At 72.6% G+C, this 56,145-nt stretch carries 55 protein-coding genes, 1 other RNA gene and 1 pseudogene (2 of these 57 running past the window's edge); 31 read left to right on the top strand and 26 right to left on the bottom strand.

What is annotated here, in order from left to right; all coding sequences use genetic code 11:
• Positions 1-514: the 5' end (the start) of an MMPL family transporter gene (locus B5Y66_RS13355; RefSeq protein ID WP_079574958.1), read on the bottom strand. Its footprint begins 1,853 nt before the window's first position; 514 of the gene's 2,367 nt are visible here — the first part of the coding sequence; its start codon is at positions 512-514; its stop codon lies off the left edge, out of view.
• A gap of 36 nt (positions 515-550) precedes the next feature.
• Between B5Y66_RS13355 and B5Y66_RS13350 the strand changes: the two genes are divergently transcribed.
• A complete protein-coding gene (locus B5Y66_RS13350; protein WP_079574957.1) occupies positions 551-1,042 on the top strand; it encodes a MarR family winged helix-turn-helix transcriptional regulator in 492 nt (163 codons plus the stop codon).
• Between the two features lie 19 nt (positions 1,043-1,061).
• Positions 1,062-1,751, top strand: coding sequence for a lipoyl(octanoyl) transferase LipB (lipB, locus tag B5Y66_RS13345; RefSeq protein WP_245807107.1), 690 nt, complete (start codon positions 1,062-1,064; stop codon positions 1,749-1,751).
• 53 nt (positions 1,752-1,804) lie between these two features.
• On the opposite strand, the gene B5Y66_RS13340 is transcribed toward lipB, so the two are convergent.
• A complete protein-coding gene (locus tag B5Y66_RS13340; protein WP_079574955.1) occupies positions 1,805-2,374 on the bottom strand; it encodes a TetR/AcrR family transcriptional regulator in 570 nt (189 codons plus the stop codon).
• Positions 2,375-2,437: 63 nt separating this feature from the next.
• On the opposite strand from B5Y66_RS13340, the gene B5Y66_RS13335 reads away from it, so the two are divergent.
• The 4 genes from B5Y66_RS13335 (at position 2,438) to B5Y66_RS13320 (ending at position 6,516) form a co-directional block, all read left to right on the top strand.
• Entirely contained in the window at positions 2,438-3,223 is a 786-nt protein-coding gene (locus B5Y66_RS13335; RefSeq protein WP_245807099.1) for an ABC transporter ATP-binding protein, read from the top strand.
• On the top strand, positions 3,223-4,548 hold the full coding sequence (locus B5Y66_RS13330) for an FtsX-like permease family protein (protein WP_079574954.1): 1,326 nt from the start codon (positions 3,223-3,225) through the stop codon (positions 4,546-4,548). The genes B5Y66_RS13335 and B5Y66_RS13330 overlap by 1 nt, the downstream gene beginning before the upstream one ends.
• Before the next feature lie 196 nt (positions 4,549-4,744).
• Positions 4,745-5,755, top strand: coding sequence for a lipoyl synthase (gene lipA, locus B5Y66_RS13325; protein ID WP_079574953.1), 1,011 nt, complete (start codon positions 4,745-4,747; stop codon positions 5,753-5,755).
• 11 nt (positions 5,756-5,766) lie between these two features.
• Positions 5,767-6,516 carry a DUF4191 domain-containing protein gene (locus B5Y66_RS13320; protein WP_079574952.1) on the top strand — a complete coding sequence of 250 codons (750 nt, stop codon included), beginning with the start codon at positions 5,767-5,769 and terminating at the stop codon, positions 6,514-6,516.
• A gap of 119 nt (positions 6,517-6,635) precedes the next feature.
• Here the strand turns inward: B5Y66_RS13320 and B5Y66_RS13315 are convergent, their stop codons facing one another.
• Positions 6,636-7,109 (bottom strand): RDD family protein, encoded by a 474-nt coding sequence (locus B5Y66_RS13315; protein WP_079574951.1) that lies wholly within the window; start codon positions 7,107-7,109, stop codon positions 6,636-6,638.
• A 187-nt stretch (positions 7,110-7,296) separates the two neighbouring features.
• Here B5Y66_RS13315 and glnA (B5Y66_RS13310) point away from each other — a divergent pair, with 187 nt between their 5' ends.
• From glnA (B5Y66_RS13310) to B5Y66_RS13300, 3 genes are all read left to right on the top strand, one after another.
• Positions 7,297-8,721, top strand: a complete 1,425-nt coding sequence (gene glnA, locus B5Y66_RS13310) for a type I glutamate--ammonia ligase (protein ID WP_079574950.1) — start codon at positions 7,297-7,299, stop codon at positions 8,719-8,721.
• A 500-nt stretch (positions 8,722-9,221) separates the two neighbouring features.
• Positions 9,222-9,725: a MarR family winged helix-turn-helix transcriptional regulator gene (locus B5Y66_RS13305; protein WP_079574949.1), complete on the top strand. Its 504-nt coding sequence runs from the start codon at positions 9,222-9,224 to the stop codon at positions 9,723-9,725.
• Positions 9,726-9,728: 3 nt separating this feature from the next.
• Positions 9,729-10,325: a TIGR03086 family metal-binding protein gene (locus B5Y66_RS13300; RefSeq protein WP_079574948.1), complete on the top strand. Its 597-nt coding sequence runs from the start codon at positions 9,729-9,731 to the stop codon at positions 10,323-10,325.
• Positions 10,326-10,357: 32 nt separating this feature from the next.
• Here B5Y66_RS13300 and B5Y66_RS13295 read toward each other — a convergent pair whose 3' ends face one another.
• The 3 genes from B5Y66_RS13295 to glnA (B5Y66_RS13285) all read right to left on the bottom strand — a co-directional run bounded on the left by B5Y66_RS13295 (position 10,358) and on the right by glnA (B5Y66_RS13285) (position 16,009).
• Positions 10,358-11,368, bottom strand: coding sequence for a DUF808 domain-containing protein (locus B5Y66_RS13295; RefSeq protein WP_079574947.1), 1,011 nt, complete (start codon positions 11,366-11,368; stop codon positions 10,358-10,360).
• A 121-nt stretch (positions 11,369-11,489) separates the two neighbouring features.
• Positions 11,490-14,675, bottom strand: a complete 3,186-nt coding sequence (locus B5Y66_RS13290) for a bifunctional [glutamine synthetase] adenylyltransferase/[glutamine synthetase]-adenylyl-L-tyrosine phosphorylase (protein ID WP_079574946.1) — start codon at positions 14,673-14,675, stop codon at positions 11,490-11,492.
• A complete protein-coding gene (gene glnA / locus B5Y66_RS13285; protein ID WP_079574945.1) occupies positions 14,672-16,009 on the bottom strand; it encodes a type I glutamate--ammonia ligase in 1,338 nt (445 codons plus the stop codon). Before glnA (B5Y66_RS13285) ends, B5Y66_RS13290 begins: the two co-directional genes overlap by 4 nt.
• A 61-nt stretch (positions 16,010-16,070) precedes the next feature.
• Here glnA (B5Y66_RS13285) and panB point away from each other — a divergent pair, with 61 nt between their 5' ends.
• Positions 16,071-16,940, top strand: a complete 870-nt coding sequence (gene panB / locus B5Y66_RS13280) for a 3-methyl-2-oxobutanoate hydroxymethyltransferase (protein ID WP_079574944.1) — start codon at positions 16,071-16,073, stop codon at positions 16,938-16,940.
• Between the two features lie 14 nt (positions 16,941-16,954).
• Here panB and B5Y66_RS13275 read toward each other — a convergent pair whose 3' ends face one another.
• Both B5Y66_RS13275 and B5Y66_RS13270 read right to left on the bottom strand, forming a co-directional pair.
• Positions 16,955-17,836, bottom strand: a complete 882-nt coding sequence (locus B5Y66_RS13275; RefSeq protein ID WP_079574943.1) for an alpha/beta fold hydrolase — start codon at positions 17,834-17,836, stop codon at positions 16,955-16,957.
• A gap of 71 nt (positions 17,837-17,907) precedes the next feature.
• A complete protein-coding gene (locus B5Y66_RS13270; RefSeq protein WP_079574942.1) occupies positions 17,908-18,105 on the bottom strand; it encodes a hypothetical protein in 198 nt (65 codons plus the stop codon).
• Positions 18,106-18,132: 27 nt separating this feature from the next.
• On the opposite strand from B5Y66_RS13270, the gene ppgK reads away from it, so the two are divergent.
• Positions 18,133-18,900, top strand: coding sequence for a polyphosphate--glucose phosphotransferase (gene ppgK, locus B5Y66_RS13265; protein ID WP_079574941.1), 768 nt, complete (start codon positions 18,133-18,135; stop codon positions 18,898-18,900).
• Between the two features lie 33 nt (positions 18,901-18,933).
• Here the strand turns inward: ppgK and B5Y66_RS13260 are convergent, their stop codons facing one another.
• Entirely contained in the window at positions 18,934-19,335 is a 402-nt protein-coding gene (locus tag B5Y66_RS13260) for an STAS domain-containing protein (RefSeq protein WP_079574940.1), read from the bottom strand.
• A 298-nt stretch (positions 19,336-19,633) separates the two neighbouring features.
• On the opposite strand from B5Y66_RS13260, the gene B5Y66_RS13255 reads away from it, so the two are divergent.
• The 4 genes from B5Y66_RS13255 to B5Y66_RS13240 all read left to right on the top strand — a co-directional run bounded on the left by B5Y66_RS13255 (position 19,634) and on the right by B5Y66_RS13240 (position 25,165).
• Positions 19,634-20,479, top strand: a complete 846-nt coding sequence (locus tag B5Y66_RS13255) for an alpha/beta fold hydrolase (RefSeq protein WP_079574939.1) — start codon at positions 19,634-19,636, stop codon at positions 20,477-20,479.
• A 182-nt stretch (positions 20,480-20,661) separates the two neighbouring features.
• Positions 20,662-23,391 (top strand): helix-turn-helix transcriptional regulator, encoded by a 2,730-nt coding sequence (locus B5Y66_RS13250; RefSeq protein WP_245807098.1) that lies wholly within the window; start codon positions 20,662-20,664, stop codon positions 23,389-23,391.
• Between the two features lie 96 nt (positions 23,392-23,487).
• Positions 23,488-24,312 (top strand): alpha/beta fold hydrolase, encoded by an 825-nt coding sequence (locus B5Y66_RS13245; RefSeq protein WP_079574937.1) that lies wholly within the window; start codon positions 23,488-23,490, stop codon positions 24,310-24,312.
• A gap of 13 nt (positions 24,313-24,325) precedes the next feature.
• A complete protein-coding gene (locus B5Y66_RS13240) occupies positions 24,326-25,165 on the top strand; it encodes an alpha/beta hydrolase (RefSeq protein WP_079574936.1) in 840 nt (279 codons plus the stop codon).
• A 75-nt stretch (positions 25,166-25,240) separates the two neighbouring features.
• Here the strand turns inward: B5Y66_RS13240 and B5Y66_RS13235 are convergent, their stop codons facing one another.
• The 4 genes and pseudogenes from B5Y66_RS13235 to B5Y66_RS13220 all read right to left on the bottom strand — a co-directional run bounded on the left by B5Y66_RS13235 (position 25,241) and on the right by B5Y66_RS13220 (position 28,078).
• Positions 25,241-26,185 (bottom strand): SDR family oxidoreductase, encoded by a 945-nt coding sequence (locus B5Y66_RS13235; RefSeq protein ID WP_079574935.1) that lies wholly within the window; start codon positions 26,183-26,185, stop codon positions 25,241-25,243.
• A gap of 239 nt (positions 26,186-26,424) precedes the next feature.
• A pseudogene (locus tag B5Y66_RS22980) lies at positions 26,425-26,661 on the bottom strand (CPBP family intramembrane glutamic endopeptidase); the annotation flags it as partial.
• 24 nt (positions 26,662-26,685) lie between these two features.
• Complete coding sequence (locus tag B5Y66_RS13225) at positions 26,686-27,309, bottom strand: NADPH-dependent F420 reductase (protein ID WP_079574934.1); 624 nt, start codon at positions 27,307-27,309, stop codon at positions 26,686-26,688.
• Positions 27,310-27,343: 34 nt separating this feature from the next.
• Positions 27,344-28,078 (bottom strand): SDR family NAD(P)-dependent oxidoreductase, encoded by a 735-nt coding sequence (locus tag B5Y66_RS13220; RefSeq protein ID WP_079575045.1) that lies wholly within the window; start codon positions 28,076-28,078, stop codon positions 27,344-27,346.
• A gap of 166 nt (positions 28,079-28,244) precedes the next feature.
• On the opposite strand from B5Y66_RS13220, the gene B5Y66_RS13215 reads away from it, so the two are divergent.
• The gene (locus tag B5Y66_RS13215; protein WP_079574933.1) at positions 28,245-29,156 is read left to right on the top strand and encodes a LysR family transcriptional regulator; all 912 of its coding nucleotides are present in this window, start codon (positions 28,245-28,247) and stop codon (positions 29,154-29,156) included.
• Positions 29,157-29,404: 248 nt separating this feature from the next.
• Here B5Y66_RS13215 and rnpB read toward each other — a convergent pair.
• Together rnpB and B5Y66_RS13200 are read right to left on the bottom strand one after the other, a co-directional pair.
• Positions 29,405-29,795: RNase P RNA component class A (rnpB, locus tag B5Y66_RS13205), an RNA gene on the bottom strand.
• Positions 29,796-29,843: 48 nt separating this feature from the next.
• Positions 29,844-30,227 carry a tautomerase family protein gene (locus B5Y66_RS13200; RefSeq protein ID WP_079574932.1) on the bottom strand — a complete coding sequence of 128 codons (384 nt, stop codon included), beginning with the start codon at positions 30,225-30,227 and terminating at the stop codon, positions 29,844-29,846.
• A 79-nt stretch (positions 30,228-30,306) separates the two neighbouring features.
• Here B5Y66_RS13200 and B5Y66_RS13195 point away from each other — a divergent pair, with 79 nt between their 5' ends.
• Together B5Y66_RS13195 and B5Y66_RS13190 are read left to right on the top strand one after the other, a co-directional pair.
• A complete protein-coding gene (locus B5Y66_RS13195; RefSeq protein ID WP_079574931.1) occupies positions 30,307-31,143 on the top strand; it encodes a YaaA family protein in 837 nt (278 codons plus the stop codon).
• Between the two features lie 47 nt (positions 31,144-31,190).
• Positions 31,191-31,526: a TfoX/Sxy family protein gene (locus B5Y66_RS13190; protein WP_079574930.1), complete on the top strand. Its 336-nt coding sequence runs from the start codon at positions 31,191-31,193 to the stop codon at positions 31,524-31,526.
• 64 nt (positions 31,527-31,590) lie between these two features.
• On the opposite strand, the gene B5Y66_RS13185 is transcribed toward B5Y66_RS13190, so the two are convergent.
• From B5Y66_RS13185 to B5Y66_RS13165, 5 genes are read right to left on the bottom strand one after another with little or no spacing between them, the layout of a single operon-like run.
• A complete protein-coding gene (locus B5Y66_RS13185; RefSeq protein WP_079574929.1) occupies positions 31,591-31,956 on the bottom strand; it encodes a nuclear transport factor 2 family protein in 366 nt (121 codons plus the stop codon).
• 53 nt (positions 31,957-32,009) lie between these two features.
• On the bottom strand, positions 32,010-32,702 hold the full coding sequence (locus B5Y66_RS13180; protein WP_079574928.1) for a histidine phosphatase family protein: 693 nt from the start codon (positions 32,700-32,702) through the stop codon (positions 32,010-32,012).
• Entirely contained in the window at positions 32,702-33,451 is a 750-nt protein-coding gene (locus B5Y66_RS13175; RefSeq protein ID WP_079574927.1) for a zinc ribbon domain-containing protein, read from the bottom strand. The genes B5Y66_RS13180 and B5Y66_RS13175 overlap by 1 nt, the downstream gene beginning before the upstream one ends.
• A 38-nt stretch (positions 33,452-33,489) precedes the next feature.
• Positions 33,490-34,425, bottom strand: a complete 936-nt coding sequence (locus B5Y66_RS13170) for a Nif3-like dinuclear metal center hexameric protein (protein WP_079574926.1) — start codon at positions 34,423-34,425, stop codon at positions 33,490-33,492.
• 24 nt (positions 34,426-34,449) lie between these two features.
• Positions 34,450-36,201 carry a bifunctional 3'-5' exonuclease/DNA polymerase gene (locus B5Y66_RS13165; RefSeq protein WP_079574925.1) on the bottom strand — a complete coding sequence of 584 codons (1,752 nt, stop codon included), beginning with the start codon at positions 36,199-36,201 and terminating at the stop codon, positions 34,450-34,452.
• 222 nt (positions 36,202-36,423) lie between these two features.
• Here B5Y66_RS13165 and B5Y66_RS13160 point away from each other — a divergent pair, with 222 nt between their 5' ends.
• From B5Y66_RS13160 to B5Y66_RS22550, 5 genes are all read left to right on the top strand, one after another.
• On the top strand, positions 36,424-37,824 hold the full coding sequence (locus tag B5Y66_RS13160; RefSeq protein ID WP_079574924.1) for a dihydrolipoyl dehydrogenase family protein: 1,401 nt from the start codon (positions 36,424-36,426) through the stop codon (positions 37,822-37,824).
• 177 nt (positions 37,825-38,001) lie between these two features.
• Entirely contained in the window at positions 38,002-39,732 is a 1,731-nt protein-coding gene (locus B5Y66_RS23155; RefSeq protein WP_079574923.1) for a serine/threonine-protein kinase, read from the top strand.
• A gap of 309 nt (positions 39,733-40,041) precedes the next feature.
• Complete coding sequence (locus B5Y66_RS13150; RefSeq protein ID WP_245807096.1) at positions 40,042-40,971, top strand: universal stress protein; 930 nt, start codon at positions 40,042-40,044, stop codon at positions 40,969-40,971.
• Positions 40,972-41,433: 462 nt separating this feature from the next.
• Complete coding sequence (locus B5Y66_RS13140) at positions 41,434-42,450, top strand: universal stress protein (protein WP_079574922.1); 1,017 nt, start codon at positions 41,434-41,436, stop codon at positions 42,448-42,450.
• A 445-nt stretch (positions 42,451-42,895) separates the two neighbouring features.
• The gene (locus B5Y66_RS22550; RefSeq protein ID WP_176168864.1) at positions 42,896-44,503 is read left to right on the top strand and encodes a GAF domain-containing sensor histidine kinase; all 1,608 of its coding nucleotides are present in this window, start codon (positions 42,896-42,898) and stop codon (positions 44,501-44,503) included.
• A 13-nt stretch (positions 44,504-44,516) separates the two neighbouring features.
• On the opposite strand, the gene B5Y66_RS13120 is transcribed toward B5Y66_RS22550, so the two are convergent.
• On the bottom strand, positions 44,517-45,173 hold the full coding sequence (locus B5Y66_RS13120) for a response regulator (protein WP_079574921.1): 657 nt from the start codon (positions 45,171-45,173) through the stop codon (positions 44,517-44,519).
• A gap of 183 nt (positions 45,174-45,356) precedes the next feature.
• On the opposite strand from B5Y66_RS13120, the gene B5Y66_RS13115 reads away from it, so the two are divergent.
• Positions 45,357-46,343: a hypothetical protein gene (locus B5Y66_RS13115; RefSeq protein ID WP_079574920.1), complete on the top strand. Its 987-nt coding sequence runs from the start codon at positions 45,357-45,359 to the stop codon at positions 46,341-46,343.
• A gap of 269 nt (positions 46,344-46,612) precedes the next feature.
• Here the strand turns inward: B5Y66_RS13115 and B5Y66_RS13110 are convergent, their stop codons facing one another.
• The 4 genes from B5Y66_RS13110 to B5Y66_RS13095 form a co-directional block, all read right to left on the bottom strand.
• A complete protein-coding gene (locus B5Y66_RS13110; RefSeq protein WP_079574919.1) occupies positions 46,613-46,867 on the bottom strand; it encodes a hypothetical protein in 255 nt (84 codons plus the stop codon).
• Positions 46,868-46,899: 32 nt separating this feature from the next.
• Positions 46,900-47,262 carry a LapA family protein gene (locus B5Y66_RS22970; protein WP_079574918.1) on the bottom strand — a complete coding sequence of 121 codons (363 nt, stop codon included), beginning with the start codon at positions 47,260-47,262 and terminating at the stop codon, positions 46,900-46,902.
• Positions 47,263-47,366: 104 nt separating this feature from the next.
• Positions 47,367-48,377 (bottom strand): acyl-CoA desaturase, encoded by a 1,011-nt coding sequence (locus tag B5Y66_RS13100; protein ID WP_245807095.1) that lies wholly within the window; start codon positions 48,375-48,377, stop codon positions 47,367-47,369.
• Positions 48,378-48,441: 64 nt separating this feature from the next.
• The gene (locus B5Y66_RS13095; protein WP_079574916.1) at positions 48,442-49,014 is read right to left on the bottom strand and encodes a hypothetical protein; all 573 of its coding nucleotides are present in this window, start codon (positions 49,012-49,014) and stop codon (positions 48,442-48,444) included.
• A gap of 84 nt (positions 49,015-49,098) precedes the next feature.
• On the opposite strand from B5Y66_RS13095, the gene B5Y66_RS13090 reads away from it, so the two are divergent.
• From B5Y66_RS13090 to B5Y66_RS13070, 4 genes are all read left to right on the top strand, one after another.
• Complete coding sequence (locus B5Y66_RS13090; RefSeq protein WP_079574915.1) at positions 49,099-49,437, top strand: DUF6221 family protein; 339 nt, start codon at positions 49,099-49,101, stop codon at positions 49,435-49,437.
• 464 nt (positions 49,438-49,901) lie between these two features.
• On the top strand, positions 49,902-50,771 hold the full coding sequence (locus tag B5Y66_RS13080) for an alpha/beta fold hydrolase (protein ID WP_079574913.1): 870 nt from the start codon (positions 49,902-49,904) through the stop codon (positions 50,769-50,771).
• A 46-nt stretch (positions 50,772-50,817) separates the two neighbouring features.
• A complete protein-coding gene (locus B5Y66_RS13075) occupies positions 50,818-51,813 on the top strand; it encodes an NADP-dependent oxidoreductase (protein ID WP_079574912.1) in 996 nt (331 codons plus the stop codon).
• Between the two features lie 66 nt (positions 51,814-51,879).
• Positions 51,880-52,749, top strand: coding sequence for an alpha/beta fold hydrolase (locus tag B5Y66_RS13070; RefSeq protein WP_079574911.1), 870 nt, complete (start codon positions 51,880-51,882; stop codon positions 52,747-52,749).
• Between the two features lie 52 nt (positions 52,750-52,801).
• On the opposite strand, the gene B5Y66_RS13065 is transcribed toward B5Y66_RS13070, so the two are convergent.
• Positions 52,802-53,404, bottom strand: a complete 603-nt coding sequence (locus tag B5Y66_RS13065; protein ID WP_079574910.1) for a TetR/AcrR family transcriptional regulator — start codon at positions 53,402-53,404, stop codon at positions 52,802-52,804.
• Positions 53,405-53,570: 166 nt separating this feature from the next.
• Between B5Y66_RS13065 and B5Y66_RS13060 the strand changes: the two genes are divergently transcribed.
• From B5Y66_RS13060 to B5Y66_RS13050, 3 genes are all read left to right on the top strand, one after another.
• Positions 53,571-54,647 (top strand): alkene reductase, encoded by a 1,077-nt coding sequence (locus B5Y66_RS13060; protein WP_079574909.1) that lies wholly within the window; start codon positions 53,571-53,573, stop codon positions 54,645-54,647.
• A 35-nt stretch (positions 54,648-54,682) separates the two neighbouring features.
• Positions 54,683-55,399 (top strand): SDR family oxidoreductase, encoded by a 717-nt coding sequence (locus tag B5Y66_RS13055; protein WP_079574908.1) that lies wholly within the window; start codon positions 54,683-54,685, stop codon positions 55,397-55,399.
• 437 nt (positions 55,400-55,836) lie between these two features.
• A protein-coding gene (locus tag B5Y66_RS13050) for a hypothetical protein (RefSeq protein WP_079574907.1) crosses the window boundary here: on the top strand, positions 55,837-56,145 show its 5' portion. It continues 51 nt past the right edge of the window; only the first 309 of its 360 coding nucleotides appear in the window; the start codon lies at positions 55,837-55,839; the stop codon falls past the right edge of the window.

Raw genomic sequence — 56,145 nt, 5'->3', positions numbered from 1 at the left:
GGGCCCGCAGCGCCCCGACGGCGAGCTCCGAGACGCTCGACTCCTCGGCCCCGACGTCCTCGGAGGCCTGCGCGGCGTCGAGCGACACGACGACGAGCGCGGCCTGCCCGTCCTCGGACGGCACCACCACGGGGTCCGCGACGCTCACGTCCCCCACGGTGCGCGGCTCGTCGCCCGAGGTGCCCTCGAGCGGTGCGTCGCCGATCGCGTCCGCGAACGCCTGCACGTCGGCGAGCTGGTCGCGCGTCAGCTCGGAGCCGTCGGCGGTCTCGGCGACCACGAGCGCGGGCAGCGTCTCGGAGTCCGTGAACTCCTCGGCGAGCGCCGCGGCCTGCGTGGACTCGGCGCTGGCGGGCAGGAACGCGGCGTCGTCGTTGGTCTGGACGCTGCTCAGGTTGCCCTGCGCCTGGCCGCCGAACGCGCCGATCGCGAGCCACACCCCGATCGCTGCCAGAATGACGAGGCCCCGCAGCAGACCTCGACCCCGATTGCCCCGCGCACGATTGCTCAGCATGCTGAGTATTCTGAAGGCGCACCTGGGAGGAAGCAAGTGCAGCACGACGAACGGCGCGACGGCACGCCCTGGCCCGACCCCGTCGACCCCACCAGCGACGATCCGGCCGAGTGGCCCACCGGACGGTTGCTGTTCACGGTCGTGCGCCGCATCGAGCACGACTGGAACGCCCACCTCGCGCAGTGGAACCTCAACCACGCGGGCTTCCCCGTGCTGCTGCACCTGTTCGCCGGCCCGCGCACGCAGCGCGAGCTCGCCGTGCTCAACGGCGTCACCGAGCAGACGATGAGCCGAGTGGTCTCCCGGCTCGAGCGCGCCGGCCACGTCACCCGCGGCTCCGACCCCCACGACCGGCGGCGGCGCGCCGTCACGGTCACCGACGCCGGACGCCGCGCCGCGGCTGAGGCGGGCCGCCTCCAGCCCGCGGAGGACCTCACCGCTCGCGGCCTCGAGGACGACCAGGTCGCGGCCCTGCGTGAGATCCTCGTCACCCTCGTGCGCGCGCAGCGCAGCGCCGAGGAGGGCTAGCCTCGGCAGGGTGGACGTGATGACGCTGCCCGGGCTGACCGACTACCACGAGGCGTGGGAGCTCCAGCGCCGCGTGCACGCCGACGTCGTCGCCGGCGACCGGCCCGACACGCTGATCGTCGTGGAGCACCCCGACGTCTACACCGCGGGCCGGCGCACACACCGCGACGAGCGCCCCGCCGACGGCACCCCGGTGGTGGACGTCGACCGCGGCGGCAAGATCACCTGGCACGGCCCCGGCCAGCAGGTCGTCTACCCGATCCTGCGGCTCGCCGAGCCGGTCGACGTCGTGGCCTACGTGCGTGCGCTCGAGGAGGCCGTGATGCAGGTGTGCGCGGGCGTCGGCCTCGAGACCATCCGGGTCGAGGGGCGCACGGGCGTGTGGCTGGCCGCCGACGCGGAACGCCGCGAGCGGAAGGTGTGCGCGATCGGGGTGCGCACCGCCAAGGGCGTGACGATGCACGGCATCGCCCTCAACTGCTGCCCAGACCTCAGCCGCTTCGAGCGGATCGTGCCGTGCGGCATCAGCGACGCGGACGTCACCTCGCTGACGATCGAGACCGGTCGCACCGTCACCCTCGACGATGTGTCCGGCACGCTGGTCGACGCCCTCGTCCGCCGGCTCGGCCCCTTGCGCGCCGCCTCCGCGGACCGCCCGGCAGGCCTTGCGGCTCCGGCACCGACGACCTCCCTGTCGTCAGCCTCCTGAACCGCCGCCGGACCATGCCGGAGGGCCGCCTCAGCCCGGCGTGAGCACCGGGGTCACCGGTCGTGGCCCACGTCCGCCGCGACGATCTGCGCCGCGGTGGGCGCCTGGTCGGGGTCGGCGAGCCACTGCGCGGCGACGCCGACGAGCAGCGCGTAGTAGTGCGAGCCCGCGAGCCGGACGGCGCGGGGATCGGCATGCTCGGGATCGATGCCGGCGAAGGCGCGGGCGAGCGAGTTCCTGGCCGCGCCCTGGCCCTCGGCGATCATCGTGCGGATCGACTCGTCGTGGCGCGCCGAGCCGAGGGACTCGAAGTTGACGAACCAGAGCGCGCGGTTCGAGCGGATCGAGTCGATGATCCGGCCCCAGAGCGCCTCCTGGCGGGCACCCCTCGACGCCCCCGACACGGTGGGCCGGTCGAGCGCGGCGAGCAGCAGCTCCCCCCACTCCCGGTTCAGGTCGTGCAGGACGCCGGTGAGCAGCTTCTCCTTCGACCCGAAGTGGTAGTTGATCGAAGCCTGGTTCGCACCCGACGCCGCGACCAGGTCACGGACCGTGGTCTGCGCGTACCCGGTCGCCAGAAGGCACTCGCGCGCCGCGACCAGCAGCTTGTCCTTGTTCCCCATGGCGTCCTACTCTACGGATAAACGTTCGTATCAAACGATCGTTTACCGAGAGAGGGACTCATCGTGCCTGCTGCCCCGACCACCGTCGACGCCCGTCCGACCCTGCGTGTGCGTGACCTGCGCTGCGAGTACCCGAGCGAGAGCGGGCCCGTGCACGCTCTGCGCGGGATCGACCTCGACGTCGCCGGAGCGTCGTTCATCGCGATCATGGGGCCCTCCGGCTCCGGGAAGACCACCCTCCTGCACTGCGCCGCCGGGCTGCAGGTTCCGACGTCGGGCGAGGTGCGCCTCGGCGGTCAGGACCTCGCCGGACTCGACCAGACCCAGCTCGCCAGGTTGCGCCGGCAGCGCGTCGGCTTCGTGTTCCAGTCGTTCAACCTCCTCCCCGCGCTGTCGACCGTGGACAACGTCGAGCTGCCCCTGCGCCTGGACGCACGGAGGCCGCCTGCCGGTCGCACGGCCGCCCTGCTCGCACGGGTAGGGCTCGACCGCAGGAGCGGCCATCGTCCCGACCAGCTGTCGGGCGGCCAGAGGCAGCGGGTCGCGATCGCGCGTGCGCTCGTCACGGAGCCCGAGATCGTCTTCGCCGACGAGCCGACCGGCGCCCTCGACATCCACAGCGCCCGCGAGGTGCTGACGCTCCTGCGCGAGCTGGCCGACAACGGCCAGACCATCATCATGGTCACCCACGACCCGGTGGCCGCGTCGTTCTCCGACCACGTGCTCTTCCTCGCCGACGGACGCATCGTCGACGAGCTCGCGCACCCGACCGCACAGGGTGTGGCGGGCCGGATGGCGACGCTCGTCGAGTCGGCGGAGCGCGCCTCGAACCGGTCGGCGGTGCTCTGATGCTCGCGCTCGCCGCGCGCACGTTCGCGCACCACCGCGTCTCCGCCGTCGCCACCGGTGCCGTGGCGATGGTGGGGACCGCTCTCGTCACCGCCATGGCGGGCATGCTCAGCACCGGCCTGGCCGCCACCACCTCGGCCGACGACCGCTCGTTCCTGACGCAGTTCCCGCTGATCCTGGGCGGTTGGATCGTCGTCATCGTGGTGTTCGCCATGGTCTCCACGGTCGGCGTCGCCCTCGAGGGCAGGGCGGGCGAGATCGCGGGGATCCGGCTGATCGGGGCGACGCCCCGTCAGGTGCAGTGGCTGAGCGTGCTCGAGACGGCCGTCGTCTCGGTCGTCGCCGCGGTCCCCGGCATCGCCGGCGGCTACGTCCTCGGGTGGGTCCTCCACCGCACCATCCGTGCCGCGGGCCTCACGGCGGGGGCCCCGGCATTCGCTCCGGGGGCGGCCCTCCCGCTCGTCGGCGCCCTCGTGGTGCTCGTCGCGAGCGTCGCCGCCGCGTGGCTCGGCAGCCGTACGGTCGCCGCCCGCAGCCCCGTCGCCGATGCGGCCCCCGCCCTCGACAGGCGTACGGGGCGTCGTGCCGGTCGTCGTCGGCGGGTGGCCGCAGCCGTCCTCACCGCCGCCGGGCTGGCACTGTCGGCGGCCGTGCTCGGGATGGACCCGGACGACCTGGCCACCACGGCCATGACGGGGCCCGGCTGCGTCCTGGTGGCGGCCGGGCTGTCGACGCTGGCGCCGGAGCTGCTCTCCCTCGCGAACCGTGCTCTGCGCGTGCTCCCCGGAGCCCGCAGGACCGCCTCGTCGCACCTTGCCGCGATCAATCTCGCGGCGGCCCCGGAACGCGTCCGCCCGACGGTCACGTTCCTCACCCTGTTCGTCGGGGTCGCGGCCGGGACGCTCGGCATGCAGGGCATCGAGAACGCGGCCGGCTCGTCGGGCGGCACGGGGGAGCTTGTCGGCGTGATCAACTACGTCGTGGTGACCCTCATCGCGGTCTTCATGGCGATCGCCCTCACCAACAACCTCGTCGCGACGATCGTTCGGCGTCGTCCCGAGTTCGCCACGATGGCCCTGATCGGCGCGACCGGCGCCCAGGCCCGGCGCATGGTCGTCGCCGAGATCACCGTGGCGGCGCTCGTCAGTGCCGTCGCAGGGTGCCTCGGCGCCCTGGCGAGCACGCTCCCGTTCGCGATCGTGAAGAGCGGCGGTGCTCTCGCGGCCCTCGCCCCGGCGCCCTACGTGCTCGCGGTCGGGGTCGGGGGCGCCATCACGCTCGCCGTCACGCTCCTCGCCGGGCGTCACGCGATCCGCAGCGCATGACCCGACGGCGCCCGGCCCGTTCGCCGCCCGACGGCGACGGGCCGGGGCGCTGTTGCCGAGGTCACGTCCACACGGTGGGCACGGCCCCTGGCCGAGCGGCCCCGCTCACGTAGTCTGACGAGGTCCGGCGCGGTTCCTGGCCCCACAGGCCGAGCCCGCCGGCGTCCACCTGCTCGACGACGACCGGGAGACACCCGTGACGATCGCACCCGAGGGCCGCCGCATGCTGCGCATCGAGGCCCGGAACGCCAGCACCCCCATCGAGAAGAAGCCCGAGTGGATCAAGACGAAGGCCGTGATGGGGCCCGAGTACCGCGAGCTCAAGGGCCTGGTCAAGGGCGAAGGCCTGCACACGGTGTGCGAGGAGGCGGGCTGTCCCAACATCTTCGAGTGCTGGGAGGACCGGGAGGCCACGTTCCTCATCGGCGGCGACCAGTGCACGCGGCGCTGCGACTTCTGCCAGATCGACACGGGCAAGCCGGCCGACTTCGACGCCGACGAGCCCCGCCGGGTGGCCGAGTCGGTCCGGACGATGGGCCTCAAGTACTCGACGATCACCGGCGTCGCCCGCGACGACCTGGCCGACGGCGGCGCCTGGCTCTACGCCGAGACCGTGCGCCAGATCCACGCGCTCAACCCCGGAACGGGCGTCGAGCTGCTCATCCCGGACTTCAACGCCATCCCCGAGCTGCTCGACGTGGTGAACGAGTCGCGGCCGGAGGTCATGGCGCACAACGTCGAGACCGTGCCGCGCATCTTCAAGCAGATCCGTCCGGCGTTCCGCTACGAGCGCTCGCTGTCGGTGCTCACCCGGGCCCGCGAGGCCGGGCTCGTCACCAAGTCGAACCTCATCCTCGGCATGGGCGAGACGATCGACGAGGCCCGCGAGGCGCTGCAGGACCTGCACGACGCCGGCTGCGACCTCGTGACGATCACCCAGTACCTGCGCCCGTCGCTGCGCCACCACCCGGTGGACCGCTGGGTGCGTCCCGAGGAGTTCGTCGAGCTGTCCGACGCGGCCGAGGAGATGGGCTTCCTGGGCGTCATGGCCGGCCCCCTGGTGCGCTCGTCGTACCGCGCGGGCCGCCTGTGGGGCCAGGCGATGACCCGCCGCGGCCTGCCCATTCCCGAGTCGCTCGCGCACCTCGCGGAGCCGACGACGTCGCGCCAGGAGGCCGCGAGCCTCCTGGCCCGCCCGGCGCACTAGACTGGACGACCATGGCCCGCACCAAGTCCGACGCCGGCGCGCCCGCCGACGCCACCGGTAAGCAGAAGAAGCCCAAGAAGCAGCGCTGGTACCACCAGGTGTGGGCCGCGTACCAGATGACGCGCAAGCAGGATCCCACGGTCACGTGGCTGATCCTCGGCGTGTTCGTCGGGATCCTCGCCGTCGTCGCAGCGATCGTGCTGCTGCTCGACGTCCCCACCGGCTTCCAGATCCTGTACATCATCGTGCTCGGCGTCCCGTTCGCGGCGCTGGGCGCGATGTTCACCCTCACGCGCAAGGCCGAGAAGGCCGCGTACACCCAGATCGAGGGTCAGCCCGGGGCGGCCCGCGCCGCCCTCGGCACGGTCCGCGGCGGCTGGGAGTTCGCGGACGAACCGGTCGCGATCAACCCGCGCACGCAGGACTTCATCTTCCGCGGCGTCGGCCGGCCGGGAGTCGTCCTCGTCTCCGAGGGCCCGTCCCACCGGGTGCAGCGTCTGCTGGAGGACGAGCGCCGGAAGACGGCCCGCGTGCTGCCGAACGTGCCGATCACGCTCATCCAGGTCGGCAGCGAGCAGGGGCAGGTCCCGCTGCCCAAGGTCGCGAAGAAGGTGCAGAAGCTCAAGCGGAGCCTCACCAAGCCCGAGGCCGAGCAGGTCAAGAAGCGCCTCAAGGCGCTCGGCGGCGCCCGCCTGCCGATCCCCAAGGGCGTCGACCCCATGCGGGCACGCCCGGACCGCAAGGGGCTCAAGGGCCGCTGAGCCGAGCCCGCACGAGCCGTCCCGGACGTGCTCGGTACCGCGGCAAAGGGCCGGGTCGCCACGGGCGACCCGGCCCTTCGTCCTTCGTCGTCCGCGCGCCCGTCATCGTCCGGCGCGCGTCAACGGCGCACGATCACCGTGCCGGCGGCGCGATCGTGCAGACCGCGGCCGTCGCCGTCCCACACGACGGCGGGGATCACGAGGCACAGCAGCACGGTGCGGACCGCGCCCCGCGCGAACCCGGGCGCGATGTCCTCCGGCGCACCGAGCGCGCGCACCTTGATGCCCAGGAGCCGGTGGCCGATGGTGAACCCGACCGTGCTGACCAGCAGCAGGTTCTCGAGCGCGAAGACACCCAGGGTGACCCAGGAGTTCAGCTCGGCGAAGGACGCCGGGCTCGTCACCAGGTAGGCGATCAGCGTCGCCACCGCCCAGTCGACGACGAGCGCCACGACCCGACGTCCGAGCCGCGCGAGCGAGCCCGAGCCCGCTTCGGGCAGACCCAGACGCCCACCGCCACCGGCGTCGTCCCGCCGACCGCCCTCGAGCCACGACCCGACGTCTTCCCTCGACATGTCTTCCCGCGACGCCATGCGTCCCAGGGTACGCACCCGGCTCGCGTTCTCCGTAACCTGTTGGAAACATATGCGCCATGCCGGAGAAACGCCGTCGCCATACCGTCATGGACGCCGAGCGGCGAGCGTGAGCCCGCCGCGCCCCATCCTTCGGAACCGTCCGGCGGCACGACCGAGCGGCACCATCCACGCAAGGAGCGCATGCATGTTCACGAACGCCGAGGAGGCCATCGCCTTCACCCGTCGCGAGGGGGTGGAGTTCATCGACGTCCGGTTCATCGACCTGCCGGGCGTGATGCAGCACTTCAACATCCCCGTGGAGCAGTTCTCGGAGGACTCCTTCACCGAGGGCCTCATGTTCGACGGTTCGTCGATCCGTGGCTTCCAGGCGATCCACGAGTCGGACATGAAGCTCGTGCCGGACGTCACCACGGCGTACCTGGACCCGTTCCGCAAGCGCAAGACGCTGATCATCAACTTCTCGATCGTGGACCCGTTCACGGACGAGCCGTACTCGCGTGACCCGCGCACCATCGCGGCCAAGGCCGAGGCCTACCTGAAGTCGACCGGCATCGCCGACACCGCCTTCTTCGCCCCCGAGGCCGAGTTCTACATCTTCGACGACGTCCGGTTCAAGACGTCGGCCAACGAGGGCTACTACCACATCGACTCCGTCGAGGCCGCGTGGAACACCGGTCGCGAGGAGGAGGGCGGCAACCTCGGGTACAAGACGCGCTACAAGGGCGGCTACTTCCCCGTCTCCCCCAACGACCAGTTCGCCGACCTGCGTGACGAGATCTGCGCCGCGCTCGCCGAGGTGGGCCTGGACGTCGAGCGCGCGCACCACGAGGTGGGCACCGCCGGCCAGCAGGAGATCAACTACCGGTTCAACACGCTGATGCACTCGGCCGACGACCTGATGAAGTTCAAGTACGTCGTCAAGAACGTCGCGTGGCAGGCCGGCAAGTCGGTCACCTTCATGCCGAAGCCGATCTTCGGCGACAACGGTTCGGGCATGCACTCGCACCAGTCGCTGTGGCTGAACGGCGAGCCGCTGTTCTACGACGAGAAGGGCTACGGCGGCCTGTCCGACATGGCCCGCTGGTACATCGGCGGCCTGCTCAAGCACGCGCCGTCGCTGCTGGCCTTCACCAACCCGTCGGTGAACTCCTACCACCGCCTGGTGCCGGGCTACGAGGCCCCGGTCAACCTGGTCTACTCGGCCCGCAACCGCTCCGCGTGCATCCGCATCCCGGTCACCGGCTCCTCGCCGAAGGCCAAGCGCGTCGAGTTCCGTGTGCCGGACCCGTCGGCCAACCCGTACCTCGCGTTCGCCGCGCAGCTGCTCGCCGGCATCGACGGCATCAAGAACCGCATCGAGCCGCCGGCGCCGATCGACAAGGACCTGTACGAGCTGCCCCCCGAGGAGCACGCGCAGATCGCCCAGGTGCCCGCCTCCCTCGGCGAGGCCCTCGACAACCTCGAGCGCGACCACGAGTTCCTGACCCAGGGCGACGTCTTCTCCGAGGACCTCATCGCCACCTGGATCGACTACAAGCGCAACAACGAGATCGACCCGATCCGCCTGCGCCCGCACCCGCACGAGTTCGAGCTCTACTACGACATCTGACCGGCGGCCCGTCTAGGGCCTGTCGATGTCGCCAGGACGGCGGCCGACCGTCGGGACGTCACCAAGACGTCCCACGGGCCGGCTGCCGTCCTGCGTCGTTCGGGGGTTCCTCGGTACCGGTCATCCCAGCCCACCGAGCGGTGGGACAGGACCGTCCGTCGGCCGGTCTCGCCCGCAGCGGGCGCAGAACAAGTACTGGGAGTCCTCGACCTGCCGTCGAAGCCACTTGTGCATCCCTAGCATGCAGCGCACGTCCCTCATGACGCGCTCCTCTCGCTGACGTGGGCGTGGCCACGGGCGCCACGCGTCACGTTCCCAGGCTAGGCCGCAGACCGACACGCGGACAGGATGTCGTCAGCCCGCGCGCGGTCAGCGGCAACACCAGCTCCTCCACACCGTTCAGACGACACGGCCGCTTCTCCACGATCGCGGGCTCGAAGCTGCGCTGCCTTATTCGTCCCTCTCGGTTGATCATCACTAGTTGGTGATAGTTTCGGCGCATGACATCACTGGAGCGCCGAGATCTCCTCGAGCTCATCGGCCCGCTCTACCGAGGGCTGCGGCGCGCCGAGGAGCGCTGTGCGCGCGAAGCCGGACTGTCGATGTGGCAGTACGCCGTCCTGTCGGTCGCGGCGCGAGACGACGGCCTGAGCCAGACCGAGATCGCGGACCGGCTCGCCTACAGCAGGAACCGCATCGTCAACGACCTCGACCTCCTCGAGGCACGGGGCCTCGCCGAGCGACGCGCCGGAGCCGACCGTCGCCGGTACTCGATCGCCGTGACCCCCGCGGGTCGCGACGCCGTGGCCGGGATACGGGCCGCGATCTGGTCTGCCGAGGACGCCCTGCTGTCCCATCTCCCGGCCGCTGGGCGAGAGTCCCTGCAGGAGCTGCTTCACCAAGCCCTGGGGCGGCCGAGTGCGCCGGAGCCAGCCCTCGCGCAAGCGAGCGAGACCCCCGGGCGCCACCCGGCGGCCCGCCCGGATCGAACTACGGAGGGTTGACCTGTGGACACGTTCGCACTGCACACGACCACCGAGACGCTCGCCGCCTACCTGTCGGAGGTGGCACCCGGCGATCTCGTGCTCGCCACGCCCTGCGAGGGATGGGACGTCGGCGACCTCTACCGGCACCTGCTCACCGAGAACGCGCACTTCGGCCTGGCGGTCGCGCACGCCGGTGACGGCCAGGCGGGCGTGCCGCCGGACCCGTCCGACGGCGTCGATCCCCCCGCGCGTGAGCTGGACGCGGCCTACCGGCGCACCGCGGCGTTCATGGAACGCGCGTTTGCGGCGACCGGCGACCCCGCCCGGACGTGCCGGGTGCCCGGGGTGCCGGGTGACCGCAGCATCCACGACCTCTACGAGATGCAGCTGTGCGACACGGTGATCCACACCTGGGACCTCGCACACGCGATCGGTCTCGGGTACGACCCTGACCCCGAGATCGCCGAGCTGGTGCTCCGTCGTCTCGAGTCGGTGCCGGACTCCGCCCGCGGGCGGGACCGCGCCTTCGGGCAGGTCCAGAGCCCCCTCGACCGTGCGTCGAACACCCTCGAACGCCTCATCGTCCTGTCCGGCCGCCACCTGGGCACCCGCACCTGACGGTCGCAGGTGTCCGGCCCGCCAGGACGAGGTCAGCGCTCGTCGGCCTCCGGCGTCGCGGGCTGCTCCCCCGCGGCGGGCCCGGCGCCGTGCTCCTCGCCGCCATCCTTGCCGTGCTTCTTGCCGAAGGGCAGCACGTGCATCACGGCGACGACGACGGCGCCCACGACGACACCGATGAGGGCGGAGAAGAAGGTGTTGACCAGCCAGCCGAGGAACCCGCCGATGCCGGGGACCGCGTGGGCGACGGCCTCCTCGAGGTGGTGCACGAACTCGTAGGGCGCGTGCCAGCCCAGCTCGTCGGTGCCGGTCAGCAGGATGTGCCCGCCCACCCAGAGCATCGCGACCGTCCCCACGACGGAGATCACGGCCAGCACCTTCGGCATCCCGGCCACGAGGCCCCGGCCGACACGCTGGCTCGTGCGCGACTCGCGCCCTGCCAGAGCCAGGCCCATGTCGTCCATCCGCACGATGAGACCCACCACGCCGTAGACGATCACGGTGATCGCCAGGGCCACGACGAGGAGGATCACCAGCCGGGAGAAGAACGGTTCGTGCGCGACCTCGTTGAGCGCGATGACCATGATCTCGGCGGACAGGATGAGGTCGGTACGCACGGCGCCTGCGACGAGCGTCTTCTCGGCCTCCGGGCCGACGGTCGCGGCGGGGGCGTCGTGCCCCTCGTGCCCGCGCAGGCGGCCCCAGATCTTCTCCGCGCCCTCGAACGCGAGGTAGGTGCCGCCGACCATGAGGATGGGCGTCAGCAGCCACGGCGCCCACTGGCTGAGGATCAGTGCGATCGGCAGGATGAACAGCACCTTGTTGCGGATCGAGCCCCAGGCGATCTTCTTGACGATCGGGATCTCGCGGTTCGCGGCGACGCCGTGCACGTACTGCGGTGTCACGGCCGTGTCGTCCACGACGACGCCGGCCGCCTTCGCCGTCGCCTTCGCAGCAGCCGCCCCCACGTCGTCGAGCGACGCGGCAGCGAGCTTGGCGATGGCCGCGACGTCGTCGAGCAGCCCGAGCAGGCCGGCGCTCACGCGACCGCTCCCGTGGGGCGAGTACGGGCGGCCTGGACGCCGGCGGTCGACGACGGTGACATGCGCATGGACATATCGTGCCGCACCCCGCGGCGTGCGACGTCCCAATCTCGGCGCGACATCAGTCCTCCCCGTAGAAGACCCGTTCCATGACGGCCCGGGCGCGGCGGGCGGTACGGAGGTAGAGCTCCTCGAGCTCTCCCCCGGTCCCGACGTCGCCGAGCAGGGCGGCGACGCCCGTCAGGTCGCGCGAGTCGTGCGGCAGCCGGTCGGTCTGCGCACCCGTGGTGCGTCCCGACCAGAGCACGACGGCGGACCGCAGGCGGGAGGCGAGGACCCAGGCGTCGCGCAGCTGCGCGGCGTCCTCGGCGTCGAGGAGACCCGCCACCGTGGCGGCGTCGAGCGCCGCGACCGTGCCCGTGGTGCGTAGGCCGGGCACCTCGGCCGCGTGCTGCAGCTGCAGCAGCTGCGCGGTCCACTCGACGTCGGAGACGCCGCCACGCCCGAGCTTGAGGTGGCGTGCCGGGTCGGCGCCGCGGGGCAGCCGCTCCGCCTCGACGCGCGCTTTGATGCGCCGCACCTCGCGCAGCGGCGCGTCGTCGAGCCCGCCCGCCGGCCACCGCAACGGGTCGACGAGCACCTCGAACTGCGAGCCGAGAGAGCCGTCGCCCCCGACGTCGCCCGCGACGGGCCGGGCGCGAAGCAGCGCCTGCGACTCCCACACGCTCGACCAGCGACCGTAGTACTCGGCGTACGACTCGAGGGTGCGCACGAGAGGCCCCTGCCGGCCCTCGGGGCGAAGGTCGGCGTCGACGGGCAGCGTCGGCTCGGGCCCCACCTCGGACAGCAGCGCCCGCAGCCGCGTCGCGGCACGCGTCGCGAAGTCCTGAGCGACCTGGGGCTCCGCTCCGGGCACGGGCTCGTGCACGAACATCACGTCCGCGTCCGAGCCGTACCCCATCTCACGGCCTCCCAGCCGCCCCATCGCGACGACGAGCATCCGCGTGGGGTTCTCCCCGGCTCCCAGGCCGAGCTCGACCCGCGCGGCGTGCTCCGCGACGCGGAGCCCGCCGGCGAGGACCACGTCGGCCGCGTCCGAGATCGCGGCCGCCGCGTCCACGGGCGGCAGCAGGCCGAGCACCTCGGCGGCCCCGGTCCGGGCGAGCTCGCGCCGGCGCAGCGCACGCAGGCGCTGCGCGGCCGCCTTCGGCTCGTCGGCGCGAGTGAGCAGGGCGTCCACCTCCGCGGCCAGCCGTTCCGGGCCACGCGGCTCCAGCCCCGACGTGTCCGCCAGCCAGCGCACCGACTCGGGCGAGCGCGCCAGCGCCTCGGCGAGGTAGGTCGACGACGCCAGCAACCGGGTCAGGTGGTATGCCGCGTTCTCGGAGTCGCGCAGCAGGCGCAGGTACCAGGGGGTGGCGCCGAGCGTCTCGGACAGCTTGCGGAAGGCAAGCAGCCCCGCGTCGGGGTCGGCACCCTCGGCGAACCAGCCGAGCAGCACGGGCAGCAGCTGGCGCTGCAACGCCGCCCGGCGAGAGGTGCCCGAGGTCAGGGCGGTCACGTGCCGCATCGCGCCGTCGGGGTCGCGGTACCCGACGGCGGCGAACCGCTCGCGGGCGACGTCCGGGGACAGCGACAGCTCGGCGTCCGAGAGCTGTGCCGACGCCGGCAGCAGCGGCCGGTAGAAGACCTCCTCGTGCAGGGCGCGCACCTCGCGCCGCGTGGCGCGCCAGCGCTCGAGGAGGCCGGTGGCGCCCTCGGCCCGCATCCCGAGGGACCGCGCGAGCCGGCGCAGGTCCTCCTCCGCCGTGGGCAGCAGGTGCGTGCGGCGCAGCCGGAACAGCTGCACCCGGTGCTCCAGCGCCCGAAGGAACCGGTAGCAGACCGCCATCCGCGCGGCGTGCTCGCGACCGACGTAGCCGCCGGCCGCCAGTGCGGCGAGCGCGGCGAGCGTGTGGGGCGACCGGATCTTCGGGTCGGCCCGGCCGTGCACGAGCTGCAGCAGCTGCACCGTGAACTCGACGTCGCGCAGTCCCCCCTTGCCCAGCTTGATCTGGCGGTCCGCCTCGGCCGCCGGGACGTGCTGCTCGACCCGGCGCCGCATCGCGCGGGCGTCCTCGACGAAGTGCTCGCGGTGCACGGCCGACCAGATGAACGGGTCGACCGCCGCGCGATAGTCCCGTCCCAGGTCCGCGTCACCGGCCACCGGGCGAGCCTTGAGCAGGGCCTGGAACTCCCATGTCTGGGCCCACCGCTCGTAGTACGCGAGGTGGCTCGCGAGGGTGCGCACCAGCGGGCCCTGCGCCCCCTCGGGCCGCAGCGCCGCGTCGACCGGCCACAGGGCCGGCTCGGCGGACGCGGCGGAGCACACCCGCTGCAGCCCGGTCGCGAGACGTGTCCCGGTGGCGAGCGCCGTCGGCTCGTCGAGGACGCTCCCGCCCGGCAGCGCGCCGGGTTCGCACACGTACACGACGTCGACGTCGGAGACGTAGTTCAGCTCGCGCCCGCCGGTCTTGCCCATCCCCACGACAGCCAGCCGCACCCCCGCGCCGTGGTCGTCGAGCTCGGCCCGTGCGACCGCGAGCGCCGCGTCGAGGGCGGCTGCGGCGAGGTCCGCGAGCGCAGCCCCGACGACGGGCATGCGCATCAGCGGCTCGCTCGCGGTGAGGTCGTCCGCGGCCAGCGCCAGCAGCCGGGCGCGGTACGCGCGTCTCAGCGCGTCGGTCGTGGTCGCCGCGCCGGCGTCCGGCCACCCGACGCCCGGTCCGGCGTCCGGGTCCGCGGCCACCGGCACCTCGGCCGCCGGGTCGGCGCCGACGGCGCGCAGCAGCGCCGCGCGCACCTCCGCCGGGCCGGCGACGGTCCGCGGGCCGGGATCGCCGCCGTCCTCCCCGTCCTCGTCGTCGGCGCCGTCGACGTCCTCGAGGTCGGGGGCGTCGGCGGCGGCGCCGTCGGGCGCGGCGAGCAGGTCGAGCAGCTCGGGGCGACGCACCACCTCGTCACCGAGGGCGGACGACGCCCCGAGCACGGCCAGCAGTCGCGTGCGGGCCCGCGGGGGCGCGTCCTCGTCGAGCAGCTCGCCGAGGCGGGTCCGGGCCTCTGGGTTCTCCGCCAGCCGGACCAGCTGCAGGAGCGCGAGGTCCGGGTCCGCGCACCCGGCCACCGCGCCCAGGAGCGCGTCCTCGCGGCCCGGCGACGCGAACGCCTCCTGCAGCCCCGGGTCGGACCAGAGCGACGCCGACCGGGTGAGGTCCGCGAACCCCGCGTGCAGCAGCCGCCCCGTGAGGGTCGGCGGACGGGCGGTCACAGGTTCTGCAGGAACCGGCGCAGCTCGTAGGGCGTGACCTGCGCGCGATACGCGTCCCACTCCTGTCGCTTGTTGCGCAGGACGAAGTCGTACACGTGCTCCCCGAGCGTCTCGGCCACCAGCTCGGAGCGCTCCATCAGCTCGATCGCCTCGTCGAGGGACTGCGGAAGCGGGGCGATGCCGAGGGCACGGCGCTCCCGGTCCGTCAGCTCCCAGACGTCGTCGCCGGTGGCCTCGGGCAGCTCGTAGCCGTCCTCGATCCCCTTGAGGCCGGCGGCGAGCAGCACCGCGAACGCCAGGTACGGGTTGGCCGCCGAGTCGAGGGCCCGGTACTCCACGCGGGCCGAGTTGCCCTTGCCCGGCTTGTACATGGGCACGCGCACGAGGGCGGACCGGTTGTTGTGGCCCCAGCAGATGTAGCTCGGCGCCTCGGCACCGCCCCACAGCCGCTTGTACGAGTTGACGTACTGGTTGGTCACGGCCGTGATCTCGGCCGCGTGCACCAGCAGACCTGCGATGAACTGCCGGGCCGTCTTCGAGAGCTCGAACTGCGCGCCCGGCTCGTGGAACGCGTTCTGGTCGTCCTCGAACAGCGACAGGTGCGTGTGCATGCCGGATCCCGGCTGGTCGGCCATGGGCTTGGGCATGAACGACGCGAAGACGCCCTGCTCGAGCGCCACCTCCTTGACCACCGTGCGGAACGTCATGAGGTTGTCCGCCGTGGTCAGGGCGTCGGCGTACCGCAGGTCGATCTCGTTCTGGCCGGGGCCGGCCTCGTGGTGGGAGAACTCGACCGAGATGCCCATCGACTCGAGCATCGTGATGGCGGCTCGCCGGAAGTCGTGCGTGCTGCCGCGCGCCAGGTGGTCGAAGTAGCCGCCGTTGTCGACCGGGACCAGCGGGTCCTCCGGCGCCGCGAGCTGGTTGAACAGGTAGAACTCGACCTCGGGGTGCGTGTAGAAGGTGAAGCCACGGTCGCTGGCCTTCGCGAGCGCCCGCTTGAGCACGTTGCGCGAGTCCGCGAGCGAGGGCTCGCCGTCCGGCGTGAGGATGTCGCAGAACATCCGTCCCGTCCCGTGCCGGTCACCGCGCCACGGCAGCACCTGGAACGTGGTCGGGTCGGGCTTGGCGATCATGTCCGCCTCGTAGACCCGCGTCAGCCCCTCGATGGAGCTGCCGTCGAAGCCGATGCCCTCCGTGAACGCCTGCTCGAGCTCGGCCGGGGCGACCGCCACCGACTTCAGGACCCCGAGCACGTCGGTGAACCAGAGCCGGATGAAGCGGATGTCGCGCTCCTCGACCGTGCGGAGCACGAACTCCTGCTGCCTGTCCATGAGTCCATCCTGCACGAGAAGTGTTAATAACGTATGTCGCGTCTGGCATAGGCTGGCCGCCATGTCGAACCCCGGTCACGACACCACGACCGACACCGCCGTCTCCTCGCCCGCCGCCGACCTGACGCGCCGCCGGCGCGTGCGGGTGCACCACCTGGCGGAGGCCAAGGAACGCGGCGAGAAGCTCACGATGCTCACCGCGTACGACGCGGTCACGGCCCGGATCTTCGACGCCGCGGGCCTGGACCTGCTGCTCGTGGGCGACTCGATCGGCAACACCATGCACGGGCACACGACGACGCTGCCCGTCACGCTGGACGACATGATCCCGCCGGCCCGCGCCGTCGCGCGCGCGGCCGAGCACGCCCTCGTCGTCGTCGACCTGCCGTTCGGTACCTACGAGGCCGGCCCCGAGCAGGCCCTCGCCTCCGGGGTGCGCGTCATGAAGCAGACGGGCGCCGCCGCGATCAAGCTCGAGGGCGGCCGCCGGTCGGCCGCGCAGATCCGTGCCCTCACCGACGCCGGCATCCCCGTCGTGGGCCACCTCGGCTTCACGCCGCAGTCGGAGAACATCCTCGGCGGGCCGCGCGTGCAGGGCCGGGGCGACGACGCCGCCGAGGCGTTGTGCGAGGACGCGCTCGCGGTGCAGGAGGCCGGCGCCGTCGCCGTCGTCCTCGAGATGGTGCCGGTGGAGGTCGCGGCCCGCGCCACCGAGATCCTGCGCATCCCCACCATCGGCATCGGCGCGGGTCCCCGCGTCGACGGGCAGGTGCTCGTCTGGACCGACATGGCCGGGATGACCGACTGGTCTCCGCGCTTCGCCCGCCGGTTCGCCGAGGTCGGCAACCTGCTGCGCCAGGCCGCGCAGGACTACGCCGACGAGGTCCGCGGGGGCACCTTCCCCGACGCCGCGCACTCGTTCGAGCGGTAGGTCGCCCTGCCCGGCTACCGCGCGCCTCCGGCGTGCGGGTCGCCGGCCGTGGCCTGGAGGCCGAGCATCGCTGCCGCGACCTGACCGGCCGCCGCGTCGGGGATCGCCGTCGACGCGGCGTCGAGGACGAGCAGCTGCGCCAGCGGGATCTCGCGCGCCAGCGCCTCCCCGTTGCCGACCGGGAAGAACGGGTCGTGCCGGCCGTGCACCACCAGGGTCGGCACCGCGACCTCGCCCAGGCGTTCACGCCAGCGCGGCGCGCAGTCGAGCGCGGCGAAGACCGTACCCAGCTGGTTGGCCAGGTGCGCCGCCGGCGCCGTGCCCGGGGTGCGGTCCCAGATGCGCCCCGCGAGCACGCGGGCTGTGGCCGGGTCGTCCCCGAGGATCTCGGCTCCCGCGGCGGCGTGGTCCGCCACGGCCGCTCGGTCGGACCAGTCGGGCATGGGGAGCGAGAACAACCGGCCCATCGTCGCCGCGTCGTGGTCCGGCAGGTCGTCGTCGACCGGGCCCGGCGCGACGGACCGTGTCCCGGCCAGCGTCAACGCCGCGAACGACCCCGGGTGCTCGATGGCGGCGACCTGCGCGACCATCCCGCCGACGCCGATGCCCGCCAGGTGGGCCGGACGGTCGTCGAGCTCCCGGGCGAGGGCAGCCGCGTCGGCGGCAAGGTCGCGCAGCGTGTACGCCGGCGCCTCGGGGTCGACGGTGGTCGACGCCCCCGAGTCACGCAGGTCGTAGCGCACCACGTGACGCCCGCCCCGCGCCAGGGACTCGCAGAGCTCGTCGGGCCACGAGAGCATCGTCGTCCCGCCCACGCAGAGGAGCAGCGGTGCCGCCGCGTCCCCGAAGTGCTCGACACCGAGCGTGACCCCGTTCGCCTCGACCGTCGTCGTCATCCCGTCACCTCCGTCGTGCAGGTCGACGCCCCGGGCGACTCGAACTCATCGGCCCGCTCGACGACGCATCGTCAGTCGCGGCCGCGCCAGTCGGTGTCCTCGCGCTCCCACTCCTCGTTGCGGTGCTGCGCCGAGTCCAGGGCGCCGTGGGCCGCCTCTCGCGTGGGGTACGGGCCCATGCGGTGGCTCCAGCTCGACCGGTCGCGACTCTCCTCCACCTCGCCGGTCTTGGTGTTGTACCAGTACTGCACCGGGCTTGTGTCGCTCATAGGACGATCCTGCATCAAGATGGGCCCATGGTGGAGGCAGCGCAGCCGGTCGCGTTCGGCATCGATATCGGCGGGTCGGGCATCAAGGGGGCGCCGGTCGACCTGACGACAGGTGAGTTCGCGGACGAGCGCCGCCGCATCCCCACCCCCGAGAGGTCCACGCCGGACGCCGTGGCGGGCGTGCTCGCCGAGCTCGTCGACTCCTTCGCCCTGCCGTCGCACGTGCCGGTGGGCGTCGCCTTCCCCGCACCGATGGACCACGGCGTCGTCCGGTTCATCGCCAACCTCGACAAGTCGTGGAAGGGCGTGGACCTGCCCGCCCTGGTGCACGACGCGACGGGGCGCGACGTCATGGCCGTCAACGACGCCGACGCGGCCGGTGTCGGCGAGCAGCGGTACGGCGCCGCGCAGGGGCGCGACGGCGTGGTGCTGGTCGTCACGCTCGGCACCGGGATCGGGTCGGCGCTGCTCGTGGACGGCGTGCTGGTGCCGAACACCGAGCTCGGCCACCTCGAGATCGACGGGCACGACGCCGAGTCGCGCGCCGCGGAGTCCGCCCGCGAGCGCCACGACCTGTCCTGGCACCAGTGGGCCCACCGCCTGCAGCGCTACTTCGAGACCGTCGAGATGCTGCTCTCCCCCGAGCTCATCGTCGTCGGCGGCGGCGTGAGCAAGCACCACGAGAAGTTCCTGCCCCTGCTCGACCTGCACGCCCCGATCATCCCGGCCACGCTGCGCAACCGGGCCGGCATCGTCGGGGCGGCCGCGCTCGCCGCGAGCGGCCGCGACCACTGACGTTCGACCGTTGGCGGTGCGGCCCGACGGCGCTCAGCCGGCCAGGCTGTGCGGGGCCGTGGGGGCGCTCGGTGCCGGCGACGTCCTCGCCGGGGTGGCGCCCCAGTCACCGACGGTGTCCGGCGGCACGTCCAGGTCGAGCATGCGCAGCACGTCCAGGACCGCCGCCGGCGGGCGGTGCAGCGAGACCCGCAGACCCTCGTCCCGGCCGATCCGGCAGAGCTGGACGAGGAACGCGACCCCGGCGGAATCGATGAACGTCACGCGCGACGTGTCCACCACCACGGGGAGGTCGCGCTCGAACGCTCTCGCGAGCGCCGCGCTCGCCTCGTTGCGCAGGGCGATGTCGATCTCGCCCCACATGTCCACCACGCTCACGTCGGTCCGCTCCACCAGGGCGATTCCCCCGGCCTGCGCCTCGTCGGTGAAAGTCACTGCCACACCTTCGTCCCACGTCCCGCGTCCTGCACGCCTCGGTCTCGAGCACTGCGTTCCGGACTCGCGACCTCGTCGTCGCGACGACCGCAACGGTACACCTCCGCCGACCGGGAACGGAACCTCGGCATAGGATTTCTTTACGTACCGTTCACACGGCCGATGACGACGTCGGCGTACTCGCTGCAGGGGCCGGCGATGGCATGGCAGCGGACGTCGGACTACGAACAGCGCGTGGTCCGCACTGCTCCGTCGCCGGTGACGATGGTCATCCCCTGACGCTGTCGAAGGAGATGCCATGTCGTCGCACGCGATCCGATCACGCCGCGCAGTCGCTGCCTTGATCACGGTGCTCGTCGCCGTGTTCGGTCTGGCCCCGCTCGCCGCCTCGGCGGGCCCCTCGGGCGCACCAGCCGTGGTTGCGGAGGCCCGCCCCTCAGCTCCGAAGCCGACCGTCGTCCTCGTCCACGGGGCGTTCGCCGACTCGAGCGGGTGGACCGTCGTGGCCGAACGGCTGCAGGACGACGGTTACCCGGTCCTGGCCTTCTCGAATCCGCTTCGCGGCATCGAGCACGACTCCGAGTACCTGCGGATGTTCCTCGAGACCGTGGAAGGCCCGATCGTCCTGGTGGGCCACTCCTACGGCGGTGCGGTCATCACGAACGCGGCGACGGGCAACGGCCAGGTGAAGTCGCTCGTGTACGTGGCCGGGTATGCGCTCGACGAGGGAGAGTCGGTCGCACAGGCGAACGCCCTGGGCGGAGGTCACACCGACGTGATCGACCACCTCGTGCTCCGTCCGTTCCCCGGAGCCGGCGACGGCAACGCCGACGCCTACATCGACCCGGAGTGGTACCCGCGGCTGTTCGCCCAGGACCTCCCGCGTCGTCTGGCCGAGACGATGGCGGGGTCACAGCGACCGGGCGCCCTCGCTTCGCTCGTCGCTCCGTCGGGTGCACCGGCGTGGAAGACGATCCCGAGCTGGTACGTCGTCGCTCAGAACGACCGCATCATCCCCCCGGAGGCGGAGCGGGCCATGGCGAAGCGCGCCGGCGCGACGACGGTGGAGATCCGCAGCTCGCACTCGGTGATGATCAGCCACCCGTTCCAGGTCCTCCACGTGATCAGGACCGCCGCGAAGTAGCCGCCATGCCATGCCGACGTCTGCCGACGTCTGCCGACGTCTGTGACCGGGCCTGCCCGCGCCGTCCTGCGGCCGGGCAGGCCCGAGCCTGGTGCCGAGAGCGCCTGGGCACATCGACCCGGAGCGGGTGATATTCGCGCGCGGCCGTGCCGCCGTGGGAGCGCTTCCCTATCGTGTCGATCGTGCACGGCACCAGCGGCCTGCTCGGCCGCGAGAGTGAACAGCGACGGGTCGCCGAGGTGATCGGCTCGGCCCGCAACGGGCACGGGAGCGCACTGCTGATACTCGGGGAACCCGGCGTGGGAAAGACGACTCTGCTCACGGCCACGACGCCAGGCGCCGGGATGCAGGTCCTGCGACTCGGCGGGTACGAGTCGGAGTCGTCCATGCCGTACGCGGCGGTCGAGCGCCTCACCGGCCTGCTGCGTGAGCACCTGGCCGAGATCCCCGAGCGGCAGCGCCTCAGCCTCCGTGTCGCATCAGGAGTCGCGGACGGCCCTCCGCCGGACCGGTTCCTCGTCGGCCTGGGCGTGCTCAGCCTCCTTGCCGCCGCGAGCACCGGGCCAGGGCTGGCCTGCGCCGTCGACGACGCGCATCTCCTCGACCCGGAGAGTCTCGAAGCGTTCGCTTTCGTCGCACGCCGGCTCGGCGCGGAGCGCGTGGCGCTGACCTTTGCCGGGCGCCCGGAACTCGGGCTGGAGACGGTGCTGCGCGGGGTGCCGGTCCTCAGGCTCGCAGGCCTTGCTCCCGAGCCGGCCGCGACACTGCTGAACCGTTCGCCTGCCGGTCCGTTCACTCCGACCGCCGCGGCCGCGATCATCCGCGCGACGGACGGCAATCCGCTGGCGCTGGTCGACCTCGCCGCCGATCCGCTGCTGCGGGAGCTGACCGACCTCGGCCTCGGGCCGGAGCCGGTGCCGGTCGGGCAGCACCTCGAGGCCCACTACCTGCGCCGCGTCATGCACCTGCCCGGGGAGTCGCAACGGTGGCTCCTGCTCGCGGCGGCGGACTCGACGGGCAACCACGAGCTGCTCGAGGTCGCCAGCGACACCCTCGCCATCGACCCCGCCCGCAGGGACGACGCGGAGACGGCGGGCCTCGTGCACCTCGAACCGGTCGTCGGGTTCCGCCATCCTTTGGTCCGCTCCGCGGTGTACGGGTCGTCGTCCCGAGCCGAGCGTCGCAGAGTCCACGGGGCACTGGCGGCAGCGGCGACGAAGCTCGGACTGCTCGAGTCCGAGGCTTGGCATGCGTCACGCGCGACGATCGGGACGGACGAGGTCGTCGCCGAGCGTCTCGTGAGGGCGTCCGACCTCGCAGCGCAACGGGGCGGTTCGTCGTCGCGCGCGAGCATCCTCGCACGCGCCGCCGAGCTCACCCCGGCGGGGCCGGTGAGAGGTGAGCGGTTGGTCGGTGCCGCCGAGGCCGCGTTGGAGTCCGGCGCCGCCGACGTCGCCGGGCGCCTGCTCTCCGACGTTCGGGACGCGGACCTCGACCGGGTGACGCGAGGCCGGGCGATCCTCGTCCGCAGCGCCGTCGCGTTGTTCGTCGCCGATCCCGACGGGGTCCGGGCGTCGACCGCCGACCACCTGCGCGCGGCCGACGAGTTCCACGGACTCGACGTCGAACGAGAGCAGCGTGCCCTGGTGCAGGCGTTCGAGCGGTGCAGCAGCGCGGACCGGCTCCTCGTCGGCGTCGACGTCCCGACACTGGGACGTCGGATCGCCGCCGGCGCCGAGCCCCCCGGCCCCGCTTCGGTGATCCTCCGGGGAGTCGCCGCGCTCGTCCTCGAGCCGTACGGACGCGCCATCCGACCGGTGCGTGAGGCGTTCGACGCGATCCTCGACCTGCCGGACCGGCAGATGCTCCACATGGGCACCCTGATCGCCGCCCTCGGTGCCTTTCTCTGGGACGACACCGGTCGTCGGGCGGGACTGGAGCGGGCGATGCGCGCCGCTCGCGACACCGGCGCGCTCCAGGCGCTCGACACGCTGCTGTGGGTCGGTGCGCTCTCCGAGCTCATGGGCGGCACGGTGACTCGTGCCCGTTCCTACGACGCCACGGTCCGCGAGGTCCGCCGGGCCATGGGCTACGACGGTGAGAACGTGGTCAACGCCGCGGTCATGGCCTGGACCGGTAGCCCGGAAGCCGGGGTCGACGCGCTCGGAAAGGGCGCCGGAGCGGCCGGGTGGGGCGGGGTCGAGGCGACGACGACCGCAGCACTCGCCGTCCGCAACCTCGCCGAGCGTCGCTACGGTGCCGCCTTCGAGCGCCTGCACCCCCTGGTCGAGGCCCCTTTCCTGCAGGTCACGCCGCTCCATTACGCCGACTACGCCGAGGCAGCCGTCCGGAGCGGCCACCTGAGCGACGCGGCGCGAGCAGCCGGCGCGCTGCACGCGCGGGCACGGGCGAACGGGTCCGCGTGGTGCCGCGGCCTGGCCGAGCGCGCCCTGGCGCTGACGGGCACCGACGACAGCGAGCACCACTATGCGGCGTCGATCGACGCGCTCACGACGACCGGGGCCGTGGTCGAGCTCGCGCGCTCGCATCTCGTCTACGGCGAGTGGCTACGTCGGGCTCGCCGACGACGTGAGGCGGCCCTGCAGCTCCGACTCGCCATGGAGCACGCCACCCGCAGCGGCGCCTCCGTCTTCCAGGACCGGATTCGCGCCGAGCTCGTGGCGGCCGGCGGCTCCGCGAGTCTGCCGGGACCGGCTTCCGGGCACGACCTCACGACGCAGGAACGGGCCATCGCGACGATGGCGGCGGCAGGACGCACCAACGCCGAGATCGCGGCCCGCATGTTCCTGAGCCCCAACACCATCGACTACCACCTGCGGAAGGTGTTCCAGAAGCTCGGGATCACCTCGCGCCGGCAGCTCTCCGAGAACCTTGGCCCCATCGATCCGTAGTGCGGGCGCCGGACTACGAGGAACACGTGGTCCGCGCGAGGTCGAGCCCGGCGAGGCTCAAGAGGTCCTCGTGCCGATCGACTCCAGGAGGCCATCGTGCCCACCATCACCGCTGACGACGGCGCCGACATCTTCTACACCGACTGGGGTTCGGAAGGGACGCCGGTCCTCCTCAGCCATGGCTGGCCCCTCAACTCCGACGCCTGGGCGGCTGCGGCGCTCTTCCTCGCCGAGCACGGCCACCGCGCCATCGCGCACGACCGCCGCGGGCACGGCCGTTCGAGCCGCACCTGGGACGGCAACGAGATGGACACCTACGCCGACGACCTGGCCTGCCTGATCGACGCCCTCGACCTGCACGACGTCACCCTGGTCGGCCATTCCACCGGCGGCGGCGAGGTCGTGCGGTACGTCTCGCGGCACGGCACCGACCGGGTCGCTCGCGTCGTCCTGGTCTCCGCCGTCCCACCCCTGATGGTCCGCACCGACGACAACCCGGACGGGCTGCCGATGGAGGTGTTCGACCAGATCCGCGCCGGCGAGCGGGCCGACCGGTCCCAGCTCTACCGCGACCTGGCAGACGGACCGTTCTTCGGCCACAACCGCCGCGGGGACGTCGATCAGGGTGTCCGGGACGCGTTCTGGCTGCAGAGCATGGCCTGCGGGCACCGCGCCGCCTACGAATGCATCGCGGCCTTCTCCGCAACGGACTTTCGCCCCGATCTCGCCGCGATCGACGTCCCCGCCCTCGTGATCCACGGGGACGACGACCAGATCGTGCCCTACGAGGTCGGGGGCAAACGGTCGGTCGAGCTCATCGCGGACGCCCGACTCTTGACGTACCCCGGCAGCGGCCACGCCCTGCCCGATACCGACCGCGAACGGCTGCACGCGGACCTGCTGGCGTTCATCGACTCCTGAGAGAGGCCACACCATGAGTGACACGACCGGAAGCAGCGCGCCCGACACCGTCGTCCTCGTCCACGGACTATGGATGACACCCCGCAGCTGGGAGGGCTGGGTCCACCGCTACCAGCAGCAGGGCTTCACCGTCCTGACGCCGGCCTACCCCGGGTTCGAGATCGAGGTCGAGGCCCTCCGGGAGAGCCCGGAGATCATCGCGGACCTGACCGTCCCCGAGACCGTCGAGCACCTCGCCGACGTCATCAGCGGCCTGGACCGCCCGCCGATCATCATGGGTCACTCCTTCGGGGGCGCCCTCACCCAGATCCTCCTTGCCCGCGGGCTCGGCGCCGCCGGAGTGGTCATCGACTCCGCACCCACCGAGGGCGTCCGGGTCACCCCGCCGTCACAGGCGAAGTCGCTCTTCCCGGCGCTCAAGAACCCGGCGACGAGGCACCGCGCCGTCGGGTTCACCCCCGAGGAGTTCCACTACGCGTTCACCAACACCCTCTCTGCGGAGGAGTCGCGTGCGGTGTGGGATCGCTACGCGATCCCAGCCCCCGGCCGTTGGGTCTGGGACTACGGCCTGATCGCCAACTTCAAGCCCGGCCACCAGGAGACCTGGGTGGACTTCAGCACCGACCGCGCGCCGCTGCTGTTCATCGCCGGCGAGAAGGACCACATCATGCCGCCGTCCGTGAACCGGTCGAACGCCAAGTACTGGGAGAAGTCACCGGCGGTCACCGAGTACGACGAGTTCGAGGGGCGCGACCACTGGACCTGCGCCGCGCCGGGGTGGGAAAGGGTCGCCGACCGCGCGCTCACCTGGGCGCTCGAGCACGTCGACCGGTCCGAGCCCGCACCCGCCTGACACCGGACGGATCGGGCCGGGCACGCCTCTCGCGAAATGTCTGCGGACCCTCACGTGGCAGGTCGGGTCCCTCCTTCAGCTGACGGGGAAGTAGCGGCCGTTGTCGAGGTCGGCGAGCAGGCCGGGCCGAGCGGGTTCCCAGCCGAGGGTCCGGCGGGAGATGAGGTTCGACACCGGGTAGCTCTGCGTGACCACATTCGCGAGGAACCCGAAGTGTCCCGGCAGCATCAGCTCGTCCAGGGGAACGCTCGCCGCGGGCAAGCCCAGCCGGCTGCCGATGGCCTCGGCGATCTCGCGGACCGGGATGCCACCGTCCCCCACCGCGTGCCAGTACCTGCCCGCCGGGCCCTTCTCCAGGGCGAGCCGGAACAAGGAGGCGACATCGCGGACGTGCACCGCGTTCCACATGTTCGCGCCGTCTCCGGGGTAGCCGGCGAAGCCCTTCTCCTTCGCGAGCGCGATCAGCATGGGGAGGAAGCCGGCGCGATCGGCCGTGCTGTGCGCGATGTTGGCGATCCGCACGACCGAGGAGCGCACTCCTCGCTCGGCGAGCCCGATCACGGCAGTCTCCACGACGTTGCGAGCTCGCAGGGTGCCCCGGTGCTCGTCGCCGACAGGGAGGGCTGGGTCCTCCTCGGTGGCCGGCCGCGCGAGGATCCCCCCGTTGCCGGGCGAGCCGATGCTCCCCGCCGCGACCAACGGCTTTCCGGTTCCCGCGAGCGCCTCGCCGTAGGCGAGCATGATCGGGACCTCCGCCGCGGCCACGGCGTCGATCCCACCGGACGGAAGCAGGTCCTGCCGGTGCGCGACGTGGATGACGCCGTCGGCGTCCGACGCCGCCTCCTTGAGACCGTCGAGGTCCCGGAGGTCGCCGCGCCGCACCGTGGCGCCGAGCGCGGACAGCGTCGTCGCGGCCTCGTCCGACCGTGCCAGGCCAGTGACCTCGTGCCCCGCGCCGACGAGCTCGGGGATGATGTGCGAACCGGAATGGCCGGTCCCGCCAGTGACGAAGACTCGCAAGGTGCTGCTCCTTGTGGGCGATGCTGCGGATGATGGGTGGTGCGGGCGCTCAGCCCGAGAGGCCGGCGCCGAGGTGTCGCAGCCCGATGACACTGATGTCGTTCACGGTCCTGCAGCCACGATCGCCCGGGCCGCGCGCCCGGCGACGGACCAGACATCGTCGCGTCCAGCAAGCCCTGCGGGGTGTTGCTGCCGGACACCTCGGTGCTGAATATGGCGCTCGCGGCGACGTTCCAGCCGAAGTGCAGACCGATCGGCACCCAGAGCTTGCGGGTGGCGACGTACGCGGCGGTCAACATCCCGCCCGCTTCGATGGCGATGGCGACGGCGCCCCACAGGTTGGCGTTCGCGTCGAGCAGGTGGATCAGGCCGAACAACGAGCCGGTCAGGACGAGTGCGATCCAGGTCCCGGTCCAGCGCTCGACGTTCCGGAACAGGACGCCGCGGAACACGAGCTCCTCGGTCAGAGCGGGAATGACGAGGCCGAGCTGTATGGCGACTCAGCCGGCGAGCTCGGCGACGCCGAGGGCGAAGTTCCCGTGGCCGATCCCGTTCCCGGCGAGACCTACGGTGACGAGCCCCATCCCTTCCAGCCAGTGCGCCATCGTGACGCCGCCGACATCGAGGGAACGAAGTCCCATGCCCGTGATGAACTCCGCCACTTCCGCCTTCGCCCGTGCATCGTCACCGGCGATGAAGACGGTGGGCCGGCCGCTCTCCAGGACATGGCGAAAGATGGTGTTGAAGGCCTTCACCACGCTGGCGCCGGACGGCGCCACCTTGGCGGCCTCCTGAGCGACCGAAGTCCCGTCGCCGTGCGCCAGGCCGTCAAACGTGGCGTTGAAGGGGTTGCTGATGTCGACGATGACCTTGCCCGTGAGTGCGTCGCCGTACTCGGCGACGACGGGGACCACGCCGTCGTGCAAGAGAGCCATGACGACGATGTCCCCGGCCGGGACGGCGCCCCACGTGCCGGCGGTCGCACCCCCGCCCAAGGCCTGGGCCAGACCTTCGACCCTGGACCGGTCGCGCCCCATGATCTCGACGCTGTCGCCGCCCGCCACCGCGCGCGTGCCGATCGCGCGGGCCATGTTCCCCGTACCGATGATGGTGATGCTGCTCATGAGGTCCTCTCTTCCTGTGCTTGCGATGTGTGGCTCAGACGGCGGTGGTGCCGCCGTCGGCGACCAGTTCCAGGCCGTTGACGTACGCGGAGTCGTCGGATGCGAGGAACAGTGCGACCGTGGCGATCTCGTCGGGGCGCCCCATCGTTCCGCGCGGAATCAGGGACTCGAACGCGGCCCTGGTCGACTCGTCGAACAGTTCTTCCTGCTTTGCGGTGGCGACCTGGCCCGGGGTCAGGACGTTGACCCGGATCTTGCGGTCGCGCAGCTCGTTGAGCCAGACGCGGGCCCACGCCTGCTGGACGGCCTTGCTTCCCGCGTAGAGGCTCCAGCCGGGGAAGGCGCCGAGGGAGGCGTTCGATCCGGTCATGAGGATCGAACCGTTGTCGTTGATCAGCGGCAGCGCCTTCTGCACGGTGAACAGCGTGCCGCGCGCGTTGAGCGAGAAGGCCCGGTGGAACTGTTCCTCGGTGATCTCGCCGAGGACGGCAGGTTCGCCCATGCCGGCGCTGGCCCACAGCACGTCGATCGAGCCCTTGTCCCGCTTGACGGTGTCGTACAGGCGGTCCAGGTCGTCCAGCTCGGCCGCGTCACCCTGGACGGCGGTGACGTTGCGGCCGATCAGCTCCACGGCGGCGTCCAACGCCTCCTGCCGCCGGGCCTGGATGAAGACGTGCGCGCCTTCGTCGACGAACAGCTTGGCGCCGGCCAACGCCATGCCGGTGGATCCGCCGGTGATCACCGCTACCTTGCCATCGAGCTTTCCCACGATCACTCCGTCTGAATAGATGAGCATTGCGACGAGGTCCCGACGGCGAATTCCTGTATCGAATTCGATCGGGTTCCATGAACGGTGCCACCGGCGAGAGCGGGGTGTCCAAGACCCTTTTCAGCCGCGGTGATACCTTGGGGGTATTGCCGAAACCGGGGGCTCCATGGATCTGGACCTGCGCAAGCTGCGCTACTTCGTCACGGTCGCCGACACGCTGCATTTCGGCCGCGCCGCCGAGGAGCTGCACATCGCGCAGCCGGTGCTCAGCCGGCAGATCCGCGCGCTCGAACACGATCTCGGCGTCTCGCTGTTCATCAGGGACAGCCACGGCGTCACGCTGACCGACGCAGGGCGACAGCTGCTGGACGACGCCGGCCCCCTGCTCGCCTCCGCGCACGCGGTCCGGCGAAGGGTGTCGGCGGCCGCTCACGGCAGCCGGCGGCTGGTGGTGGGCTTCCGGGCCGGGATCCCGGTCATCCCGGCGGCGCGGGTGTTCGAGGCCCAGCATCCGGACGTGGTCGTCGACGTCCAGCGCATGGAGTGGGACGACCAGGCGCCGATGCTGCTCGACGGCCGTGTCGACGTCGGGTACGTGCGGCTGCCCATCGACGAGACCGGCCTGCGCCTGACTCCGCTCTACACCGAACCCCTCATGGCCGTGCTGCCGGCCGGTCACCGCTTGGCCGGCAAGGACGAGATCAGCGAGACCGACCTGGCCGGTGAGCCACTGGTCTGGCACGCCGGACCGAGCACGCAGCCCACCAGGCGCCCGCACCCCGACGCCGGGCTCCGGGTGCGCGGGGTCGAGGAGAAGCTCGAGCACGTCGCGGCCGGCCGTGGGATCTCGTTCGTCGGGCGTTCGGAGACCGTGTTCTACTCACGTCCGGACGTCAGCTACGTGCCCGTCCCGGATCTGGCGCCGGCGCAGATCTACCTCGCGATGGCGGCCTCCCGCACCTCGCCGCTGGCCGACGACTTCTTCGCAGCGGCTCAGGCGACGGCGGAGATCACGGCGGAGTGCGGGAACTACGAGATGTGGCAGCGCGCGAACGACGCCGTCTCACGACACGGCTGAACATTTCGACCGACAGCAGCAGCGGCTCCTGCTCGGCGTCGATCCGGCCGGGCGCGTTCTGGAGCTCGTCATCCTCGCCTTCGACTCCGGAGACGAGCTGGTGATCCACGCAACGAAGGCCCGCCAGCAAGACCTCGACTGGCTCTGATCGACGCCCCTCGAAGAGCCCTTCGCCGAGATTCTTGCGTACCCTCCGCGGACCGGGGCATCGCGCGCCCCCATGAACCCGCAGGTCAGGCCATGTGATGCGGACGAGCCGGTCTGTACGCCGGGTTCTGTTCCCGCGCGGGGTCACCCCCGCGCGGGCGACGGTCATCCATCTAGGCCCTGCGTTGCCGCAGGGCTCGAGCGGTCTACCCGGGAGCATCGGGCGGGCAACCCTCGAACGCTCCCTGTCTGACCTTGCTCCAGGTGGGGTTTACCTAGCCACGACCGTCACCGGCCGCGCTGGTGGTCTCTTACACCACCGTTTCACCCTGACCGCCACCGGTCGCCCGGCGACGGCGGTCTGTTTTCTGTGGCACTGTCCCGCGGGTCACCCCGGGTGGCCGTTAGCCACCACCTTGCCCTTCGGAGCCCGGACGTTCCTCGGCGACGGCGCCCGAGGGCAACCGCCGACGCGACCGTCCGACCGACTCGTCCGCGTCGCACAGTCTATGCGCCGCCGAGCTGATCAGACGCCCACGCTCAGACATCGACCTTGTAGCTCAGCGACAGCTCGTCGCCGGAGCGCCCGCGGATGCCCCAGCTCTCGGCGGGCGCCTCGATCACGACGAGCTCGACGTCGTCCGCCGCGACACCGAGCGCGGGGGCGACGTCGTCGTACACGCGGCGGATCAGCTCGCGCTTCGCCTCCCGCGAGCGGCCGGCGAACGCGACGATCTCGATCATCAGGTAGTCGTCCGAGCGCGGGGCGACGAGGTCGCCGTCGTCGAGCAGCAGGAACCGGTGGAACCGCTTGTCCTCGGGGATCTGCCAGGCCCCGACCAGCGCCGCGTGGAGCGCGTCGGAGACCTCCGCACGCCGCTGACCCCACACCCGTCGGTTGCCGTAGACCTTCACCTGGACCATGCCCGGCGACGCTAGCGGTGACGGACGCCACTGTCACCGGCGCGTCCACCAGCCGAGCACCCCGCCATAGGGTGTCGGGGTGCTGATCTGCCTGCCGCCCTCCGAGGGCAAGACGCCCGCGCCCGACGGCGCCGCCCCGGTCGACCTGGCGCGGCTCACGGGCGCGGAGCACCTCAGCGACCAGCGCCGCCTCGTGCTCGAGGCGCTCGCCGCGGTGAGCGCGCGACCGGACGCCACCGATCTCCTGGGCGTGGGCGCCTCGCTCGGCGCGGAGGTCACGCGCAACACCGACCTCAAGGACGCGCCCACGGCGCCGGCGTCCCGCGTGTACACGGGCGTGCTGTACGCCGCGGCCGGGCTGGCCGACCTCCCCGACGACGTCGCAGCACGGGCCGCCCACGACGTGCGCGTCTTCTCCGGCCTGTGGGGCGCCGTCTCCCCTGCCGACCTCATCCCGGCCTACCGGCTGTCCATGGGCGTGGACCTGCCCGGCGTCGGCAAGCTCGCCACGGCGTGGCGCCCCCACCTGTCCGCCGCCCTCGACGCGCGGGCCGCGGGCGACGTCGTGGTCGACTGCCGCTCGGCGGCCTACCTCGCCGCGTGGAAGCCGGCCACCACCGGCGACGCCGCAGCGGACTGGGTGACCGTCCGGGTGGTGCGCGAGGCGGACGGGAAGCGCACCGTCGTCTCGCACAACGCCAAGCACACGCGTGGCGTGCTCACGGGCCACCTGCTGCGCCGCTCGGGACCCGCGCCGACCAGCGCCACGGAGCTGCTCGCCGCCGCCCGCGAGCTCGACGGGCAGGTGATCGGCACGGAGGTCGGCACCGGGCTGTCCTACCGGATGGTCGAGGCGACCCTGCACGACGCTTCCACGCGACGTGGGCCGCGCACGCTCGAGGTCGTCATCGCCTGAGCCGAGCCGGCGCGGCGGAGTCGCGGCGCCCGGCGCAGACTGGCCCCATGGCCTACGACGAGGAGCTCGCCGCCCGTGTGCGCGACACCGTCGCCGGGCTCGCGGACTTCACCGAGCAGCGGATGTTCGGCGGCCTCGCGTTCATGGTGCACACGCACATGGCCGTCGGGATCACGCGCGACGAGCTCATGGTGCACGTCGGCACCGACGACGAAGCCGCCCTGGCCGACGGCGCGCACGAGCTGCGCATGGGCGACCGTGTCATGCGCGGCATGGTCGGTGTGCCCGCGTCGGTCACCGCCGACGAGGACGCGCTCCGCGGGTGGGTGGCGCGAGGAGTCGACCTCGCGCTCGCGCGGCCGCCCAAGCCGCCCAGGCGCTAGGGCGGGGTGCCACGCCCGGAGCGGACCGTCCGAGGACGAGCGCGTCGCCTCGCCGGCGTCCGGGTCAGGCAGGCTCAGCGGCTGGTGCGAGCGTGGCAGCCAGGACCCGCCAGCCCTCGTCCGCTCGCACCCAGAGGCGCGTGTAGGCCAGCCGCGCGGAAACCGTGGTGCCGCCCTGGATCGCCTCCACAGCGGCGACCAGCCTGGTCACTCCGCTCAGGACGTCCTCCTGGACGTCGAGCGACTCCTCGTCCAGGCGGGTGATCTGCAATGAACCCGAGCGGTAGCTCTCCAGGTCGTCTGCCTTGGTGAAGACAGACCCGTCCGGGCCGGCGCCGACGCAGCTCGGATGCAGCAATGCCTCCAGTGCGTCGACGTCACCGGCACGCTGGGCGGCTTGGAGCGCGTGCTCCGCAGCAAGAAGACTCATCGCGCGAGTCTACGCAGCGCACACCGGTCCGATCAGGATCGCGCCTGGCAGCCTCAGACGTCGGTCGGGAAGCCCACGGCTGTGGCCTCCGCGAGCACGGGCTCCCCGTCGGCCCCGAGGCCGAACCGCAGCACGGTGAGCGCGCAGGGCGGCACGTGCACGCGGCGCCACGACGACGCCGGCGCCTCGAGAGCACGACCCACCAGCGCGCGGACGACCACGAGGTGCGCGGCGACGACAGTCGTGACGGTGGGGTCGCCCTCGGCGACGACGTCACGCAGACCTGCCCAGGCGCGCTCGCCGACCTGTGCGTAGGACTCACCGCCGGGCGCGGGATCCGTGCCGGCTGCCCAGGCCGCGCGCTCGCCGGGCCAGTCGGCAGCGATCTGTGCGGGGGTCAAGCCCTCCCACGCGCCGAAGTCGCACTCGGTGAACCGCTCGTCGGGCCGGACGTGCTGCCCGATGCGCCGCCCGACGGCCGCGGCGGTCTCCAGCGTCCTCGCCGTCGGCGACGCGACGAGCGCGCCGGCACGAGGCAGGTCCGGCCACAGGTCCTTGCCGACCCGGAACACGGCGTCGGCGGCGCGGGCGGCCTGCGTGCGGCCCCGGGCGGTGAGCGAAGGACCGGGCAGGGAGCCGCCGCAGGCGGCGCGCGCCTCGGTCATGGGCGTCTCTCCGTGCCGGACCAGCACGACGGTCGTCGTTCCCCCACCCGCCAGGGGGCTCGCCCCGGACGGGCGAGCCATCAGGCGACCGCGCCCTCGTCCGCCAGGCGCACGAGGATGCGGCCGCACTCCTCGCAGCGCACGATCTGCTCGGCGGGGGCCGCCTTGGCGGCGGCGAGGTCGCCGGGGTTCAGGTCCAGGCGGCAGCCCTCGCACCGGCCGCCGCGCAGCGCCGCGGCGCCGAGGCCGCCGAGCTGGGCACGCAGCTTGTCGTAGAGGGCGACCAGGCCGGCGTCGAGGCCCGCCGCGGTGGCCTCCCGCTCCGCCTTGACCTTCGACCCGGTCGCGTTGATCTGGGCCCAGGCCTCGTCGCGCTCGGCGGTGGCCTTCGCCTTGGCCGACTCGAGCTCGGCGTGCGCCGACTCGACCTCGGCGCGCGAGCCCTGGTGCGCCTCCAGGCGCTCCATGACCTCGATCTCGGCGTCCTCCAGCACCGCCTGGCGCCGGGCGAGGGACTCGAGCTCGCTCACCAGGGCCTGGGAGTCCTTCGCCGACAGGGCGCCCGAGTCGAGCTTCTGCTGGTCGCGGTCGGCGCGGGTGCGCACCTGCGCGACGTCCGACTCCGCCTTGGCAAGCTCCCGCTCGAGGTCGGCCACGGCCGTGCGCGAGTCGACGAGCGAGGTGTGGAGGTCGCCGATGCGGCCGTCGAGCTGCGCGATGGTCGCCAGGGACGGGTGGTTCCGGCGCTGGTGCACGAGCTGCTGCAGCCGCGTGTCGAGGGCCTGGACCTCGAGCAGTCGGCGCTGGTCCTCGGGGGGTGCAGTGGCCACGGGCGGTCCTCTCGCAGTGATTCAGCTGGTCGGGGCGGTCAGCGGACAGCCTCACGCACGGTGCTCGCGACCCGCGCGGTCCACGGGTCGGTGCCGATCGTGCTCACCCTCGTGGTCACCGTACCTTCTCCGGAACCCGTTCCGGGCACCCCCTCGAGCCGCGCGACGACGTCCTCGGCGGCGTAGGCGAGCCACGGCCACTCGCTGGCGAAGTGGGCCACGTCCACGAGGAACGGCGTGGCCGCGCCGGCACCGGTGGCGCCCGCCTCGAACTCCGCCCGCTCCCGCAGCTCGGAGGCCGGGTGGTGGCGCAGGTCGGCGGTCACGTAGACGTCGACGGCGGCCGCGCGCACGGCGTCGAACAGCGAGTCCCCCGACCCTCCGACGACCGCGGCGGTGGTGACAGGCGCGCTCAGGTCCCCCGCGACCCGCACGCCCTGGGCCGTCGCCGGCAGCGCGGCCGCCACGCGCTCGGCGAACGCACCGAGCGTGGTGGGCTCGGCCAGGCGGCCGACCCGCCCGATCCCTCGCGCGGCCCCGACGGCGGTGTCGGAGTCGGTGTCGGCACCGGCCACGAGCGGTCGACGGTCGGTGATGCCGACGAGGTCCGCGAGCGCGTCCGCGACGCCGCGCGGCGCCGCGTCCGCGTTGGTGTGCGCGACGTACAGCCCGCAGCCCGCGCGCACCAGCTGGTGCACCACGTCGCCCTTGAACGTCGTGGCCGCCACCGAGTGCACCGGCCGCAGGAACAGCGGGTGGTGCGTGACCAGCAGGTCGGCACCCCACGTGATCGCCTCGTCGACCACCGCCGCCACCGGGTCGACGGCGAACAGGATCTTGCCGACCGGCGCGGCGGGGTCGCCGACCACGAGACCGACGGCGTCCCAGCCCTCCGCCGTCGCCGGCGGGTAGAGGTCCTCGAGGACGGCGACGACGTCGCGCAGGACGGGGGTGCTCGGGCTGCCGGTGGTCATGGCCCGACCCTAAGCGGCGGGCCGCTACTTGGCGTCGGCGTAGGAGTCCACGGTCTCGACGGTGAGCGGGAAGTCCACCGGGAAGCCGCCGAACAGGAGGCGGCCGGCCTCCTCGGCCGCGGCACGGACCTCGGCGGCGACCACGTCGGCGAGTTCGAGCGGGGCGTGCACCACCACCTCGTCGTGCAGGAAGAAGGCGAGGTGCGGGCGGTCGGAGAACGGGGCGGGGGCGAGGCCCGGCCGCGCGCCGCCGGCTGCGCCGAGCGCCCAGAGCCGACGCCGGATCGACGCCAGCCAGCACAGCGCCCACTCCGCCGCCGTGCCCTGCACCACGAAGTTGCGGGTGAACCGCCCCCAGGAGCGGGTGACGGACCGGGCGCGCGCCGCCGCGTCGGCACCGGCGTCGTCGGCGAACGCGCCCGCCTGCGCCTCGTCCCACGCCGAGCCCGGCACCGGGGACGACCGGCCGAGCCACGTCGTCACGACGCCCCCGCGCTCGCCCGTGCGCGCCGCCTCCTCGACCAGCGCGATCGCCCGCGGGTACTCCCGGCCGAGGCGCGGCAGCACCTGCGCGCTCGCGCCCGTCGTGCCGCCGTACATCGCACCGAGCATGCCCACCTTGGCCAGCTCGCGCGTCGGCACCGCCCCGGAGGCGACGATGCCGGCGTACAGGTCGCCGGCGCGGCCGGCGCCGGCCATCGCCTCGTCACCGGCCATGCCCGCCAGGACGCGGGGCTCGAGCTGGGCGACGTCGGCGACCACCAGGCACCACCCCGGGTCGGCGACCACCGCACGTCGGACGCCCTTCGGGAGCTGCAGCGCGCCGCCGCCCGTGGACGCCCAGCGCCCCGTCACCACGCCGCCCACCACGTACTCGGTGCGGAACCGCCCGTCCGTCACCCATTCGTCGAGCCAGTGCCAGCCGTTGGCGGTGAGCAGCCGGTAGAGGTTCTTGTACTCCAGCAGCGGCGCGACGACGGGGTGGTCGAGCTTCTCCAGCTCCCACTTGCGCAGGCTGCGCGCCCCCACGCCGGCGTACTGCATCGCCTTGAGGAGGTCCGGGTGCGAGTCGGGGTTGAGCGAGGGCGGGGCGTCGAGGGCCGTACGGATCTGCCGTGCGAGCTCCTCGAGACGCGCCGGGCGGTGCCCTTCGGCCGGTCGCGGCCCCAAGGCCTCGGTGAGGATCGCGTCGTGCACGTCGGCCCGCCACGGCAGGCCCGCGTGGTGCATCTCGGCCGCGACGAGAGCACCCGCCGACTCCCCCGCCGCGAGCAGTCGCAGCCGTCCGGGTGCCGACGAGCCGGCGACGGCCGCCTCCTGGAGGCGCAGCTGCGCCACGGGGTCCGTCGCGCTGGTGCCGGGTTCGTCGGCGCGGGCGGACGGCGCGGGCAGGGCCAGGTCGAAGAGCGCCGCATCCTGCGGCGCCCGGCGGGCTCCCGGAGGCTGCACCGCGCTGGGAGGGGTCGGCGCCATGGTGTCCCACGGACCGGGCGGCGCGGTGGCCAGCGGTGACCCGGCGGCGGCCGACGACTGCCGCAGGATGCGGTGGACGAGGCGCAGGTCGTGCGACCGCTCCACCCGGACGCCCGCGCGCAGCAGCCCGAGGTACCAGCGGTTCGTGTCGTCCCACGTCCACCGCGGCACCGCGGGGCCCCCGCGGGCGCCCTCCTCGGCCGCCACCACGAGCGCGGGCAGGTCCGCGGCGGGCACGGCGCGGGACGCACCGTCGTGCACGCGGACATTGCCGCCGGGTTCTCTGGTCAGGACGACGTGCACGCCGCCATCCTGCCGTCTGCCACCGACGGCCGTCCTGGTCGGGTGGCCTTGTCGGGCGGGCCAGGTCAGGCGGACGGACCGCGAGAAGGTGCATGGTCCCCACCTGGCAGAACGGAGGTTCGCACCGCCGCGCGCCCGTTCGGCGCGCGACGACCCCGCCCGTATGGTGCGCTGACCGAGGTCGGCGCGCCCGACCGCCGACCCGAGCGCCAGGAGGACCGCATGACGACCGAGCAGCCCGTCGAGACCGTGGACGTCGTGGTGATCGGCACCGGCCCGGGCGGGGAGGACGCGACCGGCCGGCTCGCCCGCGCAGGGCTCGACGTCGTCGCCGTCGAGGCGCGGCTCGTCGGCGGCGAGTGCCCGTACTTCGGCTGCATCCCGACCAAGATGATGGTGCGCGCGTCGGACGCGCTCGCGGAGGCCCGCCGCGCGGGCCGCCTCGCCGGGCAGGTCGACGTCGCGCCCGACTGGGCCCCCGTCGCGCGCCGCGTCCGCGACGATGCCACCGCCGACTGGGACGACACGGCGGCCGTGGAGCGCCTGGAGAAGGCGGGCGCGCGCGTCGTGCGCGGGCGGGGCCGTCTGATGGGTCCCGGCGAGGTGGCGGTGACGACCCCGGACGGCGAGCGCCGGTTCCGCGCGACGCGGGGCGTGCTGCTGAACCCGGGCACGGAGCCCGCCGTGCCGCCCGTCGACGGCCTGGCGCAGACCCCGTACTGGACCAACCGCGACGCCGTGCGGGCCACCGAGGCGCCGGTGTCCCTCACCGTGCTCGGCGGCGGGGCGATCGGCTGCGAGCTGGCGCAGGTCTTCGCCCGGTTCGGCACCGCCGTCGAGGTGGTCGAGGCAGGGCCGCGGCTCGCCGCCGCCGACGAGCCCGAGGCGAGCACGCTCCTCGCGGAACGCTTCGCCGCCGAGGGCATCGGGGTGCGGAAGGATGCGAAGGTCACCTCCGTCTCGCACGACGGCGGCGGGTTCACCCTCACGCTCGGCGACGGCACGCAGCTCGTCTCCGAACGGCTGCTGGTGGCCGCCGGCCGCCGCACCGACCTGCGGGCGCTCGGCGTCGCGACGGTGGGTATCGACGACACCGGGCGCACGATCGCCGTCGACGACCGGCTGCGGGCGGCCGACGGCGTGTGGGTGATCGGCGACGTCACCGGCCACGGGGCGTTCACCCACGTCTCCATGTACCAGGCGCGCATCGCCGTCGCGGACATCCTCGCGGGAGCCGAGGGCGGTGCGGAGCGGGCCGACTACCGCGCCGTGCCGCACGTGACGTTCACCGACCCGGAGATCGGGGGCGTCGGCCTCACGGAGGCCGCGGCGCGCGACGCCGGGCTGTCGGTGCGCACGGGCAGCACCGACCTGGCCGCGTCGTCGCGCGGGTTCGTCCATGGCCCCGGCAACGAGGGCCTGATCAAGCTGGTCGAGGACGCGGACGCCGGCGTGCTCGTGGGCGCGACGGCGGCGGGACCCGCCGGCGGCGAGATCCTCGCCGTCCTCACGCTCGCCGTGCAGGCGCGCGTACCGGTGGCCGAGCTGCGCCACATGATCTACGCCTACCCCACGTTCCACCGCGCGATCGAGAGCGCGCTGGCGGACCTGGACGAGACGTGAGCCGGTCCGGGGAGGAGCACGACCGCTGAGGCTCCGTGCCCACGGACGGGCCGTGCAGCGGCTGACCGCACCGCTTATCCTGTGATGGCCCATGACTGAAATGACCGAGTTCGCCGTCCTGACGCCCTCGTCCGCGGGCGCCCCGTCCGACACCCCGCCCCGCCACCGGTGCGCGGCATGACCCCGAAGGACCCGGCCGAGGAGCCGGCGGGCGGGCACGTGGTGCTCGGCGGGAAGTACGAGCTGGGCGACATCCTCGGGACCGGGGGCACCTACACCGTCTACGAGGCGTCGCGCGTGCGCCCCGCGGACACGCCCGCGGACTCCGGTGACGGCTCCGCCGGCACGGGCGACCAGTCCGAACTGCTCGTCAAGATCCTCCACCCGCACCTGGTCGACGACGAGGCGACGCGCGCCTCCCTCGCCCGCGAGATCGCGGCGTCGCGGCAGGTGGACCACCCCGGTGTCGCGAAGGTCCTCGACACCGGCGAGGACGAGGTCGCGGGGGCGAACGTCCCCTGGCTCCTCATGCGCCACCTCCCCGGACAGCCGCTCTCCGAGGTCGCCGCCGGGACGGGCCTGCCGTGGCCGGCCGCCCTCTCCGTCGTGGGCGGCCTGCTGGAGGCGCTCGCAGCCGTGCACGACGCCGGCCTGGTGCACCGCGACGTCAGCCCCCGCAACGTCGTCGTCGACACCCACGACGACGGCAGCATGTCGGTCGGCCTCCTCGATCTCGGGCTCACCGCGCCTGGCGGCGGCGACGGCGACGGCGATCTCGTCGCCGGTTCGGCGTCGTACATGTCGCCCGAGCAGGCCCAGGGCCGCCCGCTCGACGCGCGCAGCGACCTGTACTCGGTCGGCGCCCTGGCGTACTTCGCCCTCACCGGCCACCCGCCCTACGAACGCTCCCGGCCCGGCGACGTCCTGCTGGCCCACGTCGGGGCGCCCGTGCCCGCGCCGTCCGCGCGGCAGGCCGCCGTCCCCGCCGCCGTCGACCGGTTCGTCGCCCGTGCGATGGCCAAGACCCCCGCGCGCCGCTACGCCTCCGCCGGGGCGATGGGCGAGGCCCTGACAGCCCTCCTCGGCCCCGGCGGCGGGGCCGCCGTGCCGGGGGCCGCGCCGGACGGCGACCAGACGATGACGATGGGTCAGATCGCCGAGCAGGACCCGCACCGGACCGCGGCGCTCGGTGCCGCGGGCGTGGCCGCCGCCGCCGCAGCGGCCGATGCCGAGCTGCAGCGCACCCGGCTGATCGGCGCGGCCGACGCAACCGCGCCCCTGTCCGAGAACGACGAGGCGCCGACGGAGGTGCTCGCCGGGCCGCCGCCGGAGCCGCCGGCCGACACCCCGGTCGCGGGCGTGCCGGCTGCCGAGGAGCCTGAGCCGTCCGCGCCCGGCGGGTTCTTCGGCGACCGACGACGCGTCCTGCTCCTCGTCCTGGCCGTGGTCCTGGTGGCGGCCCTGGGCGCGGGCGCGTTCTGGTACTTCCGGGACACGGACGGCGGGGCGCCGGTCGCGCCCGTCACGCACAGTCCGTCGCCCTCCCCCAGCGCGACCACGACGCGACCGACCACGGCGCCGCCGACACCCACCGACACGGCCCCGACGTCGCGCCCGGAGCAGACGAGGGCGCCGACCCCGACCAACACCCCGACGCCGACGCCGACACCCACGCCCTCGTCGACGCCCACCCCGACCTCCACGCCGACGCCCACGGCCACCTCGACCCCGACGCCCACCTCGACGCCCGAGCCCACCGACGAACCGACGTCGCCCGAGCCCGATCCCACGGACGAGACGACCGAGCCGGAGCCCGACCCCACGGACGAGGAGACGACGCCGCCCGCCGAGCCCGAGCCCACCGGCGACGCGGCGGGCGGCGGCGGCAGCACGGGCACCCCGCAGTAATCAGGCCCGGGGGTGACCGCCGCAGCTGGACGTCGCGGTGCTCGATCTCGGCGATGTCGTCCTCGATGGCGCCCAGCAGGCGGTCCGACAGGTCGCGGACGGCCGGCACGCGGGACACGGTCCGGCACCCCGTCCTCCCGATCGTGCGGCCGGGCGTGCGGCCGCACCCAGGGCCGTCGGACCGGCCCGCGCCGGGAACTGCGTCCCGCCCGGACGTGACCAACGACCCTGTCGGCCGCCCGCCGGCCCTGACAGCGTGGTGACGTCGCGTCGACCCCGACCGTCCGCGCCCCGAGGAAGGACAGGATCATGAACAGCTCCGCACGCCCGGCACCGGTCGTCGTCGCCGTGGACGGGACGGACCGCAGCGAGGGCGCCGTCCGGTACGCGATCCACGAGGCGCGACGACGACGGACGCGCCTGACGATCGTCCACGTCGCGCCGACGGCGCTGCCGGTGGGCGGCTCGATGCCGTACATGGACTACCCTCGCGACGCCCTGGTCGAGGTGGCGCAGAGGATCCTCGACGAGGCGGTCGGCAGCGCCCGGGCCCTGGACCCGGACCTCACGGTCGACGGCGTGCTGCGGCAGGGACGCCGCGTGGTCGAGCTCGCGGTGGCCGCCGCGGCGGGCAGCCTGCTGGTGCTCGGCCGGGAGACCCGGCACGGCCTGGACCGGGTCTACGTCGGCACCACGACGGCCGGTGTGGCCGCACGTGCGCCCGTGCCCGTCGCGGTGATCGACGGGGCCTGGCAGCCCACGCAGCACGGCCGTGTGCTGGTGGGCGTCGAGCCGGCCTCCAGCGAGGTCCTGGCGTACGCGTTCCCCCTCGCGGCGGCCCGGCACGCGCTGCTGCAGGTGATGCACGTGTGGAAGGTGCCCGACCCCTATGCGTCCCTGGACCGCGGCAGGTCCGTGACCGGCGAATGGGTGATCGCCGCCACGCGGCTCCTCGAGTCGACGGTGTCCGACTGGCGTGCCAGCTTCCCGGACGTCGAGGTCGAGGTCTCCGTCGTCCCGGGCCGGGCCGCTCAGGTCCTCGCCGACGCCGCGGCGGGCGCGGACGTCCTGCTGCTCGCCCGGCGGCGGCGTGACATCGAGCACCCCGGCCGGCTCGGCCCCACCACGCGGGCGGTCCTCGGGCACCCGGGCGCACCGGTCGAGGTCGTCCCGCTGACGGGCGTCCCGCAGCACGCCCCGCTCGTCCTCGAGCGCTTCGGCGAGATCCTCAAGAGCTGACCGGCGGGTGCGTGCGCACGGCGCGCACGACTGGGTCGCCGCCGGCCAGGCCACAAGCGCCTGCTGCTGGTGGCCACCACCTACTTCGTCCGTGCGTCGTTCGCGACCACGGTGCTGGAGAACCCGACCACCCGCCACGACCTGCGGCAGGCCTCTCCCTCGACGCCCCGCCGCAGATGCTGATGCGTCTCGGGTACGGCACCACGCCGCGCCACACCCCGCGACGAAGCGTCGAGGACGCGGTCTCGCCCGACGCGCCGCCACGGGAGCTCGACAGGTCCACACGACCCGCCAGGGCTGGGCCCTTGGTCACGTGGTCCCGGCGCACGGCCGCCCGGGCTCCGCACGGGGGCCGGGGTCCAACGGCCCCGGCGGGATGTGGCACATGCCTCTGCCGGTCCACCGCGCCGCGGAGAACGGTGGAAGCAGCACCGACGCCCGCGTCGGGGACTGGAGCACACCATGGGCACCACGCCGGACCGCCCCATCGTCGTCGGGATCGACGGATCGCCGGAGGCCTCCCGAGCGCTGGCGTTCGCCGTCCGCCAGGCCGAGCGCGACGGCTGCGCGCTGTGGCTGGTCAACGCGGTCCACGAGATCGTCCCAGTGGGCCCGATGCTCCCGCTGATCAGCGGTGAGCCGCTCGTCGACGTCGGTCACCAGCTGCTCGCGGAGGCCCGCGACGCGGTGGAGGAGCACTCGGACGGCCGGGTCGGCGTCAAGCTCCAGGTGGCGCTCGGCCCCGCGGTCGAGGTCCTCGCCGCCGCCGGTGAGCGCGCCCGGCTCATCGTGCTCGGTCACCGCTCCGCCTCGCTCGTGGAGCGGATGTTCACGGGCAGCACCACGTTCGGGGTCGTCTCGCGCGCCGTCTGCCCGGTGGTGAGCGTCCCGCGCGACTGGGCCCAGGAGGCCGACTCGCACCGCGTCGTCGCCGCGATCGACGGCTCAGGCTGCTCGGCCGAGGTGCTCGAGCACGCCTTCGCCGTCGCCGCGCTCCGGGGCGCCCGGGTCGAGATCGTGCACTGCTGGCGGTTGGACCCCTTCTACAGCTACCTGGTCGACGAGTGGTCAGTCCAGGAGGAGTGGGGCGTCCAGGCGCACGGCATCATCGACGGGCTCATCGAGGAGGCCGCCCGGGCGCACCCCGACGTGCCGTACGAGAGCGACGTCGAGTACGCCGACGTCGCCGACACCCTGGTGCGCTACTCCGCCGGTGCCGAGCTCCTGGTCATCGGGCGGCACGGGCACGGCGCCCTGGGCTCCCGGATGATCGCGGCCGTGCTCGGCAGCGTGACCCGCGCCTTGCTCCAGCACGCACGGTGCCCGGTCGAGGTCGTCCCTCCCCGTCCTGCGACGGAGTCGTCCCGCGAGCCCGTCGAGGCGGACCAGGCGCAGACGCCCACCGACGACAGTCCGCTCTCCGCACCCGATGCCGCCGCACCCGTCGGCGGCCTGTCCACTGGAGGAGCGTCACCATGAGCACGTACGGAGCCGCCACGAGGCGCGCTGCGGTACGTGGGCGCCGTCACCCGGATCCGCCTCGGCTGGATCTTCCTGTGGGCCTTTCTCGACAAGCTCTTCGGGCTCGGGCACGAGACCCCGCCCGAGGGCGCGTGGCTCGACGGCGGCCAGCCCACCGCGGGCTTTCTCGGGAACGCGACCGCCGGGCCGTTCGCCGACTTCTACCAGGGCGTGGCAGGCCAGGCGTGGGTCGACTGGGTCTTCATGATCGGCCTCCTCGATCTCGCCCCGCGCTGGGCGACGCGGGCCGCACGCTCGGCCTCGGCGCCTGGTGGCGGCAGACCGCGCTGGTGCGCCGCTGGCCCGGCCTGGTGTGAGGGTGCCGTCGCCCCAGGGACCTGCCCATGCTCCGGTGCCGGGCGGCGGGCGGGCCCGGGGCGCCCGACCGCCCTACGCTCGTGCCGTGGACAAGACCTCAGCCGAGGTGCAGGACGCCATCCTGCAGGCGGTCAGCGGCGTCGCGACGGAGTTCGACCTGCGCGACCTCCTGCACGGCGTGGTGCGCGCCGCGTGCACCCTGTCCGGGGCGCGCTACGGCGCCCTCGGCGTGATCGGGCGGTCTCGCCGGCACCTCATCGAGTTCGTCACCGAGGGCGTCACCGACGAGGAGCGCGCGAGGATCGGGCACCTGCCCGCGGGTCGCGGGCTCCTCGGCCACCTCATCGTCCACCAGGAGGCGCTGCGCCTCGACGACCTGTCTCACCACCCGTCGTCGTCCGGGTTCCCGCCCGGGCACCCGCCCATGACCACCTTCCTGGGCCTCCCCGTGAAGGTGCGCGGCCACGTCTTCGGCAACCTCTACCTCACCGACAAGAAGACCGGGCCCACGTTCACCGCCGACGACGAGCACGCCGTCACCGCCCTGGCCGGACTCGCGGGTCTCGCCATCGACCACGCCCGTCTCCTCATGACCGCGGAGCGCCGGGCACGCTGGCTCGAGGCGGCCGCCGCCACCCCCTCGGAGGTGCTGCGGGCCGCCGGGACCGACGAGGCCGTCGACGCCGTCCTGCGCGCCGCCCTGCGCGCGTCGGGCGGACTGACGGCGATGGCGATCGCGCCCGACCCTGCTCCCGAAGCCCTCGGGACGTTCACGGTCCGCGCCGCGGCCGGTGACCTGAGCCGCGAGCCCCGGCGCATACTCGCGGACCTGCGCCCCGCCCTCATGCTCGCCATGGCCAGCAGCGAGACGCGCTGGGCCGAGATCCCCGGCGACGGCACCGCCGTCATGACCCGGCTGTCCATCGACATGCTCACCCGGGGCGCGCTCGTCATCGTCCTCCCACGGCGCGGGTACACGGAGAACCTCGGCGAGGACTTCGACTTCGTCGCCAACTTCGCCAGCCAGGCCTCGCTCGTGCTGGAACGGCGCCACACCCGGGCCATGCAGCAGGAGATCGCCGTCCTCGCGGAACGCAACCGCATCGCACGGGACCTGCACGACGGCGTCACCCAGCGCCTCTTCGCCCTGGGGCTGCAGCTGCAGGCCATCGAGCGACAGTCGCCGCCCCAGGTCCAGGACCTGCTGCGCACCGTGACGGACGACCTGGACGCCACCATCCGCGAGGTGCGCCAGTCGATCGTCGACCTCCGCCCCTCCGATCAGCAGCACCGCTCCCTGCGGGCCAAGATCCAGTCGCTCGTGTCGGAGTACGCCCACGTGCTGGGCCACGCCCCCGTGCTCCGGATCGACGGCCCGGTCGACACCCTCGTCGACCCCGCGCTGCACCACCACGTGAACGCGGTGCTGCGCGAGGGCCTCTCCAACGCTGCCCGCCACGCCGCGGCACACCACATCTGGGTCGATGTCACGGCCACCCCCGACGAGCTGCTCTGCACCGTGAGCGACGACGGGGTCGGCTTCGCGTCGACTTCGGCACGCAGCGGCCTGATCAACCTCGCCGACCGCGCGGCCGAGCTCGGCGGCACCCTCGACATCGCCCCGCGAGACCCACAGGGCAGCATCCTCACGTGGCGGATCCCCATCCCCGCAAGCCCCGACCCGACGGGCTGACCTCGGCGCGCGGTCAGTTCGCGCCGTGGTCCGACCCGCCGAGCAGTCGGGTCGCGAGCACCGCGGCCTGAGTCCTGGACTCCAGGTCGAGCTTCATGAGGATGTTCGACACGTAGTTCTTCACGGTCTTCTCGGACAGGAACATCTGCCCGCCGATCTGCCGGTTCGTCATCCCCTCGGCGATGAGCGTGAGGACCTTGTGCTCCTGCTCGCTCAGCGCCGCCAGCGCCGGCGCCTCGGCAGGCCCCGCGCGGAGTCGTTCGAGCACCCGCGAGGTCAGCGTGGGGTCGATCAACGACTGCCCCGCCGCGACCCGGCGCACCGCGTCGACCACGTCCGAGCCGGTGATCACCTTGAGCAGGTAGCCGGAGGCCCCCGCCATGATCGCCGAGAACAGCGCCTCGTCGTCGTCGTACGAGGTCAGCATGAGGGAGTGCAACCCCGGCACCGACGAGTGCAGCTCCCGGCAGACCTCGATCCCGGAGCCGTCCTGCAGCCGCACGTCCAGCAGCGCCACGTCCGGCCGGCACCGCGGGATCTCGCGCACCGCCTCGGCCGCAGTGCCCGACTCGCCGACGACCTCGACCCCGTCCTCTGCCTCGAGCAGGCTCCTCAGCCCGCGGCGCACGAGCTCGTGGTCGTCGAGGAGGTACACGCGCACCTGCTCCATGGGTTCGTTCTACCTCCATCCGGAGCGGGTCACCATCCGTGCCGGGCATCTGGGACACGGCGAGGGCGTCGACCACAGGAGGCACGAGCAGCCGAATTGCGCCCGCTCGCTGAGGCGGCAACCTGGAGCCTGGGCGCATCCTGACTCCCTTTCGCGAGGTGGACGCGGACCGGGCACGCCGGCATGGTGCTCTCCGAGGAGCGCACCCCGAGTCAGGTGCAGGCGGCGAACGCCTTCCTGCTCGGGCTCAAGGAGGCGGACCCGGATGCGGTGCTCTCCACCGTCAGCCTCGGGGTCTTCAAGAGCACCTACCCGCCTTTCCGGGGCAACCCGATGACCGATCCTGCTTACCCCGGGCCCGACCCGCAGCCGTTCACCGCGGCCACGCCGAACGCGCCCTGGCCCGGCTACCCGTCCTCCGGCATCCCTGCCACGTACGACTGCGCCTCCCCGCTGTCCTATTTCATGGCCGCCACCCCGCACGTCGGGGTGCCGTTCGACTGCGTGGCCATCGACAGACTCCTCGCCCAGGACCCGCAGATCGACACCCTCACCCACCAGCACAACGGCTTCTTCCCGCAGAACTACACGCTCAAGAGCCAAGACCCGGACGGGAGCAGAGGCTTCACGTTCACGGAGAACATGATGGCCGACACCCTCGGCGACCCTGCGGCCAGCGACGACGAAGACGGCTACTTCGCCGCGCACGACCTCGACGACATGCTCGGCGACCCGCGCGTGCTGACCGCGACCGGATACGACCTGCAGCCCCTCCTGGAACACATCACGAGCAGCTTCCTGACCGGCAGCCTTCAACCCGCCTCGCAGGACTACGTGCTGACGCTCGACGGGGCGCGGACCGTCGAGATCGCGCGGATCAGCCCGGACCTCTCCGCCGAGCAGAGGTCCGACATCACCGAACTGGCAGGGCGCGCCCTCGACGACCGGAAGCCCGAGGACGACCCGTTCTGCGGGCGCAGCGCCGCCCGCTATCTCGGCGAGGCCTACGCCTTCACCGACGGATGCATGCGCACGGAGGACAAGATCGCGGGCATGACGCTCGCCCCGGCCATCACCAGGCTCGAGCCCTGCACCGCCCAGCTCGACCCCGCCGCACTCGTCCCTGACCCGAACACGTCGTCGGCGTATCCCATCCGCTGTACGCCCTGACCCGGTCGTGCCCATGTCCTCGACGCCGACGAGACAGGCGGACAGGTCGGCGCCTGGCGCTGGTTCCCCGACGAGATGGACGACGACGGGCAGTTGACCGCCGACATGCCGTCCGGCTTCACCTCGCGCACGACGTCCGCCTGGTCGCGATGGAAGGTGAACCCGTACCCTGCTGGATGTCGTCGAGCTCGCGGCCTGTGTCACCCTCGACCAGCCTCGGGTGCCGGGGGTGGACGCCGTTCTCCGGATCCATACCCGCGGCCTGCCGCCTACTTGCTCCTCGACGCAAGCGGCGTCAACGGCACACGCGGGACCTCTCGGGATGGCCGGTCAACCACTCGGAGGTTCCAGACGGTGACGGCAAGATCGAGCCGCGCCCTCGCGGTCAGGTAGTCCGTGAGATCGATAGGAAGCCCGCCATCGACGACCATGACGGCGTCCTCCACCGCCCACTGGGCTGCCGCGAGTTCGCCGAGGAGGTCGTGGAGCCGGTCATGGCGGGGCGCCACGATGTCACGGTTCATGGGCGCGTCCCTCCGAGTACGGTGCGCACGTTTCAGTCGCCTCGCTGCACACGGCGTCGGAGCTGTGCGATGCGGACCGTGCCGACGACGAGCGCGATGACCCCGACCCCGGCCCCGGCGATGAGGAGGGCGACGGCGAGCGGCACCGTTCCCTCCATGCCGAGGAACGAGACCAGGACAAGCTGGATGTTCTGGAGCATGAAGACGATGAGGGCGACCAGGATGAGCGCCGCGATGCAGATCCCGACCCAGGCGGCTCCGGCGCGGCTGCGGGGCGCCTTGCCGTGGCTGGTGCTCGTTCGCGTGACGCTGGGCGCCGCGCTCGTGCCGGGGACCTTCCTGGTGGGGTTGCCGTTGACCGCGGAGGCCAGAGGCGGGGTGGGAGTGGTGGCCATGGCGGCCTCCTCGCGTCTCCGGGCCCACGTGACTCACATGAGGCGCGTTCGTCCGGATGCTCTCGACTGTACGCGCATTTCGCCCCCGTTCGGGCGAAAGTCCCTCATCGCCCGAGCTGCGCCGCCAGGGGACATTCGAACGGGTCACGCGCACGGTGCTCGACGTCGTTGAGGTAGCCGACGACGATCCGGTAGGAGGCGAAGAATCCGACCTCGACGTAGGCCACGCCCAGGGTGGCGCAGTGCTCCCGCACGAGCGGTTGGATGTGTCGGAGGTTCGGGCGCGGCATGCTCGGGAACAGGTGGTGCTCGATCTGACGGTTCAGCCCGCCCATGAGGAAGTCGACGACAACGTTCCCCCGGATGTTGCGGGACATCAGCACCTGCCGACGCAGGAAGTCGACCTCCGCGTCCGCCGGGACGATCGGCATCCCCTTGTGGTTGGGCGCGAAGGCCCCGCCCAGGAGCACACCGAACAGGCCGAGCTGCACCGCGAGGAAGGCGCCCGCAATGGCGGGCGGGAGCAGGATCACGAGAACTGCGACGTTCAGAACCAGGCGGGTCAGCAGGACCGGGACTTCCACGCCACGGTGCACGACCGGCGCACGACCCAGCACCGTGCGCACGCTCGCCACATGCAGGTTGAGGCCCTCGAGCGTCAGCAGGGGGAAGAAGAACCAGCCCTGCCGGCGGGCGAACCACCGGCGCCAGCCGTGCCGGCTCACCAGGACCGCCGGAGTGAACGCGATGACCCCGGGCGAGATGTCAGGATCATGCCCCTCGCGGTTCGGCGCCTCGTGATGCGCATTGTGCTTCGTGGTCCACCACATGTGGCTCAGACCGACGAACACGTTCGCCAGGACGCGACCGGTCCAGTCGTTCCAGGCGCGCGAGCGGAAGACCTGTCGGTGGGAGCTGTCGTGGCCGAGGAACGCCAGCTGGGCCAGCACGACCGCCAGAGCCGCCGCGAGCACGAGCTGCCACCAGGTATCCCCCAGCAGCACGACCCCCGCCCACACCATGGCGAATGCCAGGACGGTCGCGATCAGCCGTGTCCAGTAGTACGCGTAGCGACGCCCGTTCAGGCCGGAGTCCCGCACGACCTTCGCCAGCACGGAGTAGTCCCTCGTGACGCGCCTGGCGGGGCGACGGACATTGGTCGGCGCGGGGGCCGGATGCTCACTCGAAGCGGACACGGTCTGCCTCGGCCTTCACCCGGGCGGCCCGTTCTGCCTCCGCCGCGCTCCACTGCGCCCGTCGGTCATCACGGTGTTCACGGTCGGTGGCGACCTGCTGCTCGACGTCGCGCAGCAACGCCGCGATCGCGGTGGCGAGGCCGGCGGCGAGCATGGCCAGGTTCGTCCCGGAGATCTCGAGGCGACGGTCCGCGACCTTGAGCCCCAGGCCCGGGTACCCGTGCGCTGCCAGCGTCGACCGCGCGGCCGCCCCCTCGATCAGCGCGCGCTCCTCCGAGGCGACCTGACGCGAGAAGACCGCAGCGACCATGTACCGCTCCGGCTCGTCGTCGGTGCCGAGCTCGTGCGGGAGGGCCGAGTCCAGGATGCCGCGCAGGAACAGCCCACCCGTCGTCGGGGTGTCGCTATCCGAAGCGGTGTCGGAGTCGTCGGGCTCGTAGCCGCCGTCGTCGTCCCACCGCGCCCCGGAGGGCACCTCGTCGGGGCCGGAGGACCGAACCTCCGTCGGCGAGCCGTCTCGATCGGCCTCGTGCGGGCCGATCCGTCGATCACCCACCCGTCCACCGTACGCCCGTCGTGGGCGCCGTGGGCCAGCCCTGCCCGGGGCGGCGGTCGCATTCCGCAGCCGTATGCTCGCCCTGTGACCTTGACCGAGTTCCTGATCGCCCGCCTGGACGAGGACGAGGCAGCTGCGACGGCCGCGGAACTCCGCCCCCACCCCGACACCGGCGACGCGCCGCAGGCGAACGAGTTCGCGCAGGCGTCCCCGCCGGACCGCCTGCTGGCCGAGGTCGAGTCGAAGCGTCTGCTCATCTGGCTCGCCTACGAAGCGACGGGCCTCGACATGGACAAGGACCTCGACCGGGCGATCGACGCACGGGAGGACAGCGGCATCGAGTTCGTGGGCGAACGCATGCTCCGAGCCCTCGCGCTCCCGTATGCCGACCACGCCGACTACCGCGAGGCGTGGCGGCTCTAGCACGTCACCAAGGAGGACGCCGGCGCCACTGGGACTGGTCCTGCGCACCCCTTGAGCAGGGTCGCCACATGTGCCCCTGCTGAGACCGTGCCCAGGACGGCGGGCACCGACGCACCGACCTCCTGATGATTCAACTCATGTTCGGCGCCGTCACCGAGCACAGCCGCGACGTCGCCCCCGACCTCTGGCGTCGATGAGAGCGAGGACGGTCTCGAGGGTGCCCGCCCTGGCCTGGTCGGCGATCTGCCGCGTGATCACGCCGTCGACGCTCCGTTCGGCGAACAGGGCGCCGGCTGCGGCGATGATGCGACGCCGCTTGCCCTCCTTCGCGCGCTCCCGTCGCCCCGAGATGCGGCCCCGTGCCAACCTCCCCTTGACAGAATTTGTGAGTCGACTCAGACTTGAGCATACTCGGTCATGCGAATGACGAACCGCCGGGGTCGAGGGCGAAGGGAAGGACACCCATGGAGCGCGCAGCGCAGGGACCAGGTGCCGCACCGGTGCGGTTCGTCGATGCACAGACGCGGACCGTCGCCGCGGCGGGCGTGGAGCTCGTCTACCGCGAGCTCGGCAGCGAGCACGCGGGCGGGGTGCCGTTGGTGGCGTTGACGCATCTGGGGGCGAATCTGGACAGCTGGGACCCGGAGGTCGTCGACCCGCTCGCCACGGATCGCCGGGTGATCCTGCTCGGCTACCGCGGCGTCGGCTCTTCCACCGGGACCGTGCGGGACGGGTTCGAGGACATGGCGACGGACGCGGTCGCGGCGATCCGCTCACTGGGCCTGTCCCGGGTGGACCTGTTCGGGCTATCGATGGGCGGCATGGTCGCCCAGGGGGTCCTTCGCCTCGCCCCCGACCTGGTGGACAAGGTTGTCCTCGCCGGGGCCGGCCCGCAGGGCGGCCCCGGACTGACCCGGATGACGGGCGTCATGGTACGCGGGATCGCGCGCGGGGTGACGACGTTCACGAACCCGACATCCCTGCTGTTCTTCACCCGTACCCGCAACGGCAAGCACGCGGCGAAGGCGTACCAGGCGAGGCTGAGGCGGCGGCGCACCGGGCGCGACGGGCCCGTCACGCCCGGTGTGATGCGGGCGCAGCTGCGTGCGGTGAACCGGTGGGGTCACCGGCCCCCCGCACCGATGGGTTTCACCGGACCGGCACTGATCCTGCACGGCGACAGCGACCGCATGGTCCCGTCCGAGAACGCGAACGCCCTGGCGCGGCGATTCCATGACGCGCAGGTGCGGATCTTCCCCGACGCCGGTCACGGGGTCGTGTCCCAGAACCGTCGGACCGTCACCGACCTCGCCGGCCGCTTCCTGCGTCGCTGAACACGCCGATCACCCCACCGACCGATCCGCAGAAGAGGCAGAGATCATGCGAGCGTTCATGTTCGACAGGTACAAGCAGCCCGTCCACGAGGCCGAGGTGCCCGAGCCGACCGTGGGCGACCGAGACGTCCTCGTGCGCGTCGTCGCTGCGGGGGTGAACCAGCTCGACGAGAAGATCCGGGACGGCGAGTTCAAGGCGATCCTGCCCTACAAGACTCCCCTCGCCCTCGGGCACGACGTCGCCGGCACCGTCATCCGCACCGGCTCACGGGTGCAGGGCTTCACGCCCGGCGACCAGGTGTTCGCCCGGCCACGGGACGGCCGGATCGGGACGTTCGCCGAACGCATCGCGATCGACGAGGCCGACCTCGCACTCGCGCCGGAGACGATCAGCCCCGTCGAGGCGGCCTCCCTGCCGTTGGTGGCGCTGACTGCGTGGCAGGCGCTCGTCGTCAAGGGCAACGTGAAGCCTGGCCAGAAGGTCCTCGTCCACGCCGGCGCCGGCGGGGTCGGGTCGATCACGATCCAGCTCGCAAAGCACCTCGGTGCCACAGTGGCGACCACGGCCTCGGGGAAGAATGCGGACTTCGTCCGCGACCTCGGCGCGGACATCGTCGTGGACTACCGCACGCAGGACTTCGAGGCCGAGCTCTCCGGCTACGACCTGGTCCTGGACAGCCTCGGGGGGAAGAACCTCGAAAAGTCGCTGCGCGTCCTGCGCCCGGGTGGGAAGGCGGTCGGGATCTCCGGCCCACCCGACCCGGCGTTCGCAAAGGCCGCGGGCCTGAACCCGGTGCTGCGCCTGGCGATCGCCGCATTGAGCGGGAAGATCCGCCGGCAGGCAAGAAAGCTCGGCGTGAAGTACGAGTTCCTCTTCATGGCCGCCAGCGGCGACCAGCTCCGTCAGATCGCCGCCCTCGTCGACGACGGCACCCTGCGCCCGGTGGTGGGAAAGACGTTCGCGTTCGACCAGACCCCGCAGGCCCTTGCCGCCCTGGCCCAGGGCGGCGTCCGCGGCAAGGCCGTCATCACCGGCCCCTGACCCGGCCGCCGCACGTCACCGACAAGCCAACAACCCGCAAGCACCGGCCCTGAAGGAGCGAGCTTCATGAGCACCACCGACGGCACCAGCGAACCGACCATCACCTCGTACGCGGACGCCCCGGCGAAGTCCGTCACGGCGGGAGGCATCACGTTCGCCTACCGCGAGCTCGGACCGAAGGGCGGCATCCCCGTCGTGTTCTTCGTGCACCTGGCCGCAACCCTGGACAACTGGGACCCGCGCATCGTGGACGCGATCGCACAGACCCGTCACGTGATCACGTTCGACCAGCGCGGCGTCGGCGCCTCGTCCGGCACCGTCCCCGACACGATCGAAGAGGCCGCCGACCACGCCGACACCTTCATCACGAAGGGCCTCGGGCACGACAAGATCGACGTCTTCTCCTTCTCCATGGGCGGCATGATCGCGCAGGACCTGATCGTCAAGCACCCCGATCTGGTCCGCAGGCTCGTCCTCACCGGCACCGGCCCGCGCGGCGGGAAGAACATCGACAAGGTCGTGGGCGTGACCTACTGGGACATCTTCCGCTCCGTGATCACCCGGTCGGATCCGAAGGAGTTCCTGTTCTTCAACCGCGACACCGTCGGCAAGCGGGCTGGGAAGGCGTTCGTCGAGCGGCTCAAGGAGCGCACCGCCGACCGTGACAAGCCCATCAGCAACAAGGCGTTCAGCACCCAGCTGAAGGCCATCCAGCGGTACGGCCGTTCGGCGCCGTCGGACCTGTCCGTGATCACCCAGCCGACGCTGATCGCCAACGGCGACAACGACCGCATGGTGCCCTCCATCCTCTCCGCGGACCTGCACCAGCGGATCAAGGGCTCCGAGCTGATCATCTACCCCAACTCCGGGCACGGCGGCATCTTCCAGCACTGGGAGCAGTTCGCCCCCGTCGCCGCGAAGTTCCTCGCCCGATAACCCCCCTGAGACCACCGAACGAGCGCAGCCCCGGCCGCTCGCCGCAGCGCGGTCAGCGGGGAAGGATCGCTGAGACCTGGGTGCGGATGCTCGCGATGAGTTCCGGGATGCTCGAGTCCGCGTTCACACTGGCCCCCAGCTCAAGAAACACGATGGCCGAGACCACCCGGGCCAGCGCCTCCGCCTCCGCCGCGGGCCGTTGCGCCAGGCTCGTCAGGACGCCGGCGACGGCCTCCTCGGTCCGCGCGACGATGGACAGCGCCTCGGCGTGATGTGGTTCGCCCGGGTCGCCGAAGACCATCTCCCGCAGGTAGGTGCGGCCGTTGTCGACCTGGACGCGGTTGCACTCCGCGATCGGTGCGACCAGGGCCATCACCCCGTCCAGCGCCGTCGCCGCTCCCGCGGCCGCGGCGCGCCCACGCTCGAGCGCGGCGGAATAGTGCGTGTTCTGCACCAGGAGCAGCAGCTCACCCTTGGTCTTCGCGTACAGGAACAGGGTGCCGGTGCCGATGTCCGCCGCGTCGGCGATCTGCTGCGTGGTGACGTCGTCGACCCCGCGCTTGGCGAACAGCTCGCCGGCAGCCGCGGTGATGCGCTCGAGCTTGGCCTGCTTGTTCCGCTCGCGTCGCCCGAGCGGCGTCGTCGCCACTGCCATCGGTCTCCTCCAGGAATAGACTATGACTTGCCTCAGTTCTGAGTGTAGTCACTGTCGTGTGGGATCGGATGTGCCCCTGCTCATCCTTCCACGCCGCTGGGGGACCACCGAGGTCGCGCACCGGGGGCGGTGACGATCCGTTCGTTGCAAAGGAACACCACCTGTCATGACTTCCTCGTCTCTCTGGCAGCCGCTGGCCCTCGGCCGGCTCGAGCTTCCGCACCGTCTGGCGCTTGCTCCCATGACCCGCAACCGCGCCCACTCCGACGGCACCCCCGGTGAGCTCGCCGCGGAGTACTACCGCCAGCGGGCCTCGCTGGGACTGCTGATCACCGAGGGCACCCAGCCCTCGGAGGACGGGCAGGGGTACTTCTGCACCCCGGGGATCTACACGCCCGAGCACGTCGACGGGTGGCGGAAGGTCGCCGACGCCGTGCACGACGACGGTGGCTACCTCTTCATCCAGCTGATGCACGTCGGCCGGATCTCCCACCCGGACAACACCCCGCACCGCCGGCAGCCGGTCGCGCCGTCGGCGATCTCCGCCGAGCAGGACATCTTCACGCCCACCGGCAAGCAGCAGACTCCCGTGCCGCGTGAGCTCGCCAGCGAGGAGATCCAGGGGGTGGTCAGCGAGTTCCGTCACGCGGCGGCCTCGGCGATCGCCGCCGGGGCGGACGGGGTGGAGATCCACGCCGCCAACGGGTATCTGCTGCACCAGTTCCTCGCCCCGAACGCCAACCGGCGCACCGACTCCTACGGCGGGTCGGTCGAGAACCGGGCGCGGTTCGTCATCGAGGTCGCCCGGGCCGTGGCCGACGAGATCGGCGCGGACCGCACCGGCATCCGCATCTCCCCCGCGTTCCCGCTCGGCGGGCTCGACGAGGGCGACACCGAGGCCGTGCGTGCCCAGTACCGCTACCTCGTCGGCGAGCTCGCCCCGCTGCACCTCGCCTACCTGCACGTGCACCACCTCGGCGACGACGAGCTGCTGCGCTCCTTCCGGGACGTGTGGCCGACCGCAGTCCTCGTCGTCCGGTACGGACGCGAGCGCGACGGCATCGCCGCGGACATCGACGCCGGGCTCGCCGACGTCGAGCCCCTCGGCCGGTTCGCCCTCGCCAACCCCGACGTCGTCGAGCGGCTGCAGCAGGGCGCACCGTTCAACGAGGTGGACCCGGCCACCCTCTACACCGGCGGCGCGACCGGGTACACCGACTACCCGGCCCTCACCCACGCCTGACGTCCACCCACCGATCTCAGAGAACAGGAATCACCATGACCTCGCTCAACGGAGCAGTCGTCCTCGTCACCGGCGCGAACGGCGGCATCGGCACCCACTTCGTCCGCGAAGCGCTCGCCCGCGGTGCCGCGAAGGTGTACGCCACCGCACGCCACCCCCGTGACTGGGACGACGAGCGCGTCGTGCCGCTCACCCTGGACGTGACCGACCCGGCCTCCGTCCAAGCAGCCGTCGAGGCGGCCCCCGACGTGACGGTGCTGATCAACAACGCCGGCGCGACCGTGTCCAGCGCGGGCATCCTCACGCACACCGACGAGGAGATCCGCCGCAACGTCGAGACCAACTTCCTGGGCCCGCTGTTCCTCGCCCGCGCCTACGCACCGCTCCTGTCGGCCAAGGGCGGGAACACGGCGATCATCGACATCCACTCGGCCCTCGCCTGGTACGCCACGGCCGGGATCTACTCGGCCACCAAGGCCGCCCTGTGGTCCGCGACCAACTCCCTGCGGCTCGAGCTCCAGCCGTCCGGTGTCCAGGTCGTCGGGGTGCACGTCGGCTGGGTCGACACCGCCATGGCGGCCAGCACCACCGACCCGAAGCTCGACCCCGCCGTCCTCGTCACCAAGGTGCTCGATGCGACCGAGGCCGGCGAGCTGGAAGTCCTTGCGGACGAGACCTCCGTACAGGCCAAGGCCGGGCTCTCGGCCCCGATCGAAGCCGTCTACCCGCAGCTGGCCGCAACGAAGAACTAGGCATAGGCGTGGTGTGGCGCCACGATCGCGGCGCCACACCACGACCGCCCAGGTCACCTCAAATATGCCTGCTCGGAACGGGTGGCACGGTCCCAGCGGGCGCGGAAGACGCCGTTGTCGAGCTGGTGAGTACCTAGCGCGACGCCGCGTCGTGCGTCATTGACTCGATACGCGGTCCGGCCGCCGCCTTCCATGTCTTCTGTCCGAAAATGCTGGATGAAGCACGGGATACGACCTGACGCCTGCGCGCGATGTCCACTGCGGCGGCGTCCCGCCCAGCGCCTACCTGTTCCGCAGGCGTGGTCAAGGCTCGGGTCCACTGCTCACAGGTGCGGGTCAGGTAACCCTGGAAGCGTTCGTAGTCCCGGGGGCGAGCGTCGACGGAGAGGCTCCCGGCCGGACCGTGCGACGGTCCGTCCCGGACAGGAGAACAGCTCATGGAAATCCTCAAGAAGGCGGCGACCTGGACGGGGGTCGCCCTCACCGCCGTGTGCGGGGTCGTGCTGCTCGGGGGCGGCAAGGTGACGTCGGGAATCCTGCTCATCGCCACGGCCTTCGTCATGGTCCTGCCCGTGCGGCACCGTCTTCCCCGGGGAGTGCGCGTCGCGCTGCTCTGCGCAGTGCTCGCGGTGGTGGTCGTGAACGTCTCCACCACCGAGCTTCCCGGTTCCTCGCACGGCATGGTGGCGGCGTGCGGCGACGAGTCCGCGGGCACTTTCACGCCGACCGGGTACAAGTTCCTGGAC

Source organism: Krasilnikoviella flava, assembly GCF_900167525.1.
GTDB classification, from domain to species: domain Bacteria; phylum Actinomycetota; class Actinomycetes; order Actinomycetales; family Cellulomonadaceae; genus Isoptericola; species Isoptericola flavus.
The sequence above is the reverse complement of the archived record's forward strand: the minus strand, read 5'-3'. Positions and strand labels throughout refer to the sequence as shown.

Coding starts and splice junctions, on each gene's coding strand:
- B5Y66_RS13315 (WP_079574951.1), bottom strand. CDS start 7,109: ATGGCGTCGCGGGAAGACATGTCGAGGGAAGACGTCGGGTCGTGGCTC.
- B5Y66_RS13305 (WP_079574949.1), top strand. CDS start 9,222: ATGACATCACTGGAGCGCCGAGATCTCCTCGAGCTCATCGGCCCGCTC.
- B5Y66_RS13185 (WP_079574929.1), bottom strand. CDS start 31,956: ATGAGTCTTCTTGCTGCGGAGCACGCGCTCCAAGCCGCCCAGCGTGCC.
- B5Y66_RS13170 (WP_079574926.1), bottom strand. CDS start 34,425: ATGACCACCGGCAGCCCGAGCACCCCCGTCCTGCGCGACGTCGTCGCC.
- B5Y66_RS23155 (WP_079574923.1), top strand. CDS start 38,002: ATGACCCCGAAGGACCCGGCCGAGGAGCCGGCGGGCGGGCACGTGGTG.
- B5Y66_RS13270 (WP_079574942.1), bottom strand. CDS start 18,105: ATGAGCGACACAAGCCCGGTGCAGTACTGGTACAACACCAAGACCGGC.
- B5Y66_RS13240 (WP_079574936.1), top strand. CDS start 24,326: ATGAGTGACACGACCGGAAGCAGCGCGCCCGACACCGTCGTCCTCGTC.
- panB (WP_079574944.1), top strand. CDS start 16,071: ATGTCGAACCCCGGTCACGACACCACGACCGACACCGCCGTCTCCTCG.
- B5Y66_RS13275 (WP_079574943.1), bottom strand. CDS start 17,836: ATGACGACGACGGTCGAGGCGAACGGGGTCACGCTCGGTGTCGAGCAC.
- lipB (WP_245807107.1), top strand. CDS start 1,062: ATGACGCTGCCCGGGCTGACCGACTACCACGAGGCGTGGGAGCTCCAG.
- B5Y66_RS13140 (WP_079574922.1), top strand. CDS start 41,434: ATGGGCACCACGCCGGACCGCCCCATCGTCGTCGGGATCGACGGATCG.
- B5Y66_RS13120 (WP_079574921.1), bottom strand. CDS start 45,173: ATGGAGCAGGTGCGCGTGTACCTCCTCGACGACCACGAGCTCGTGCGC.
- glnA (WP_079574950.1), top strand. CDS start 7,297: ATGTTCACGAACGCCGAGGAGGCCATCGCCTTCACCCGTCGCGAGGGG.
- B5Y66_RS13180 (WP_079574928.1), bottom strand. CDS start 32,702: ATGGCTCGCCCGTCCGGGGCGAGCCCCCTGGCGGGTGGGGGAACGACG.
- B5Y66_RS13255 (WP_079574939.1), top strand. CDS start 19,634: ATGTCGTCGCACGCGATCCGATCACGCCGCGCAGTCGCTGCCTTGATC.
- B5Y66_RS13160 (WP_079574924.1), top strand. CDS start 36,424: ATGACGACCGAGCAGCCCGTCGAGACCGTGGACGTCGTGGTGATCGGC.
- B5Y66_RS13320 (WP_079574952.1), top strand. CDS start 5,767: ATGGCCCGCACCAAGTCCGACGCCGGCGCGCCCGCCGACGCCACCGGT.
- B5Y66_RS13110 (WP_079574919.1), bottom strand. CDS start 46,867: ATGAACCGTGACATCGTGGCGCCCCGCCATGACCGGCTCCACGACCTC.
- B5Y66_RS13055 (WP_079574908.1), top strand. CDS start 54,683: ATGACCTCGCTCAACGGAGCAGTCGTCCTCGTCACCGGCGCGAACGGC.
- B5Y66_RS13060 (WP_079574909.1), top strand. CDS start 53,571: ATGACTTCCTCGTCTCTCTGGCAGCCGCTGGCCCTCGGCCGGCTCGAG.
- B5Y66_RS13115 (WP_079574920.1), top strand. CDS start 45,357: ATGGTGCTCTCCGAGGAGCGCACCCCGAGTCAGGTGCAGGCGGCGAAC.
- B5Y66_RS13190 (WP_079574930.1), top strand. CDS start 31,191: ATGGCCTACGACGAGGAGCTCGCCGCCCGTGTGCGCGACACCGTCGCC.
- ppgK (WP_079574941.1), top strand. CDS start 18,133: ATGGTGGAGGCAGCGCAGCCGGTCGCGTTCGGCATCGATATCGGCGGG.
- B5Y66_RS13150 (WP_245807096.1), top strand. CDS start 40,042: ATGAACAGCTCCGCACGCCCGGCACCGGTCGTCGTCGCCGTGGACGGG.
- B5Y66_RS13225 (WP_079574934.1), bottom strand. CDS start 27,309: ATGAGCAGCATCACCATCATCGGTACGGGGAACATGGCCCGCGCGATC.
- B5Y66_RS13065 (WP_079574910.1), bottom strand. CDS start 53,404: ATGGCAGTGGCGACGACGCCGCTCGGGCGACGCGAGCGGAACAAGCAG.
- B5Y66_RS13330 (WP_079574954.1), top strand. CDS start 3,223: ATGCTCGCGCTCGCCGCGCGCACGTTCGCGCACCACCGCGTCTCCGCC.
- B5Y66_RS13080 (WP_079574913.1), top strand. CDS start 49,902: ATGGAGCGCGCAGCGCAGGGACCAGGTGCCGCACCGGTGCGGTTCGTC.
- B5Y66_RS22970 (WP_079574918.1), bottom strand. CDS start 47,262: ATGGCCACCACTCCCACCCCGCCTCTGGCCTCCGCGGTCAACGGCAAC.
- B5Y66_RS13075 (WP_079574912.1), top strand. CDS start 50,818: ATGCGAGCGTTCATGTTCGACAGGTACAAGCAGCCCGTCCACGAGGCC.
- B5Y66_RS13340 (WP_079574955.1), bottom strand. CDS start 2,374: ATGGGGAACAAGGACAAGCTGCTGGTCGCGGCGCGCGAGTGCCTTCTG.
- B5Y66_RS13070 (WP_079574911.1), top strand. CDS start 51,880: ATGAGCACCACCGACGGCACCAGCGAACCGACCATCACCTCGTACGCG.
- B5Y66_RS13215 (WP_079574933.1), top strand. CDS start 28,245: ATGGATCTGGACCTGCGCAAGCTGCGCTACTTCGTCACGGTCGCCGAC.
- glnA (WP_079574945.1), bottom strand. CDS start 16,009: ATGGACAGGCAGCAGGAGTTCGTGCTCCGCACGGTCGAGGAGCGCGAC.
- B5Y66_RS13200 (WP_079574932.1), bottom strand. CDS start 30,227: ATGGTCCAGGTGAAGGTCTACGGCAACCGACGGGTGTGGGGTCAGCGG.